Here is a 56,540-nt window from a genome sequence, read left to right on the forward strand (position 1 = left end):
GCCCCCTCCAGCAGAGTTACAAAACCTGATCAACGCAGTCAGTACCGGCCGACCACTCAGCCACCACCTCCCACTCCCGCCTTAACAAACCACCGTTAGCCACGGACGGTTAGTTGCTGCTGGATGGTCTGGGCGTCGAGCAGGTACCACATGTTCTCGAAGCGGCCGTCGCGGAAGTGGTAGAAGGCGTATTCGGTGAAGGTGACGCTCCGGCCGGTGGGCTCCAGTCCGAGCCACTGCTTGACCGGGGTGCCGGTGTCGGTGAGCCGGGCCGCCACCCGGTCGCCCTCGATGATGAGGTCGTCGAGGCGCCAGACGAAGTTGTCCACGGCGTCCATGTGCTGCCGCATCGTGGCGACGTAGTCGTCCCGTGAGACCGGCTCCCCGTTGAAGACGAGGGTGTCGTGGGCGAACTCGGCCATCCGGTGGAATTGCCGGGCGTTGATGGCCTCGATGTAGTCGAGGTACAGCTTGCGCAGGTCCGGAGTGCTCATGGTCTTTCCTTGCTGTTCGTTGGTCAGAGGGACTTCAGGAGGGCGACGCGGCGGGCGTAGACCGGGGCGTGCACGGAGATGCCGGGTGCGAAGTGGTCCCAGCCGTGGCTCAGGCCGGGCAGGACGTGCAGTTCGGCGCTGACGTCGGCCGACCAGAGCCGCTGGGCGTAGGCGACGGTCTCGTCCCGGAAGGCGTCGAGCTCGCCGACTTCGAGGTAGGCCGGAGGCAGGCCGGTGTGGTCCTCCAGGCGGGCCGGGACGATCGTGGCGGGCGCGTCGTCGGTGTGGGCGTCGCCGAGCACGAGCTGCCAGGCGGTGTTCTTGAGGGTGTACAGGTCGGCGGAGAAGGCGTGCAGGTGCGGGTCGAGTGGGGTGTCGCTGTTGTCGAGCATGGGGTAGACGAGGATCTGCCGGGCCAGGACGACGCCGTCCTGGCGGGCGCGGATCGCCGTGGCCGCCGCCAGGGTGGCGCCGGCGCTCTCGCCCATCACCGCGATCCGGGCCGCATCCACGCCCAGCTCGTGCGCGTGCTCGATCAGCCAGGTCAGCCCCGTGTACACGTCGTCGGCGAGGGTCGAGCCGGCCACCTCCGGGGCCAGCCGGTACTCCACCGACAAGAACGGCACACCGGCGGCGGCGACGTACTGGGCGATGAACGGGGCGAAGTGCGCCACCTCGCCGGCGACCAGACCGCCCCCGTGAGCGTGAACGACGGCCGCGGTCGGACCGGCGACGCCGGACGGGGTGAACCAGTGCAGATCGATCTGCGCGCCGTCCCGCGTGGCCGCGCTGAACACCTGATGCCCGACCTCGGGCCGGTCGAGACCGGAGGTCAGGGCCGGATAGACAGCAGCAACGCTGTCCCGCCAGGTCTTCCAGTCACCGGGCGCCAAAGGCTCGGGCGGCGTGTCACCGGCACTGGCGGCGAACACCGCGGCCAGCTCGGGGTCGAGGGAAAAAGACATGGTGCATGCTCCGGGATTGTCGTTCTTCGTGGTCAACGACGACGCTACGATCTAGACCTCGGTCTAGGTCAAGAAAGGGAGCGGGGATGAGTGACGAGAGCCTCACCATCGGCGAGGTCAGCGAGCGCACCGGACTGGGTATCCACACCCTGCGCTACTACGAGAGACAAGGACTGCTGCTGGGCTCGGTGGGACGCAGCAGCGGCGGGCAGCGCCGCTACTCCGCCTTCGACGTCGAATGGCTCCAGCTCTGCAACCGCTTCCGTGCCTGCGGCATGCCGCTGAGCGACATTCGGCGCTACGCCGAGCTGGTCGCCGCCGGCCCGGGCAACGAACAGCAACGCCTTGAACTCCTGCGCACCCATGAAATCCGCGTGCGGGCCGAACTGGCCCAGATGACGGAGAACCTCGCGGTGATCGAGGCCAAGGCCCGCCTGTACGCCGAGCACGTCGAATCAGGCACCGCAGGCACACTGTGGACCGGCCAGACACCGACCTGCCTCGCCTTGGAGGCCATGGCAAACCGTGACAGCTAGCGCTGCTCCTCGGATCTTCCGACGGGGGTGGGGTGTTGAGTCCAGGCTGGTTGCATGGGACGCGGAGACCTGACGAATGCGGAGTGGGATCGGTTGGAGTCGTTCCTGCCTCGAGGCGGTACGCGTGGGGGCCGATGGAGTGATCACCGGCGGGTCATCAACGGAGTGTTGTACCGGGTGCGGACGGGGGTGCAGTGGCGGGATCTGCCGGAGCGGTTCGGGCCGTGGGAGACCGTCTACAAGCGCCATCGCCGCTGGTCGGCGGACGGAACGTGGAAGATGCTGCTGTCGAAGGTGCAGGCCGCCGAGGACGCCGCGGACCGGATCGACTGGGACGTGTCGGTGGACTCCACCGCAGTGCGAGCACACCAGCATGCCGCCGGCGCGAGGAAAGCACCGCCCGCCGCGGTGCCTCAAAGGGGGGCCGACCGGGGGACGAACCAGGTCGATCCGGTCCTACGGAGACTGGCCGTCCGGCTGGCGGAGGTGGTCAGCTCGGCGAGCGCCTGGGGCGCTCCCGCGGCGGCCTCACCACCAAGATCCACCTTGTCGCCGACGGACGATGCCGGCCGCTGGCCCTCATCCTGACCCCCGGACACTACGGTGACGGTCCCCAGTTCGAGCGCGTACTGACACAGGTGTCCGTCCCCCGCACCGGAGCGGGACGGCCCCGCACGAGACCTGACCACGTCCTGGCCGATAAGGCCTACACGTCCCGCAGAAACCGCCGCTACCTGCGACGACGCGGCATTTCACACACCATCCCCGAACGACGCGACCAGCGCAGACACCGCTATAACCGCGGTTCCCGTGGCGGTCGGCCCACCGGGTTCGACAGCGAACGCTACAAGAAACGCAACACCGTCGAGCGTGCCATCAACCGTCTGAAAGGCTTCCGCGGCGTCGCCACACGCTACGAGAAACGCGCCTACATCTACCTCGGCACCGTCACCCTCGCTGCCCTCACGATCTGGCTCCGCACGTGATCCAAGAAACAGTGCCTAGTGCTCCTTGGGGCGTGCGATGAGGCCATGGCCGGTTTTGTCTCGGCGCTGGTGCGGGCTCGGAGGAATATCATCATCGGCGGTGGCACCAACGTCGGGAAGACCACCGTGGTGAGGGCCTTCGCCTCGCAGATCCCGCCGACCGAACGGCTGATCACCATCGAGGACACTTTCGAGCTCGGCCTCAACACCGATACGGCCGCTCATCCCAACGTAGTGGCCATGCAGGCCCGGGAACCCAACCTTGAGGTGAAGGGTGCCAATATTCCGATCAGGCAGCTGAGCTGGGCCTTTCCTGTGGACGGTGAGGCAGTCGGGGTGACGTGGTGTGGTACTCGTTGATCAGTCCGCCAAGTACTTGGCGGCGCCTGACCGTGGCAGCAGGCAGGAGGATGACGTTTGGGTCGTCGTCAGGTGCTCGTAGGCCGAGGCCGCGGTGAGCCCGTCCCGCGTTGTAGTGCTTGGCGTACGTGGTGAGGGGTTCGGCGAACGCGTTGGACCACGGGCTCTGCGGCGGAGTCGGTATGACGGCTGTGCCGTTGCCCGCGAAGACGGCGTCGAACGCGGCGGTGAACTTGCTGTCCCGGTCCCGGATGAGGAACCGGAAGCACCCAGCCCTCTCCTCGAGATCCATGAGCAGGTTGCGGGCGAGTTGGGCGACCCAAGCACCGGTCGGGTGGGTTGTGACGCCTGCTGAGATGCTCGCTGCGGTGCGGGCGGCAGGCCGGAGCGGCGCAGAACGCGCCGGATCGTGGCGGCGGCGACCCGATGGCCAAGCCGTCGCAGCTCACCTTGGATCCTGACGTATCCCCAGGTCGGGTTCTCTCGCGCCAGGCGCCAGCGCACCAGACGGCGGTGCCAGGCCAACAGCGTGCCCGGAGTGATCAGCCGATGGCGACGTACGACAGGTGGCAGGTGCCTGGCGAGACCGGGGTGGAGAGCACGGCACGATCAGCCCATGAAAGCCGCGGCCGCTCTACCTGCAGACGAAGCACAGCGACCTCATGCCGAAGCACAAGGATCTCGGCGTCACTGATCATGCCCACACCTGGGCGAGCGCAAAGCTCCAGGTCAACCACCGTATGCCAATAAAGACACCCTTCACGCTCAACCAGGCGGAGAGACCTGCAACACCTTCCCGGTGTGGCCTTGCGCGTGGGGTGGCCGGCACTGAAGCCACGTTGGGCAAGTTTTCAGCATTTCAGGCGCTAATAGGTGACATGAGAGGATAAATGGGTCGCAGATCATTCCGAGAAGGTATGTATGAGACAGAAGCCACCTGGGGCGAGTAGTTCCGGCGGTGGACCGGTGACGGCGCACCGTAACGAGGTGATGGCCGCGGCACTGCGGCGGCTTCACTCGCGCCTGCGAGCGAGTACGAGCACGGTCTACCTCTTGACGGGCGACGGTCGGGAATTGGCCGCCGCTGTGACAATGGACAGCCCCTTGGGGTTCACCGTGTCACCAAGAATGCCCGTAGATGACCGTTGGCGGTCCTCAGCGAGGGCACACCGCACAGGTGAGCGGGTACTCATGCGCGAGGCGGACATACAGAAGATGATCAGTGATGATCCGGCGCTGGTCCTGTACGTACCATTCCCCATGTTCGTGGCCTCCGCTCCGCTCCGTACACCGGAGCACAGATTCGGCTCCATAACCCTGCGCTGGGTTCCTCCGCGCCTGATCGACGCGGAAGCGTTGCAGTATCTGACAACGGTCTCGGACGCTCTGGCGCTCGACCTGCAGATGCTCAGCGAACAGGGCGTCACGATGGAGGCGCCCTTCGTGCCGCTGTTCGTCTCCGTGAACGAACCGCCTCCCCAGAAGGTGGCAGCGCCGGCGGCGGACGCACGGGACGACTGGCAGGCGGCGGTCGGCTCCTCGGCCACAGCCAGTACGTTCATCTACCAGTTGCTCGAACTCGCCTCCGAGCTGACCGCCGCGGTGCGCCCGCGTGATGTCGTTTCGACCGCATGGACCCAAGTGGCGCAGCCCTTGGGCGGTCGGGCGGTGATGCTGTGCCTGGTGGAAAGCGCGCGGCTGCACGTTGTTGGGTCGGCCGGCTTTCCCAAAGAAGCCGTGCGCCACGTGAACGGACTTCCGCTGTCCCGGCACACGCCGGAAGCCGACGCGGTGGTGAAGATCGCCCCGATGTTCTTCGAATCGGCTGAGGATCTTCGCGCCTCATACCCTGGCCTCGAACGGATCGAGGAGGGACAGTCTTGGGCCTTTCTGCCGCTGATCGCGGATGGACGGGCCGTTGGATGCTGCGTCCTGGTTTTCGACCAGCCCCGCAGGCTGCGATTCGAGGAACGCGCACTCCTCATGATCATGCTGGGGCAGATGGGCCAGTCCCTGGAAAAGACCCGGGCGTTCGAGCTCGAGCACGCCCTGGCGCAAGGTCTCCAGCAGGGGCTGCTGCCGCGGAGCCTGCCCCATCTGGCCGAGGTCGACATCACCGCACGCTATCTGCCGACGACCGCGGGGCCCGACGTGGGAGGCGACTGGTACGACGTCGTCCCGCTGCCCGGCCGGGGCGTCGGATTCGTCATCGGGGATGTCGAGGGCCACAGCCTTCGGGCAGCTGGAACCATGGGCCAGATCCGTACCGCGGTGCGGTCCTACGCGGCCGAGGGGCACGATCCGTCCATTGTGCTGAGCCGCAGCAACCGCCTGATCGCCGATCTGGACACCGACCTGTTCGCCACCTGCTGCTGCTTGTGGCTGGACTTGGACACGGGCGGCGCCGTGGTGGCCAGCGCGGGTCACCACCCTCCCGTCATGGGTGGTCGGAGCGGCATGACAGCGGTCCCCGACCTGCTCGCCGGCCCGCCGCTAGGGGTCGATCCTGGAGCGGTCTACCCTCAGACGGAGATCGAACTGTCACCAGGCGAAATGATCGCGCTGTACACCGATGGTCTGCTCGACGCCCGGCACGTGGGCGCCGACGCCGCCGCCGAGCAACTTTCCCACCGCCTGGCCGAAGGCAGCGCGCAGAACCTGGAGGTGGTGGCCGACCAGCTCATCGGCGTCTCTCGTCCTCAGGCGCTGCGCGAAGACGATGCCGCGCTGCTGCTCCTGCGCTACGAAGGAACGCAGGAGCACCCTCACCGACGCGTGGCCCGCACCTTCGCACAGCGCCACGACCTGCAACAGGTGGGATACATACGCGACACCCTGCGTAACCTGCTACGTGCCTGGGATCTCGACACACTCGCCGACGACCTGGAGCTTCTCACTTCTGAGGTTGTTACCAACGCCTTGATCCACGCCCACAGTGAGGTGGATGTCAGGTTCCGGGAGTACCCGGACCGCCTGCGCGTGGAGGTGCGGGACAGCGACCCTCATCCGCCCGTCCCCGTCGTCTTCGTCGGCCCTGACGAACCGGGTAACCAGGAGGCGGAGTCCGGGCGCGGGCTGCTCATCGTCGATGCCCTGGCCTCCGCCTGGGGAAGCTCGCCGGCCGGTCGCGGAAAGACCACTTGGTTCGAACTCAAGATTCCTCCGGCACTGTGAGACCGCTGGTGGCGGTCGCCGCTCGCTCACCCGGCCACGACGACGGCCAGGCGTCGGCTGCCGCCGGACGCGGGCCATACGGGCGCACCGCAGGCGGCATACGCCATGCCGTGCCGTCCGGATTCTCGCCGCACAGAGAACGCCCCGACCGGCTGACCTGATGGCTGAAGCCCAACACCTCGGCGTACGGCACCTGTCCTCTGGTGGGCACCGGCCGATCAGGCGTTCCGCGTCCAGGAGCCGAGAGCCATGAGCGTTTTGGTCCCGGTTACCTGACCGGCGCGACGAAGGCTGTCGATGACCTGCTGGAGATGCTCGATGTCGCGGACGCGGACGTGTACCAGGGCGTCCGGATCCCCGGCGATGGTGAAGACGGCTTGGACCTCGGGGACCTTGTAGGCGGTGCGGACAATCTCCCCAACCGGCGTGGTTCCGGTGTAGGACAGCTCCACGAACGCCTCGATGCCCCAGCCGAGCTTGGTGTGGTCGACCTGCACGGTGAAGCCGGTGATCACGCCACTCTCCCGAAGCCGGTCCACACGGCGTTTGACCGCGGCCACCGACAGTCCCACGTCGGTCGCCATGTCCGAGAAGGTGCGCCGCCCGTCTTCGTGGAGCATGCGCAGCAGCTGGCGGTCGATGTCGTCGATCTCTGTCATCCGTACCTCCATCACACCCAGCGGTTGACAATAAAATGGATCTGCCAGCGCCATATGGTCAAGTTCTTTGCTTCTGGCCCGCGATTTCTCGCAAGTTACTTGTGTCGCGCAGGGGGATGTTGTTGTCCTTGGCGCCCGGACCCATGACCTCGAGGAGGCGCGCATGAGCACCGATCCTGCCGCGGTATCGCTTGACGACAAGTACACGGCCCGCAGCGGCCGGGTACTGATCTCAGGAATCCAGGCCCTGGTGCGACTGACCCTCGAACAGCGCCGTTTCGACGAGGCACGTGGCCTGAACACCCGTGCGTTCGTGACCGGCTACCAGGGCTCGCCGCTGGGCGGGGTCGATATGGAGATGGCCAGGGCACGCCGCTTCCTGGACCCCGGCGGCGTGGTGTTCCGGCCAGGTCTGAACGAAGAGCTGGCCGCGACCGCGGTAGCCGGGACACAGGTACTGGGGCAGGTCCCCGGACGTCGTCACGACGGGGTCACCGGGTTCTGGTACGGCAAGAACCCCGGACTGGACCGGGCGTCCGACGCGATCCGGCACTCCACTGTGGCCGGCACCGCGGCGCTGGGCGGAGCGGTGGCCTGGATCGGCGACGACCCAGGAGCCAAGTCCTCGACGGTGCCCAGTTCGTGCGAGCCGATGTGCCAGAGCCTGGCCATGCCCCTGCTCACACCCGGCACCGTGGCGGAGATCATCGAGCTCGGGCTGCATGCCGTGGCCCTGTCCCGCGCCACCGGCCTGTGGACCGGCCTGAAGATCGTCGCGGACATCGCGGACGCCACCGCGGTCGTCGACCTCGACGCGTTGCGGCTGGACGTCCCCGCACCCCCCGACAGCCCTCGCGGGGCACCCCCCACCCTCGTCGGTCCCGCCTCGCTGGACGCCGAGCACGACATGCTCACCCGCCGCCTGGATCTGGCACGTGACTACGCCCGTCAGACGAAACTGAACCACGTCGTCTTCAGCGCCCGGCAAGCGACCTTGGGCGTGGTGGCCTCCGGAACCTCCTACGCCGTGGTGCAACGTGCCCTCGCCGACCTCGGTATCGACGAGTCCGCCATGGAGGACCTGGGCATCCGTCTGATCCGCCTGGCGATGCCGTTCCCCCTGTCAGCGGAGGAACTGGTGGCCATGACCGCCGGCCTCGACCAGGTTCTCGTCGTCGAGGACAAGGTGCCCTTCCTCGAAGGCCACCTCAAGGAAGCCCTCTACGGCACGACCGGCGCGCCCACCGTGGTGGGCCGCCGCGGTGAGAACGGCCGCCCGCTGCTGACCGCCCGCGGCACGGTGGGCGCCGAAGACGTGGCCAAGGCGCTGGCCACGCGGATCGGGCCCGACCGTCTGCCGCACACCGCTTCCGTTCAGCTGGCTGCCCTGAAGCCGCCGGCCCCGGCCCGCATCGCGGTGCCTACCGTTTCGGCGCGCACACCGTACTTCTGCTCGGGATGTCCGCACAGCGCCTCCACCCGTGCCGACGACGACACTCTCGTCGGGGTGGGCATCGGCTGCCACATCATGATCGCGTTGGACGGCGCGGGTCGCGGCAACCAGATCGGGCTGACCCAGATGGGAGGGGAGGGTGCTCAGTGGATCGGGCTCGCTCCCTTCACCGAGGACCGGCACTTCGTGCAGAACCTTGGTGACGGCACCTTCCACCACTCCGGGTCGCTCGCCATTCGCGCGGCGGTGGCCGCGGGCGTCACGATGACCTACAAGCTGCTCTACAACGACGCCGTCGCCATGACCGGGGGCCAGCGCCCCGAAGGGCGCCTTGACGTGCCGGCCCTGACCCGCTGGCTCGCCTTGGAGGGCGTACGGAAGGTCGTCGTGACCACCGCCGAGCCGGCCGGCTACCGCGGTATTCGCCTCGACCCGATCGCCACGGTGCGACACCGCGACGACCTGCCCGAAGCGGAGAAGGTACTGGCCGCCGTCGAGGGCGTGACCGTGCTCATCCATGACGATCGGTGCGCCGCGGAGGAGCGCCGGCTGCGCAAGCGCGGTCAGCTGCCCACCCCCGCCGAGAAGGTGGTCATCAACCAGCGGGTCTGTGAGGGCTGCGGTGACTGCGGCGACGTGTCCACCTGTCTGTCGGTGCAGCCCGTCGCCACCGAGTTCGGCCGCAAGACCCAGATCCACCGGGCCTCCTGCAACTCGGACTTCAGCTGTCTGAAGGGCGACTGTCCCTCCTTCCTCCTCGTGGAGCCGAAGGACAAGCGGTCTTCCCGGCCCCTTCCCGGACTGCCCGTGGAACTGACCGCGCCCGGCTCCGTCCTGTCCGGGAACAGCACCCTTCTGCGCATGCCCGGGATCGGCGGCACCGGCGTCGTGACAGTGTCACAGATCCTGCAGATGGCGGCCCATCTCGACGGCCGCTACGCCGCCGGACTGGAGCAGACTGGACTCGCGCAGAAGGGCGGCCCCGTCCTCAGCGACGTGCGGATCTCCTCGGCCCCTGTGACTGGAGCCCTGCGGGCCTCCCACGCGACCGCGGATGTGGTCATCGGCTTCGACCTGCTCGGGGCGGCCGCCGACTCCACCCTGCGGGTGGCCCGCCCCGGTCACACCATCGCCATCATCAACACCGCCATCGTGCCCACCGCCGCGATGGTCACCAACCGGGTCGTCATGCCCGGCTCCCCGGACGACGCACTGGAGCGGATCGAATCGGTCAGCCGCTCCAAGAAGAACCTGTACCTCGATGCCCAGGGCCTGGCCGAATCGCTGTTCGGCGACCACATGCCGACCAACATGCTGCTCATCGGCGCCGCCTATCAGCACGGCTGCGTTCCCCTGACGGATCAGTCCATCGAAGCCGCGATCCGCCTCAACGGCGCTGCCGTGGACAAGAACCTCGCCGCCTTCCGCTGGGGGCGGGCAGCGGTCATCGACCCCGAGGCCGTGCGGCGTGCCATCGCCGCGCCCGCCCGGGAGATTCTCGACATCACCCCCGCGGCACGGACCATCGCGGACGCCGCCGCGCCCTCCGGGAGCCTGAGAGACGTCATAGCACTGCGCAGCGCCGACTTGATCGCCTACCAGAACGAGGCGTACGCGCGGCAATACGCCGAGGAGGTACGGCAGGTGGCCACCGTGGCCGGACAGCGGGTCGGCGACGAGGCCGGCGAGCGCATCGCGATCGCCTACGCCCAGGGACTCCACAAACTCATGGCGTACAAGGACGAGTACGAGGTGGCCCGGCTGCACCTGGACGCCGTGGAGCAGGCCAAGATCGAGGACGAGTTCGGTGCCGGCGCCGCCGTCTCCGTCATGCTGCACCCACCGGTGCTCCGCGCCCTGGGCATGAAACGCAAGATCCGCCTCCGGCGCACCGCGCCCGCCGCCTTCCGGACGCTCTACGCCCTGCGAGGACTGCGCGGAACCCGGATGGACCTCTTCGGATATGCGAAGGTCCGCCGCCTGGAGCGCACGCTGATCGCGGAGTACTCGCATCTGGTCCGAGCCGCTCTCGCGCACCTGACATCGGACAACGCCGCCAAGGTCGAGGACCTGGTTCGGCTCACCGACACCATCCGCGGCTACGAGGACATCAAGCTGGCAGCCATCGCCGACTTCCGCGAGAAGGCACGCGAGGCCCTTGCCGGGCTGGCCGAACCGACCTCGGTGTCCGCCTGACCCTCTCGCTCCCTTCCACTGCCCACAGCCAGGAGCCTTCGTCATGCCTGTCGACCGTCTGCTGCCCACGCGGGAGGCCGAGGACCTGCTCGACCTCGTCCGCGACATCGCCGACAAGGAACTCGCACCCCGTGTCGATGAACACGAGCGCGCCGGGACCTACCCCGATGGCCTGTTCGGCCTTCTGGGGCAGGCCGGGCTGCTCGGCCTGCCCTACCCGGAGGAGTTCGGCGGCGGTAACCAGCCCTACGAGGTCTACCTCCAGGTCCTCGAGGAGCTGGCAGCACGCTGGGTCGCCGTCGCCGTAGCCGCCAGCGTTCATAGCCTCGCCGCCTTCCCTCTCCTGAGCGCCGGCACCACCGCTCAGTGCCAGCGCTGGGCGGAGGGCATCCTCAGCGGTTCCCTCATCGGCGGCTACAGCCTCTCCGAACCACAGGCCGGCTCCGATGCTGCGGCACTGACCTGCCGCGCCGACAAGGGCCCGGACGGCTACCGGATCAACGGCGCCAAAGCCTGGATCACCCATGGCGGCAAGGCGGATTTCTACGCCCTGTTCGCCCGTACCGGTCCGGGCAGCGACGGTATCTCCTGCTTCTTCGCGCCCGGACAGGCCGACGGCCTCACCTTCGGCCGCCCCGAGGAGAAGATGGGCCTGCACGCCATCCCCACCACGGCGGCCTTCTGGGACGGCGCCCTCCTCGCCCCGGACCGGCTCATCGGCCGCGAAGGCCAGGGACTCAAGATCGCCTTCAGTGCCCTGGACTCGGGAAGACTGGGCATCGCCGCCTGCGCCACCGGGCTGGCCCAGGCCGCCCTGGACGCCGCGGTCGCCTATGCCCACGAACGCACCGCCTTCGGCCGCAAAATCATCGATCACCAGGGCCTCGGCTTCCTTCTGGCCGACATGGCCGCAGCGGTCGACTCCGCACGCGCCACCTACCTGGACGCCGCCCGCCGCCGGGACCGAGGGCGCCCGCACAGTCGCCAAGCCAGCGTCGCCAAGCTGATCGCGACCGACGCCGCCATGAAGGTCACCACGGACGCCGTCCAGGTCTTCGGCGGCTACGGCTACACCCGCGACTACCCCGTCGAGCGCTACATGCGCGAAGCCAAGATCATGCAGATCTTCGAAGGAACCAACCAGATCCAGCGGCTGGTCATCTGCCGCCGGCTGGCCCGCTGACCGCCACCTGGGAGACCCTCATGCAGATCAACGGTAGTGCCGCCCTGGTGACCGGTGCCGCCTCCGGCCTGGGCGCCGCCACGGCAGCCCTCCTCGCCCAACAGGGCGCTCGCGTCTACGGGCTGGACCTCGAAGCCGCCCTCCAGAACATGGGTACGCCGCCGTCCAACGTGACGCTCCTGCCCACCGACGTCACCCGTGAAGAGCCGGTTCAAGCGGCCCTGGACCGCATCCGCGCCGACGGCGTCCCGCTCCGCCTGGCCGTCAACTGTGCGGGCATCGCCCCTTCCGCCCGCGTCCTCGGACGCCGCGGCCCGCACAGCCTCGAGCTGTTCCAGACCGTTGTCGACGTCAATCTCGTCGGTACGTTCAACGTCCTGCGGCTGGCGGCGGCAGCCATCGCCGAAGCCGAACCGGACGAGAACGGCCAGCGCGGCCTGATCGTCAGTACCGCCTCCATCGCCGCTTTCGAGGGGCAGGTGGGGCAGGCCGCGTACACCGCGTCCAAGGCCGGTGTCGTCGGCCTCACCCTCGTCGCCGCCCGCGATCTGGCCGATCACGGCATTCGGGTGATGACCATCGCCCCCGGCATCGTCGACACCCCTATGATGGCCGGCTTCTCCGACGAGGTCCGAACCAACCTCGCGGGCGGTGTGCCCTTCCCGAAACGCCTGGCGGACCCCGCCGAGTACGCCCGCCTGGTGGCCATTCTCGCCGAGCACGATTACCTCAACGGCGAAACCGTCCGGATGGACGGGGCCCTGCGCATGGCCCCTCGCTGACCGCCACACCCCATCCGCGCCGGGCCGGCGTCGCGGATCCCGCACGCCGGGGCTCGGCGGCGGGCAGGATCCAGCCCCGACAACGGCTCATGGCCAGCCGTTGCGACTCCAAGGACAGTCCCGTGACATCTCGCATCACCTTCGAGCAGCATCCACACCCCTCACCACGGCCCTCGGCCGACCGCGACGCGGTCCTGGCGGCCCCCGGATTCGGCCGTCACTTCACCGACCACATGGTCACCATCGACTGGAGCACCGAGCACGGCTGGCACAACGCCCGCGTCGAGCCCTACGCACCGTTCGCCATGGACCCGGCCAACATGACGCTCCACTACGGGCAGGCGATCTTCGAGGGGCTCAAGGCGTACGCCCAGCCGGACAGAACGGCCGCCCTCTTCCGTCCGGAGGCCAACGCCCGGCGCTTCCAGCGCAGCGCCCGCCGACTGGCCATGCCGGAACTCCCGGTCGAGACCTTCATCGAAGCCTGTGAGCTGTTGGTGCGGCATGACGAGGCATGGGTGCCCCATGGCGCCGAGCAGGCCCTGTACCTGCGGCCTTTCATGTTCGCCGCCGAGAACACGCTGGGTGTGAGACCGGCCGCCGCCTACCGTTTCATGGTCATCGCCACCCCAGCGGGCGCCTACTTCTCCGGCGGCGTCAACCCGGTGTCCGTGTGGGTGTCCGAGCAGTACGTACGCGCTGCCCCGGGCGGAACCGGTGCGGCCAAGTGCGCCGGGAACTACGCCGCTTCCCTGATTGCCCAGGCCGAGGCGGCCGACCACGGCTGCGACCAGGTCGTATGGCTCGACGCACGGGAGCGCCGGTGGATCGAGGAAGTCGGAGTGATGAATCTGTGCTTCGTCTACGGCAGCGGAGGCGACGCCACCATCGTCACACCACAGCTCACGGACACCCTCCTGGCCGGCGTCACCCGCGACTCACTCCTCACGATCGCCGACGAGCTCGGCTATCGGACATGTGAAACCCGCATCAGCCTTCAGGACTGGCAGAGCGGCTGCGCGAACGGTTCGATCAGCGAGGTCTTCGCATGCGGCACGGCGGCCGTCATCACTCCGGTCGGGCAGGCCAAAACCTCGGGGGCCGGCTGGACGGTCGGCGATGGCCGGCCCGGCCCCGTTTCCCTGCGGCTGCGCGATGCCCTGCTGCGCCGCCAGACGGGCCTGGAGGCCGACCTCCACGGCTGGCTGCACCCTTGCGTCTGAACGGCCGGGACACACGCCGGCCGCACCGGTGAGAGCGACGGGCAAGGAGCGACGCCTTCGGCATGGCAGAGCGTAACGGGGTGGCTGGGGACGGGGTGGCTGGGGCGTGTGCGTTGATCGGCGCACACGCCAGCCCCTCCCCTCAGGTCGCCGAGGCGGCGGAATCGGCCGCTTCGGCGATCTGCCGAGGAGTGGTGCCCAGCCACCAACTGGGACACGCGGTGCCATCCGTGGTACGGCCGTCGTCGTGGACGTAGTGCCGCACATCCCGGCCCGGCGTGCTCAGCTCGCCCGCGAGTGCCCTCTCCAGCCATTCGGCGCCGAACCGGAAGACCTCCGCGGCGGTGCCTCCCAGCGGGTGGAACTCGTTCTCGTAGACCCGCATCTCCTTGGGCGCCCGGACCCGCTCGTAGGTGGCAAGCGCCTGCTCGAGCTGAGTGAGCTCGTCGAACTCGCCGATCCCCATGAACACCGGACAGGTGATGTCGGCGACGAGATCGCCCAGCGGCATGCGCCGCGCCAGCTCGGCGTCGAAGAGGTCTTCGTCGGCGTAACCAGCCATGTACATGTAATTGCTCTTGAAGGTCGGCTGAGCCCTGCCGAAGATCGTCTCGAAGTCGCCCGTCACACCCTCGAACCCGGCCATGGCCGCCAGTCGGGAGTCGGTGGCCGCCGCGCGCAAGCCCCAGTAACCGCTCATGCTGATCCCGAACATGCCGATGCGCTGGGCATCGACCTCCGGCAGGTCGGACAGGAAGTCGAGATAGCGGCTGATCGCACGCTCGTAGTTGGTCAGGTCCACGGTCAGACCGCTGGCGCGTGACTCGCCCTGGCCCGGACCCTCGATCGAGAGGGCGACGATGCCGTGGGAGGTGTAGTAGCGCTCGGCGGCGTAGATGTAGTCCTCCTTGATCATGTCCATACCGGGACCGAGGAGGACGGCCGGGGCGTCGCGGACCTCCCCCGCCGGCAGGTGCAACAGGGCGTAGATCTTCTTGCCCTCGAAGTCCAGAACCACCCGGCGCACCCGATCGTCACGGAGCGCCCCGAGCCGGGCCACGCAGTGGTTGCAGCGCTCACGGAAGGCCATCTTGCGGGGGTCGTCCGCATCGAAGATCGAGTACTGGGCACGTCCCCACATCACCGCAGCCCGCACGTAGAGGTCCGCGGCCGTCCGCGCATAACCCCCGACCTCGTGGTGCGCGGCCCGTTCCTCGGCCTGCGCGGCGACGGTCGCCCACGCCTTGGGCAGCATCGCGCCGCTCTTGACCTGGGCGAAGACCTTGTCGAAGTCGGTGTGGTCGTGCCCCAGCTGCTCCATGGTGCCCTTAGCGGCAGGGTGCAGGGCGTCGAAGCCACCTTGAGCGAGCGCGATGTCCAGTGCCCAGCTTTGGCCCGCGGAACGCACAGTCATGGCAAGTCCTTTCGTTCACGACTCAGGAAGCCATCGCTAAGTACTTATTTAATAAGTACTAATGCTAACCTCCTGTCAGGTCAACCCACCACTCCCGCCCCAGAGAGGCCGTGTCGCCGGTGCCCGAAGCCCGCACCCCCGCCCACGAACGCCGCGCACCCCTGGACGCCCTCACCCGGGCCGCCTACAGCCTCAGCGCCGCCGACGCCCGGCTGCGAGGGAGAGCGACAAGGACCCCCGGGGCGCTATCACTCACCCACGCCAGGGCCCTGCGAGTTCTGGCCGAGGAAGGCCCGCTCCCGGTCAAGCGACTCGCCGAACGCGCCGAGACCACCGGAGCGGCGGCCACACAGCTGGTCAACGGCCTGGTGCGGGCCGGCCACGTCACGCGCGAACGCCCCGATAACGACCGCCGATCCGTCCTCGTGACCCTCACCCCGGCCGGACTGCGGCGCCACCGCGAACGCGAGCAGGTTCTCGGGCGCGCCCTCGACGAAGCGCTCCAGCACCTCGACGACCAGGCCCTGCGCGCGGCCACCGAGGTACTACGGCGCCTCGCCGTCATCTACGACGGCCTGTGAAACGCCCATGCGGCCCGGCCGCCGGGAAGACGCGAAAACAAGTTCATATCTTTCCCGCGAAGAAACCTTGACGTCGCCGCACACCGACTGCCAGTCTCCAAATGGTATCCAATCTGTGAACTTGCGGATCCAACTTGGGCTCGGTGTGGCTTCCCTCGGCCTCGCCGCTTCCAGCCGAGAGGCATCTGCGAGCAAGCGAAAACGGAGGTGCCTCATGACGGAGGCCAACACCCGGTACACCGACGCGCCGGGCGACACACTTCTGTTCGAGAACGACCGTGTGCGGGTGTGGTCGATGACACTCGCTCCCGGTCAGCCCGACGAGCCCCCCTTCCACCAGCATCACCACGACCACGTCATCATCTGGCCCGTCTCCGGTCGATCTCAGGGGCAGGAACTCGGCCATGACGAGTGGGGGATCGTACAGAACGCTGAGCCCGGCTTCGTTCTCTACCGGACCGTCGGCCAGAACGGACCAATCAACCCCCACCGGATCCGCAACGTCGGTGAAGAGGGCAACACCCACTACGTCATCGAGCTGCTCGAGAAGTCGCCGAGCGCGGAGCCGGAGCCGTGGGTCTCCAACGACCGGGGCGAATTCATCACTGACGGCGACACCGCCTGAGCGCTCGACGCTTCCCCAAGCCTCACGGGCCGGCGGTCGTTCCCCCTCCCCGAGCCGGCCCGTGAGTACCTTCCGATGCTGCGGCATCATCCACCAGAAACCGGGCTGAGGACGCCGCTCACCCCTGCCCGGTTCCCCCGTCGCGCGGCTGCACACGCTGTCTCCGACGCACCACAAGGCCCGGTGCATTCCCCCAGGAGGAACCATGACCGTGCAGCGTCAATCCACGACTGCGAGACCCCCGGAACAGACATCACTCCGCCGTGGCTCCATCGGCGCCTTCGGCATGGTCTTCATGGTTATCGCCGCAACGGCACCGTTGACCGCGATGGCCTCCAACCTCTCCCTGAGCCTGGGCCTCGGCGTAGGCCGTGGCACGGTCGCACTTCTGCTCGTCGTCGGGGCCCTCATGGCCCTCTTCGCCGTGGGGTACGTGGTCCTGACCCGGCATGTCACCAACGCCGGCGCCTACTTCGCCTTCATAGGCTACGGGCTCGGCAAGACGGCCGGTGCCGCGTCGGCCTTCGTCGCCGGCCTCGTCTACAACCTGGCGACCGGCGGCATGATCGCGGCGACCGGCTACTTCGCGGGGCTGGCCGTCGAGTCCTGCACCGGTTTCACGGCCGCCTGGTACGTCTACGGCGCGATCGCGCTGTTGATCACCTTCGTCCTCGGCATACGCGGCGTGGAAATCGCCCAGCGCGTCACGACCGTGGTATCACTGGCCCAGTTCGCCGTCATCCTGGTGCTCGGTGTAGTGATCTTGTTGGAGCGTCCGCACGGCTGGTCCATGGAGGTCCTTTCCCCTCAGGAGGCCATCCACGGCAACGTGGCCCTCACACTGGTGTTCTGCATCCTCTCCTTCACCGGCTTCGAGGCAGCGGCCATCTACGGTGAAGAGGCTCGGGCCGCCCGCCGCAGTATCAAGGTGGCGACCTACAGCGCTCTGGCCATCCTGGTCGCCATCTTCACCCTCTCCACCTGGTCCATCACCGCCGCCTTCGCCGATGTGGAGGCAACGGCGGCCGGCGATCCGGGGGCCCTCATCTTCACGGCCGCCGACCGCTACCTCGGCAACTGGTCGGGGTCATCGCTCAGCGCCCTGGTCGCCTGTAGTTTCCTGGCCTCGGCCGTGTCCTTCCACAACATGTCCACCCGCTATCTGTTCGCCCTCGGACGCTCCCGGCTGCTGCCCAGTTCCCTGGCGCGCGTCCACTCCCGCCACGGCACCCCCTACCTCGGGTCCTACGTACAGATAGTCCTCTCCGTCGTCCTGCTGGTCCCCTTCGTCCTCACCCACGCCGACCCCCTCATCAATCTCTTCCCAGCCGTCTCGGGCATCACCTCCCTCTCCTTGCTGGCCCTCATGGCAGGCTGCTGCATGAGCGTGATGGCGGCGCGGCTGCGGGGCAAGCTGGCCGAGAGCCGCTGGGAGACTCTGGTCGCACCCGGTCTGGCGGGTGCCGGACTGCTCACCACGATGTGGATCGTCGTGGACAACTACGAGGCGGTCACCGGCAGCGACGCCCTGATCATCGCTCTCATGCCGCTCATCCCCATCGCCGCAGCCGTCTACGGTGCCTTCGCTTCGTCCAGGAACCAGGCCATGATCCTCGACGCCGGCCTCGCCAAGTAAGCCCGACCACCACCTCCCGCGGGGCGCGCCGCGCCCCGCGGTCTTCTCCCCTCAGCCACACCACACGCCTGCCTGAAAAAGCGAATCCGTACTCGGATTCACCGCACAAGGAGACGGCATGAACGCCCACACACCCGCTGACCTCACCCTGCCGACCAGCCGCCAGGAGGTCGTGGACCGGGCGCGGGCCCTGCGCCCCGTGCTCGCCGAAGACGCGATCGCCATCGACGCCGAGGGACAGGACCCGACCCGCAACATGCGCCTCATCGGAGAGGCCGGCCTGCACCGCATCAACGTTCCCGTCGAGTTCGGCGGCCTGTGGGACGGCCCCTCCTTCGGCGCCTGGCGCCAGGTCATCGAGACCCTGGCGGAGCTCTCCGCCGCCGATGGCTCCACGGGGCAGTGCTGGGTGAGCACCGCCCTGGTCTCTCGGGAGGTCTTCACCTCCGAAGAACTCGCCCGCGACACCAAGGAACAGCTGGCGGACGAACTGCTGCATGAGAGCCGCCGGTTCGTTGCCTCCAACGCGGAGACCGGTGGTACGGGGCGCATGGTGGGGCGCCAGGTTCCCGGCGGCCTCGTCATCAGCGGCGTCAAGACGTTCAACACCAACAGCGGTGGTGGTGGCCGGGACCTCAGCTGTGTCAGCTTCGCCCTGCTCGGGGACGACGAGCAGCTGGAGACCGCCACTCGCCACCACGCCCTCATCCGGCTCGACGACCCGGCCCTCGAAGCCCACCACGACTGGGACAACATGGGCCAGCGCGGCACCTACAGCCAGACCATCACCTACCAGGACGTCTTCGTGCCCGACGGCTGGCACTTCCCCGCTCACCCGGCCGACCCCTACTTCTTCTGTGCCGCGATGCTGCTCCACGCCGGACTTCTCCAGGGCATCGGCGAAGGCGCCCTCGAGGCGGCCGTGGCCTTCGTCCGGCAGCTCAACCGGCCGAGCATGCCGAAGTTCGGCACCGCCTCGAACGATCCGCTCATGCATCGCCAGCTCGGTGAGCTCTCCACCGAACTCGCCGCCTCCCGAGCCCTGATGATCACGGTTGCCGACCAGTTGGAGACCCCCGGCCTGTCCGCCAGGCCGGAGGAGATGGCCATCCGGGGCTTCCGCGCCAAGGTCGCCAGCACCCGGGCCGGCCTGGACGTCACCTCCCGCATCCACGACCTGACCGGCGCCCGCAGCACCTCGAACAAGTACCGCCTGGACCGCTTCTGGCGCAACGCCCGCACCTTCGGCAGCCACGATTCCGTCGATGCCAAGAATGCCTTCATCGGCGCCTTCGAACTCGACGGGAGCCTGCCCTCCGTCCCCGACTACATCCGCATCTGACGCTCCGCGTCCAGACCCCTTCCCGGAGGAGGGACCATGACCGCAGCCCCCCATCCATCGGACATCGTGGCCCCGATGGACTACACGGCGCTGGCGCCCCAAGCCTTGACTGAGCCAACGGCGGCCACTCTTCTGCCCGCAACGCGCAGCTACCTCAACATCGCCTATGCCACGGCCCTGGGCTGGCGCCCCCTGCTGCTCGACCTGCACGTGCCGACCACCGGCCGCGGGCCCTACCCGGTCGTCATTTACGCCCACGGAGGCAGCTTCCTCGGCGGCGTCAAGGCCATGGGCCCCTGGCACGACCTGCCGTCCCACGGCATCGCTGTGGTCTCGGTCAGCTACCGCCTCTCGGGCGAGGCACACTTCCCCGAACCGGTCGAGGACATCCTCGCGGCCGTCCGCTGGGCGCGGGCCAACGCCCGCCACTACAACCTCGACGGTGGCCGCATCTCCGGCTGGGGCAGCTCCGCCGGGGCCTATCTGGTCACCATGGCCGCACTTTCGGGCAACACCCCGCTGGGCAGACCGGTCGGCGACCACCTACACGTCTCGAGCACCCTGTCCGCAGTCATCAGCCACTACGGCGTCGCGGACACGGCCCGTCTGGGGCAGGACGCGTTCGACAACGCCGATGAGCAGATCCAAGAGATCGAGAACGTGGCCCGCCAGTTCCTCGGCTTCGACCCCGGGGAAGACCCTCAACGCGCGGCCATGGCCGATCCCATCGCGCTCGCTGCCGACCGGGGGGAAGGACCGCCGTTTCTGATCCTGCACGGCGAATCCGATCACCGTGTCGGCCTGCGCCAAAGCCAGCGGCTGCACCAGGGCCTGACCGAGACGGGTATCGTCTCAAGATTGATCACTGTGCCCGGGGCCGATCATGCGGGCCCGGAGTTCACCACCCCGGAACGCATCAAGGAGGCTGCGGAGTTCCTCTTCCGCACCTGGTACCTGCCCACCCCGAGGACCTGATGACGTCCGCAGCCTCCTCAGGGCCTCTGCCCAGCGTGCCGCAGCAGGACCGCAGCCGCCGATCCGCCCGGCAGATCCTTACCGCCGCGATCACGCTCCTGACTGACAACGGCATCGGCGACTTCACCATGACTGATGTCTCGCAGGCAGCCGGCTTGTCGATCGGCGGCGTCTACGGCCGCTATCCCACCAAGGAAGCATTGCTGCGCGAGGTCAAGGACCACGTGCTCAGCACCCTCGAAGCCGCCGTGGCCGAAACCGTGGAGACCACCCATGGCGGCGACCTGCGCCAGGCCATGACCGCGCTGGTTACTGTCATCGCCCGGTCCCTGCACCAGCAAAGCCGCCTGTTCGCCTTCGTCTTCCTCCACAGCGGCGACGATCCGCAGATGCGCCGCCGCGGGTTCCGGTTCCACGACCGTATGAAGAGCGCCTTCATGGAGGCCCTCCTCCCGCTCGTCCGCGGCCCCCACTCCTCGGCGCGGCAAGCCGTGGACATCCTGTACGAGACGGTCATCCACAGCCTCATCTCCCGTTCGGTCACCGCAGGCAGTGTCGATCCCGGCGAGACCACGTACGCCTCCCCACCGGACTGGGAGACCTATGCCCACGCACTCACTGCCATGTGCTGCCTCTACCTGGCCGCTCCGCCGCATCCTTCCTGGAACCTTGGAGACGCTGATGTCCTTTGACACTCCGATTGACCCGGCCATCCTCCGTAAGGCATTCGCGTGCTACCCCAGCGGAGTGGCGGCTGTCTGCGCCATGATCGACGATGAGCCCGTCGGCATGGCGGTGAGTTCCTTCAACACGGTCTCACTCGCCCCGCCCCTGATCTCGGCGTGCATCCAGGACACCTCACGGACCTGGCGCAAGCTGCGCCAGGCGCCGCGCGTCGGCGTCAGCATCTTCACCGAGGAGCACAGCGAGCAATGCCGTCAGCTGTCCCAGAAGGAAGGAGACCGATTCACCGGGACAACCTGGCGCACCAGCGACCTGGGCGCGATGTTCCTCGCGGACGCCGTGGCGGCGTTCGACTGCTCGCTCTACCGTGAAGCCGAAGCCGGCGACCACTCGATAGCCCTCTTGGAAATCCATTGCCTGACGTACGACCCGGCCATGGCCCCCTTGATCTTCCACCGCAGCTCGTTCCGGCAACTCGCCTGACGGCGGAGGTGAGGGGCGTTGCCCGCCCCAGGGCATGGCTCGAGGCGCCCATGCGCAGACCATCTCATGTGCGTATGGTCCGCGGTCACGACGATGAGGTCTGATCCCGCGTCCTCATCACGATGAGCTCCTGGGCACGACGGCTGTGCTCGATAGTCAGGTCACGAGCGGTCTCCTCGTCACGGGCCTCGATCGCCGCGCTGATCCGCGCGTGTTCCTCGGCGTTGTCCTTCAGCAGGCGCACATCCCCGCCCAGAGCGGTCCAGGTGAGTCCGCGGGGAATGCGGTGGTGCAATGCCTCGATGGACATCTCCAGTTGGCGGTTGCCCGAGGCCACGATGATGGTGGTATGGAAGGTGCCGTTGGCCTGAAACCAGATGTGGCGGGCCTGTGCGAGTGCCTCCTCGGTCTGCGCGCCGGCCATTTCGGCTGCTTCCTGGAACAGAGCGTCTGTGCCGTGCAGGACGTCGAGCTCCTTCTGACCGATGTTCCTCGCGGCCAGAAGCGCTGCATGTCCTTCAAGGACCCCGCGCACCTCGAATGCCTGGGCGATGTCCTGCAGGGACGGCAAGATGACACGTGCGCCCCTGTTGGCGACGATCTCAACGACCCCCAGAGCCTCAAGCTGGCGCAGCGCCTCGCGTACGGGCGTACGACTGACCCCGTACTCGCGGGCAATCCGCTCCTGGCGGATCCATGAACCGATCTTGATGTCTCCGTCCCCGATGCGGTCCTGCAGGTCATCGACGATGCTGCTGACCAGCTGGTCCTGCTCCTGGGTTCGCGCCTGTGCCACGTTGCCGCCTCCGCTGCTCCGCCCCTGCGGATCAATGTCACCTTGAATTGCATCCAATCGTAGCGGGGTGGGTGGGCGCCAAAGAGAGGCGGCTGCCGGCCATCGCGCCGTAGGCGGTCCCACGGCGCGGTGGCATCAGGTGACGGCTATCTTCCCGACATACGTGTCGTGACGACCTGACCCACGACCGCGACCGCCAGGGTCGGCGCGGCTGCCGCGGCCACGGCCCAGCCCGGCTGCCAGTGGACCAGCCCCGCACCCAGCCCCGCACCGGCCGCCAGCAGCAGGATCGCCGCGGCACGTCGCAGGGCGGGCTGCGGACGGTGAGCTCCCAGCCAGGAGTCGGCGGCCAGACCGGTCATGGTCGATGTGACCACGACAGTGGGGACATCCTTGACGGCCAGTTGCCGGGCCGTCGCGGCCTGCGCACCCAGTGCCAGGGAAAGGGCGCCCGCGACGGCCAGGCCCCACAGGTGCCCGGGAGAGCCGCCCGCGATGAGCAGTGCACCGGCCACAGCGACGAGAATGGCTCCGACGCCTGTGACCATCGCCGTGCACGGAGAACTCCACCCCGGCGGCGCCTCCCGCAGTGCCCTTCCGGCCACCGCGGCGCCCAGGGCGAAACAGACCAGTGCCAAGCCGGGAGCGGCGAGGGAGGCACTTTGTGCCCCGCTGAGGACGACGCCGATGATCACCACGTTCCCCGTCATATTGCCGGCGAACACGCGCTCCGGGCTGAGGAAGCTGACGGCGTCGACGATTCCCGTGGCGAAAGTGAGCACCAGCAGCAGTGCCTCGGGGAGCCGGTGGGCGGCAGTGCGGCGAGCGGCGGATGGCTCACGGCTCGTCTGGGTGTCCGTCATCAGCGGCCCGCCGCGTAACCCTGTGCGCCACGTGGGTTGGCAGCCGCGTACAACTGACCACTCCCGGGGCCGCGCCCTACGCAGGAAAGGCGTCCCAGGCTCCACGCAGCGGAGACGGTGACCTCGTGACCTCGCCGCCGTAGTTCGTCGACGACCGCGGGGCCCACCCGGTCTTCGACGACGACACCGGCCGGGGTCCAGGTGCGCGGCCAGAAAGAGCTGGGAACGGCCGTGGTGTGGAACGCGGGAGCATCGATGGCCTGCTGCGGGGACTGGCCCGCCACCAGGGTGCGCAGGAGATACAGCAACTGCCACTGGTCCTGTTGGTCGCCGCCGGGTGTGCCCAGTGCGACGAGTGGTTCCCCATCGCGCAGTAGCAGCGTGGGGGAAAGCGTCGTCCGCGGCCTGCGTCCGGGCTCCAGACGCGACGGGGCCGCCGGGTCCAACCAGGTCATCTGCAAGCGGGTGCCCAGACAGAAGCCGAGGTCGGGTACGGCCGGGGAGGACTGCAGCCAGCCTCCGGAGGGCGTGGCGGAAATGATGTTCCCGTGCCGGTCCACCACATCGAGATGGCACGTGTCCCCTCGGGTCTGCCCGGACCTGGACACCGTGGGCTCACCCAGGCCCGCGCCTGCCTCGGCACTCTCGGCTGTCGCCAAAGGCGGCACATACGGTGTCCGTCCAGTCACGCCAGGACGCAGCTCCGTCGAGGCCGTGGGTCCGATCAGCCGCGCCCGCTCCTTGGCGTATTCCCGAGACAGCAGTTGGGCCACCACACCGCGCGCTTCCTCCGCATCCAGGTGCCCGTAACAGGACTCCCGGTCGGCCATGGCGAGCTTCAGCGCTTCCACGATGGTGTGCACGCCCTCAGCCGTGTCCGGGTCGATGAGCGGTGTTTCGAAGTGGTCGAGGATGGCCAGTGCCTGCAGCAGTACGGGTCCTTGGCCCCAAATCCCGCTCTTGGCCACGGTCGTCCCCCGGAAGGCATAAGTCACCGCCGGTTCCAGCGCGGGTTCAAAGCCCGCGATGTCGGCGGCGCGGAGGACACCCGCGTGGTCGCGCCCCGTGGAATGGCGGTGCGGCCGGGCGACGAACTCTTCGATGGCCGTGGCCACGAAACCGCTCTTCCACTCCTGACGCGCGGCCTCGATCCGACCCTGCCGGGAGCCGCTCGTGGAACCGGCCGCTATCAGGCGACGCAATGTCGTCGCGTACTGCCGGTTGACGATGACGTCGTGAGGGGCGGGGGGCCTGCCCTGCGGCATCCAAAGGCGAGCCGAGGTCGGCCAGTGGGCGTGGAAGAGCTCCTCCACGGCGGCGATGACCGAAGCCAGTTGGCCGGTGATCGCGTGGCCTTGTTCGGCGTAGAAGATCGCGTAGGCGAGTACGGCCTCCAGCTCCCACGTGCCGTGCCTGGCCAGCAACCACAGCCAGGAGTCGACGGCGCCGGGCACGGCGGCCGCGAGCGCGTCGGCCCCCGGCACATGGTCGAGTCCCAGCGCGGTGAAATGCTCGATGCTCGCCCCCTGCGGTGCGGCACCTTGGCCTGCCAGCACTCGTGGGGCGGGGTCATCGGCCGTGGCGAGGATCGCGACAAGGTCGCCTCCCGGCCCGTTCAGATGTGGCTCAACCACATGCAGCACGAAGGCAGCGGCCACTGCCGCGTCGAAGGCGTTGCCTCCCTGCTCCAAAACGGACTGGGAGGTGGCTGTGGCGAGCCAGTGCGTCGAGGCACTCATACCGAAGGAGCCCGTCAGGGTCGGCCGGGTGGTGAAGGCGCTGGTAGTAGGAGCCAGCGGGCGGGGCGGAGATTCCATACCCCGGATAGTATCCAATTTGAGCCAAATCGCATCCGAAACCCACTCTGTGTCGGCTGGAGACGACCCCGGAGACCGCACGCCTCAAGGGCATCTGGGATCTGGTCGTGTTCGGGGACAGCGGTACGTGACCAGGACCTGCCGCGTCGCGACAGGGTTGTTGCCGAGGTACTCGGCGCGGTGATCCCCACCCTGTCCAAGGCGGGAGACCTCGGCTTCACCGACGCCTGGCTGACGACGGCCTCGACTCTGGGTCTCGTCGGCGTCGGGCTCGGGGCTGTGGCAACCGGCCCACTGACCGACCGCTGGGGCAGGCGCCGCACCCTGCTCGGCAGCATCGCACTCTTCTCAGCCGCGACTCTCGCCGGCGGGTTCGCCCCCACGATGAACGCGACGGCGGTCACCATGGCCATGACCGGCAACCACGCCGGCGCCCGCGCTGCTGGCACTCGTCCTCGTGCCCGAGCTTGGCTGGCGGTCGATGTTTGTGGTCGGCGGCCTCCTGGGCACCGCGCTGCTCCCGCTAGTTCGGGCTGAACACCTGGCTGCCCCGGATCATGGGTCAGGCGGGCTACTGAAGCTTCCCCTTGATCGTGGACACCTGGAGACTGGGACGAGGTTCCAGAGGAAGTAGTGCCAGGTGGGTATTCAGTACTCGAAGCGGTATTCGGAGGAGTTCAAGCGGGACGCGATCGCGTTGGCCCGCTCCTCCAGCAAGACGATCACGGAGGTCGCGCGGGATCTGGGGGTGAGCCCGGAGAGCCCGCGTAGCTGGGTCAAGCGTGACCGGATCGACCGCGGTGAGGGCGGGCCAGGCGAGCTGACCAGCGCCGAGCGTGAAGAGCTCACACGGCTGCGCCGGCAGAACGCCGAGCAACAGAAGACGATCGAGATCCTGAGAAAAGCCGCGGCGTCGCGCTCGAGCCGGAGCGCCTGGGGCAACGCCGTGAGCACCTGGGCGGACGGTCGCGGTCCGCGACCCTGCTCCAGGCGGACCACGTACTCCACACTCAGCCCGGCGAGTTGGGCCGCCTCCTCGCGGCACAGCCCGGCCACCCGCCGCCTGGGGCCGGCCGCGAGACCGACCTCCTCGGGTGCGATGCACGCTCGGGCGGCCTTGAGGACGCGGGCGAGTTCGAGACGGTCCATACGCCAAGTTTCCCCCGCCGACGCTCGGCATCCTGGTACGGCCGCTCCCACGGCATGAGCGAAGCCCGATCCACCTCGGACACCACGACCACCGTCCTGATCACCGGCCGGCGCCAACAAGGGCCTGGGCTACGAGACGGCCCGCCCGTCTCGGCGAGCTCGGCTGGCGCGTCTTCCTCGGCGCGCGTGCGCCTCGAAGCGCCCCCGGCCTCTTCCCCCATCCAAGAGACCGGCGTGACGCCCAGCACCCTGGAACCGTGGCCGCAGCACGCGAAGACCCCCGACGAAAGCGACGGCGTGAAAAGGCGGCCAGTCCGCTGCTTGCCGCTGCCCGTGCTGGGTCTGGCCACCGACTACGACATCGACGTCGAGACCTGACCCCAGTCCAAAAGCATGATCCAGTTAGATCTGGCAGCCTCCTCGCAGCTCACAAGCCTTCTTCATTCCTACCGATTGAGCCTGGGCCGGGCGGGGCCGGTGTCCGCCAGGCGCGCGGCCAGTGCCGCCACGGTGCGGGATGTGAACACGTCCCGGATGCCGGGTTCCGTGCCGAGGGCCGTGCGTATGCGAGCCACCAGCCGCATTGCCAGGAGGGAGTTCCCGCCGAGGTCGAAGAAGTCGTCGTCGACGCCGACCCGGGGGACCCCGAGCACCGCGGCGAACAGCCCGCACAGAATGTCCTCGTCCGCGGTGCGCAGGGCGCGTCCGCCACCCGCCGCTCGGTATGTGGGCGCGGGCAGTGCCGCGCGGTCCAGCTTGCCGTTGGCTGTCACCGGCAGGGCGTCCAGGACGACCACGGCGACCGGGACCATGTACTCCGGCAGCCGCGCGGCGAGTTCCGCGCGCACCGCGGCCGGTACGACGGCGGCGTCCGGTGCGGGCACGGCGTACCCCACGAGCCGCGGGTCCCCCGGGCGGTCCTCCCGGATGACCGTCGCCGCCTGGGCGACGCCGGCGCACCGGGCCAGCGCGGCCTGCACCTCTCCGGGTTCGATCCGGAAGCCACGCAGCTTGACCTGGTCGTCCGAGCGCGCGAGAAACTCCAGGACCCCCTCGGCGGTCCACCGCACCAGGTCGCCTGTACGGTACATGCGCTCGCCGGCGGCGAAGGGGCAGGCGACGAACCGCTCCGCGGTGAGGCCGGGACGGCCGATGTATCCGCGGGCCAGTTGCACACCGCTGACATACAGCTCGCCTGCCGTCCCCGGGGCGACCGGCCGCAGCCGGCCGTCCAGGACGTACACCCGGGTGTTGGCGGCGGGGCGTCCGATGGGCACGGTCGTGCCCGCGTCGGGGAGGCAGTCCCACGACGTGATGTCGACCGCCGTCTCCGTCGGGCCGTAGAGGTTGTGCAGGGCGACACCGTAGTTGGTGTCGAAGAACAGGTTCTGGATCTCCGGGGAGAGCTCCTCACCGCTGCACACCACCCGGCGCAGCGAGTCGGCTCGGGCGGCCGCCGGCTCCTGGAGGAACATCCTCAGCATCGACGGCACGAAGTGCACCGTGGTGATGGACTCCCGCCGGATCAGGCTCGCCAGATAGCCGGGGTCCCGGTGGCCGTCCGGCGCGGCGACGACCAGGGTGGCGCCGTGGAGCAGCGGCCAGAAGAACTCCCACACCGATACGTCGAAACCGGCCGGCGTCTTCTGGAGCACCCGGTCGTCCGCGGTCAGACCGTACTGCTCCTGCATCCACGCCAGGCGGTTGACGATGCCGGCGTGCGACACCATGACGCCCTTGGGCCGTCCGGTGGAGCCGGAGGTGAACAGCACATACGCCGGATGGTCCGGAGCGAGCGCGGGCAGGGAGCCGGTGACGCCCCCGGGCGGCCGTGCCGCATCGGCGTCCGGGGCATCGAGCAGCAGGACCGGGAGCTGACCGGCGGGCAGGCACGACGCGGCCTCGCGGGTGGTGAGCGCCAGGGCCGGCCGCCCATCGGCGAGGAAGGTTTCGGTGCGTGCGGCGGGCTGTCCGGGGTCGATCGGCAGATACGCGGCCCCGGCCTTGACCACCGCGTAGAGCGCCACGACGAGTTCGGCCGAGCGGGGTACGGCGACCGCGACGACGCTTTCGGGGCCCACCCCGTGCGCGGTCAGCCGCCGTGCCAACAGGTCACTGCGGATGTCCAGGTCGCGGTAGGTGAGCCGCTGGCCCTCGAAGACCACGGCGGGCGCCCGCGGGGTGCGCTCGGCCTGGGCGCGGAACAGTTCCGGGAGGGTCGCTCGCGGCACCAGCCGGTCGGTGCCGTTCCACTTCACCAGGATCCGCTCGCGCTCCCGCGCGGTGAGGGTGTCGAGTTCGCCGACGAGCGTATGGGGGGCGGCGATCCACTGCCCCAGCAGCCAGACCAGCCGGGCTCCGAGGGCCTTGACCCGTGTGCGGTCCAGCAGTTCAGAACGGTGGTTCAGGCGGAGGCCGAGGCGCTCACCGGGCTCCACGACGAGGGTGAGCGGGAAGTGCGTGGTGTCGCGGAAGGCGATGTCGGCTTCCAGGCCGGCATCGGGGAGGTCGAGCACGTTGTCGCTCATCGGGAAGTTGTCGAAGACGACGTTGGTGTCGAACAGCGCCACCGGCGAACCGGTCAGGCGCTGCATCTCAGTGAGGCCGAGATGGTCGTGGACCAGCAGCCCGGCACGCTGGTCCCTGATCCGTGCGCACACCTCGTGCAGAGGAGCGGCCGGGTCCAGCCGTACGCGTACCGGCACGGTGTTGATGAGCATGCCGATCATGGCGTCGGCGCCGGGCAGCTCCGCCGACCGGCCGCTAACCGTGCTGCCGAAGACGACGTCGTCCTGTCCGGTGGCGGCCCCCAGCAGCACCGCCCACGCACCCTGGAGCATGGAGGTCAGCAGCAGTCCGGACCGGCGGGCCTGGTCCATCAGCGCCGATGTGGCCTCCTCGGTCAACCGCACGGCGACGTCGTCCGGGAGGGGGTGCGCGGGCGTCCCACCGGCCGGGGCGAGGTAGGTGGGCTCGTGGATCCCGTCCAGCGCCGTGCGCCAACCCCGCTCCGCCGCCGCCCGGTCCTGCTTCCCCAGCCAGGCCAGATAGTCGCGGTAGGGCCGCGCCGGGGGCAGGGCCGACGGCGCGCCCCGGTGCTCGTACAGGGTGAATAACTCCCGGAGCAGCAGGGCGAAGGACCAGCCGTCCAGCAGGAGGTGGTGGGCTGTGACGAGGAGGCGGTGCCGGTTGGTTCCGAGGGTGATCAGGGTGAACCTCAGCAGGGGCGGCCGCTGCACGTCGACGCCCCGGGCCCAGTCCTCGTCCGTCAGCTGGGCGGCGCGCTCCTCGGCCTGGGGCCCGAGGGCCCGCAGGTCGATGTGCTCCCACGCGAGCGGCATATCACGGCGGACCACCTGGATCGGCTCCCCGGACCTGCGGTGGGTGAGGACGGTCCGCAGGTTGGCGTTCCGCCGCAGCAAGGCGTCGGCCGATGTCTTGAGCAGCTCCCGGTCCAGGGGGCCGTGGAGGTCCACGGTGAGCTGGGCGACATAGAGGCGGTGTGCCTCGCGCTCCATGCGCGAGTGGAACAGTATGCCCTCTTGTAGCGGCGACAGGGGCAGGACGTCCTCGACAACGGGCTGGGTGGGCTTCATGTTTTCCCGGTCTTCTCGGCAGGCATCGGCAGCGGGCGTCATCGGGCGGCGCTGTTGGGCGGTGTTGTCGGGTGGCGTCGCCGGTGGCGGCGTCGTCACAAGGCGCCCAACGACGCCTCCAGCTCGTCGAGCTCGTCCTGGTCCATCGCGGCCACGGCGACATCGGCCGGGCTCAGTCCGTCGGCGTCCGGGCGCTCGGCGTGGGCCATGGGGGCTTCCAGCATGCGGAACCAGGAGGCAGCCAGGGCATGGACCTGGGCAGCACCCGCCAGTCCCGGACATCGGTCAGGGGGAAGCGCCCCAGGGTGCCCACTAGGCTCGCCATAATCGTCCGAAGGGCAGAACTCTTACCGTGCTCAGGTATTTGGAGGTCTGTCATTTTCTATTTTCCGATCCCATGTACTTGCTGTACGCGGTCGTCGCCCGTGTGCCAAGGAATGTGGCAGCGACTGGGCTCGCGGGTCCGGGACGTGAGAGGTCAGCCCAGGGGGTAGTGGCAGGCGACCTGGCGGCCCGTCGCGTCGACGCTCAGCGGGGGTCGTTCGGTGCGGCAGTTGTCCCGCGCGAACGGGCACCGCGGGTGGAAGGTGCAGCCGGATGGCAGGTCGATCGGGTTGGGCACGTCGCCGGACAACACGATCCGCTCCCTCGTCGGCGTTTGTGCCGGTGTGCCATCGTCGATCCGCGGCACCGCCGACAGCAGCGCCTGGGTGTAGGGGTGGGCTGGTGTGCTGTAGACCCGGTCGGCCGGTCCCAGTTCGACGACCCGGCCCAGGTACATCACCGCGATGCGGTTCGAGACGCGCCGGACAACGCCCAGGTCGTGGGCGACGAAGAGGTACGTCAGTCCCAGTTGCTCCTGCAGGTCGGCGAACAGGTTGAGCACCTGTGCCTGGATGGAGACATCGAGGGCCGAGACGGGCTCGTCGGCGACGATCAGCCGAGGTTCGAGGGCGAGGGAGCGGGCGATCCCGACACGCTGGCGCATGCCGCCGGAGAACTCGTGCGGGTACCGATCGGCCTGCTCGGCAGTCAGACCGACCCTGTCGAGAATGTCTGCCACCGTGGCCCGGATCTCCGCGTGTGTCCCTCGCCGGTGGACCAGCAGGGGTTCGGCCACGATCTCGCCGACCGTACGCCGCGGGTTCAAGGAGGTGTACGGGTCCTGGAAGACCATCTGCAGTCCTGGCCGGACCGGCCGCAGTCGGCGCCGGGACAGCCGGGTGATGTCCTGCCCCTCGAACTCGATCCGGCCGGAGGTGACTTCGCCGAGCCGGACCAGACAGCGTCCCAGGGTGGACTTGCCACAGCCCGACTCGCCGACCACGCCCAGGGTCTCGCCCCGGCGGACCTCCAGCGAGACGCCATCCACCGCGTGCACGACCGGGCCGCGGCGGCCCGCCGCTCCGCCGCGGACGGGGAAGTTCTTGACGACGTCGGTCGCTTTCAGCAGTACGTCGCCGGTCATGCTGGGACCTCCGGGGCGGTGAGCCAGCAGGCGGACAGGTGCCCGTCGCCGGTGAGCAGTGGCTGCATGGTGCAGGCGTCGTGGCGTTCGGCGCAGCGGGGGGCGAAGGCACAGCCGGTGGGGCGTTCGGAGGAGGCGATGGGTGCGCCCGGGATGGTGGGCAGCCGGTGCAGTTTCTCGCCGCCGATCCTGGGCACGGAGGCCAGCAGGCCACGAGTGTAGGGGTGGTGGGGGGTGTGGAAGACCTCGCGGCAGGTGCCCGCTTCGACGGCGCGGCCGCCGTACATGACAAGCACGCGGTCGGCGATCTCGGAGACCACACCCATGTCGTGGGTGATCACCATGATGGACGAGCCGTGGGTCTCGCGCAGCCGCAGCATCAGGTCGAGAATCTGTGCCTGGGTGGTGACGTCGAGGGCGGTAGTGGGCTCATCGGCGATGAGCAGGGCCGGATCGCAGGCCAGGGCCATTGCGATCACCGCGCGCTGTCGCATGCCGCCGGAGAACTCGTGCGGGTAGGCGTCCACGCGCCGGGCCGGGTCGGGAATCCCGACCTCGGCGAGGAGTTCGATCGCGCGGTGGCGAGCGGCCTTCTTGCTGATGGATTCGTGGGCGCGGATCTGTTCGGCGATGTGCCAGCCGACGGTGTAGACAGGCGTCAGGGAGGTCATCGGGTCCTGGAAGACCATGGCGATCTCCCGGCCGCGCACGGAGCGGAGTTCGCGGTCGGGCATGCCGATGAGTTCGCGGCCCTGGAACCGGGCGCTGCCGGTGACGGTGGCGCCCCTGTCGCGGATCAGGCCGAGCAGGCCCATCGATGACACGCTCTTGCCGGAACCCGACTCGCCGACCACGCCGAGGACCTGGCCGGGCATGACGGTGTAGGACAGGCCGTTGACCGCGTTCACCGGGCCAGATCGGCCACGGAAGGAGACCTGCAGGTCGGTAACTTCGAACAGTGGTTCAGACATGACGCACCCTCGGGTCGAGCCGGGCGTAGAAGAGGTCGACGGCGGCATTGGCCAGGACGACGAAGAAGGCGGCGTACATGACGGTGCCCATAATTACGGGCAGGTCGAGGTTCTGCAGCGCGTTGTAGGTGAGGTGGCCGATGCCGGGGATGCCGAAGACGACCTCGGTGAGCAGCCCGGCGCCACCGACCAGGGCGCCGAAGTCCAGTCCGAACAGGGACACGACGGGGATGAGTGAGCAGCGCAGCGCGTGCCGGACGAGGATCCGCCGTTCGGAGATGCCCTTGGCGCGGGCGGTACGGACGTAGTCTTCGCGCAGTGCGCCGATCAACTCGCCACGCAGGAGTCGGGCGTAGATGCCTGCGTACAGCACGGCCAGCGACAGCCAGGGGAAGATCAGGTGCAGGAACCATTGCCAGGGGTTCTCGGTGGGCGCGACGTAGCCGAGTGGCGGCACCCAGCGGAAGACGGTCTCGTGCATCCGGGACTGAGTGAAGAGGTTGATGACCTCACCGAGCCAGTAAACCGGCATGGAGACGCCAAGAATGCCGAGCAGCGTGATCACGGGGTCGGCGGCCTTGCCGCGCCAGGCGGCGGCCGCGGTGCCCATGGCGATGCCGACGGCCATCCAGATGACGGCGGCACCGATCACCAGCGAGAGCGTGGCCGGCAGGGCGTCGGTGATCTGCGGGACGACGCGGCTGCCGCGGTTGACGAACGAGGTGAGGTCCCGCTCCAGGAACAAGTGGTTCATCATCTTGAGGTACTGGGTGGTGATGGGTGCGTCGAACCCGAAGGAGCGCCGTACCTGTTCGAGGGTGGCCGGGTCGGCGTTCCTGCCGGCGATGCGTGCTGCCGGGTCGACTCCCGGAGTGGCGAAGAAGATGAGGAAGACCAGCACGCTGATGGCCCACAGGACGAACAGGGCGGCGCCGATCCGGCGGATCGTGTAACCGAGCATCAGGCTCCACCGCGCAGCCGGGCGTTGGGGTCGAGGGCATCGCGCACGCCGTCGCCGAGGACGTTGAGCGCGACGGCCGTGAGCGCGATGAGCAGGCCGGGGGCAACGGTGACCACGGGACGGGTGTACAGCAGGCCGAGCCCGTCGTTGATGATCGTCCCCCAGCTCGCGTCGGGCGACTGCACGCCGACCGATAGGAAGGACAGTGCCGACTCGGTGAGCATGTTGAGGGCGGTCATCATCGGCAGGAACACGATGAGCGTGGGCAGTACGTTGGGCAGTACCTCACGACGCATGATCCGCCAGTCGCCGGCGCCGGATCCGATCGACGCTTGGATGAAGTCCCGCTCGCGCAGGGCCATGACCTGACCGCGCAGTGGACGCGCCACGTAAGGTACGTAGATCACGGCGATGATCAGAATTGGCAGGAGCAGGCTGCCGGCGTTCAGGTGCAGGGGTCCGATGTGGAGGCCGCCGCTCACCAGCACGACGGACAGGCAGATGGCCAGCAGATAAACGGGAAAGGCCCATACGACGTCGAAGAGCCGGGCGAGTACGGCGTCGATCCAGCCGCCGAAGTAGCCGGCGACGATGCCGAGAACCGCGGCGAGCAGGCAGCACACGAATGCTGAGGCGAGTCCTATGTAGAGGCTGTTGCGTCCGCCGTACAGGAGTCGGGCCGCGACGTCGCGGCCCTGGTTGTCGGCGCCGAGGAGGTAGTGGCCGGGGTCCCAGGTCGGGCCGAGGGGAGTGACGCCGAGACCGAGGCCGTCGGTGCTCTGCTGGAGCAGGTCGGCGGTACGGCCGTCGACGACAGTGGTGCCGGCGATGTTCGAGGCCAAGGGGTCGACGTGCGCCACATGGTGGGCGTAGAGGGGCGCGGCGAGGCAGGCGAGCAGGATGATCAGGAAGGCCGCGGCGGAGATCATGGCTGGTCTGTTGCGGATCAGCTGGCGGCCCGCAGTGCGCCAGGGTCCGTTCTTCGAGGAGATCATTTCACCCAGAGCTGGTCGACGAGCATGGAGAACTGCTTGTGGAACTGGTAGTTGCCGACGCGTTGAGACACGAAGTCCACCTGGCGCGGGGCGAACAGCGGGACGATGGGTGCCTGGCTCATGGCCTGCCGGTCGGCCTGTCCCCACAGGCGGGCCGCGGCCTCGGGGTCCGCCTGGTCGAGCTTCATCGCGCGTTTAATCGTGGCATCGAGCGTCTTGTCGCAGTAGCCACTGATATTGATGCTGGAGTCGCTGCCCTTGTGGAAGGAGGAGCAGGACAGCAGGACGTTGAGGAAGTCGGACGCGGCGGGGTAGTCCTGGTACCACTGCGTCACGCTGATCTGCACGTTGTTGTTGGTGTTTTGGATGTAGCCGAACTGGATGTTCGCCGAGAGCACCTTGAGGCTTGCCTGGTAGCCGATCTGCTGCAGGACGCTGCGGACGTACTCGCCCATCGACTTGCTGGTCTCATCGTCGGCGACGACCACGGCGACCTTTTGGCCGGCGGTGCCTGACTCCTTTACGAGTCGCTTGGCCCTGGCCATGTCGTTGCCCTTCCAGGTGGTCCCGGAGGGCTTGGTGTAGTTGCAGAAGTCGGTGTGTCCCGGAAAGCCGTCGGGCAGCACGGTGCAGGCGGGGCGGCCGAGCGCGGTGCCGCCGAAGAGCCGGATCGCCGCGGAGCGGTCGATGGCCCAGTTGACGGCCTGGCGGGCCTTGAGGTTGTTGAAGGGTGCGATGTTGACGTTGAGCGGCAGGTACCAGAAGGCGCTCAACGAATTGACGTGTACCTGGTTGATGAAGCGGGTGCCCAGTTCGTTGAGGCGGTCGGCGGGCGGCTGGTCCCACACGGCGTCGGCGGAGCCGTTCTCGACCGCGGTCACCTCGCTCTCGACGGTCGTGCCGTACTGGTAGACGATCCGGTCGGGGTAGCCCTGCGGCTGGGCGGCGTGCGACCACTCCTTGAAGTGCGGATTGCGCTTCAGCAGCAGCCGCTTGTTGGGGTCGTAGGCAGCGATGGCGTAGGGGCCGGTGCCGGGGATGGGCTTGTTGCCCTGGTCCTTGGCCGGGGTGTCGGCGGGCAGGATCACCGCGTGCGGCACGGCCAGCTTCATGGGGAACTCGGAGTCTGACCGGGTGAGCCGGATGACGATCTCACGGCCGTGCGCCGTGACGCCCGGCAGGGTGCAGTCGGCGGGCCTGGCCAGGCAGGCGTCGGCGCCGACGATGTTCTGGTAGAAGGTGCCGGCGGTGGGGCCCGAGGCGCGGAAGATGCGCCGGAAGGAAGCCCCGACGTCCGCGGATGTCACTTCCGCCCCGGTCGAGAACCGCACGCCCCGGCGCAGCGTGAAGGTGTACGTCCGGCCGCCGTCGGTGACCTTTGGCATCGCCTCGGCCAGGTCGGGCACCAACTCGGTCGACTTCTCGCCGCCGACCTTACGGAACGCCAGCAGCCCGTCGTAGACGGTGTGCAGCATCTGCCACGGCTGGTTGTCGTAGCTGATCTGTGGATCGACGGTGCCGGCGGCGGATTTGGAGAGGACCGTCAGGGTCCCGCCGGCGTGCTGCGTCTGGAACGTGGTGGGTGGTGGGCTCTGTGCCGCGGACTGTCCCGGTACGGGATAGCTCCCCGAGGAGCACCCAGCTAGGACGAGGGTCAGCAGCGCGACGGCGGCGGCGAAGGGTCGGCGCAACGGAATCGAAACTCCCCTCGGACACATCACCGGGTTGGGCAGGCGATGAACGTGAGGGGATTCTGGTCGCAAAATGGTTCGATCACAAGACCTTTCTTTTGGTTCCCTTCCTCAGTACGGTGTTCGCGCCTGCCCACCTCCGAGGAGCCTGCCCTGACCAGCAAACCTGTACTGGCCCTGAGCCCCATCCGACTGCGGACCGTCGCCGAGGAAGTCTCCGACCGCCTGACCACCGCCATTGCCATCGGGGAGTTCCTGCCGGGGCAACGGCTGCCCGCCGAACGCGAGATGGCCGTGATGCTCGATGTCAGCCGGGGCGCGGTACGCGAGGCGCTCGGCTGCCTCGACGCGCTCGGCATCGTCGAGATCCGGCGCGGCCGGCTGGGCGGTGCCTTCGTCCGGGAGAGCTGGACGGAGAGCTCGGCCGAGGCGGTCCGCCGCACCCTGCTGCCCCGCTGGACCGAGCTCGAGCAGCTGTTTGACCTGTGCGGGCTGCTCGAGGCCACCGTGGCCCGCACCGCCGCCGAACGCCGCACCGACGCCGACTTGGCGGCGCTGCACGAGGCGTTCGAGACCTTCCGCGATGCCGATTCGGCGACCGCGGAGCAGAGCGCCGACCACGCTTTCCATGCCGCGCTCCGGCACGCGGCAGGTAACCCGCGGCTCGCCGCGCTCTGCCTGGACCTGACAACCCGCGCCGCGCTGGGCTTTCCCTACCACCCCTGGGGCGCATCCGACGACGACTCCAGCGAACGTGCCCTGCGCGAGCACGCGGCTCTCCTGGCGGCCGTGGAGGCCGGCGACGCCGAACGTGCCGGAACGATCGCCCGCGAACATTTCACCATCACCGAAGAAATCATGCGTCAGGCCCTCGAACGCGGCCTGAACTCCTAGAGAGCCGAGGAACGCATCAGTGGATGTCTCCCTCTCCAGTCTGCCTACGACCGACATCGACGCCGACGCCGTCGTCATCCCGATCCACGACGACGTACCGGCGCCTGGCTGGGCGGCCGATGTGCTCGCATCCGCCCGCTTCGGCGGTGAGCAGGGCACCGACTTGCTGGTCCCCGGTCTGCTCGACCGGCCGGTGCTGTTCGCGGGCCTCGGCGCGTCGACCGAGGCCGGCTCCAACATGCTGCGCCGCGCAGCCGCCCGAGCCGTGCGTCGCCTCGCCGACTTCCCCACCGTCGCCCTCGGTCTGGCGGAGGGCCACCCCGAGGGTGTCGAAGCGGCCGCCGCCGTTGCCGAGGGCGCCGTGCTCGGCTCCTACCGGTATGACGGGCTTCGCACGCCGAAGCCCGCTGTGCAGTCCGTGACCGTTGCCGGGCCCACCGAGGCGAGGGGCGCCGTGCGGGCCGCAGTGATCACCGCCGAGTCCGTCAACTGGGCCCGGGACCTGGGCAACACTCCAGCCGGGCGGTTGACCCCGGCCATGTTCGCCGAGCGAGCCACTTCCACCGCCACCGAACACGGCCTCACGGTCCGCGTCCTGGACGAGGAGGACCTGCGCGCCGGCGGTTACGGCGGCATCCTCGGTGTCGGGGGCGGCAGCGTCAACCCGCCCCAGCTGATCGAGATCCGGCACGCCGGGACGAACGGCCGGACCGTGGGGCTGGTCGGCAAGGGCATCACCTTCGACGCCGGCGGTCTCGGCATCAAGAGCGGGCGCGGCATGGTCGACATGCGCTACGACATGTGCGGCGGCGCCGCCGTGCTCGCCACCGCGATAGCCGCGGCCCGACTGGGCTTGCCCACGGGGGTCGTGGCCGTCGTCCCCGCCGCCGAGAACCTGCCCAGCGGTTCCGCCTACAAGCCTGGCGACGTACTGGAACACCGCAACGGCAAGACCAGCGAGATCACTGACACCGACGCCGAGGGACGGGTCGTCCTCGCCGACGCCCTCTCCCATACCGCGGAACTGGGCCCGAACCTCGTCATCGACGCCGCCACGCTGACCTACTCCGTGATGCACGCCCTGGGTGACCAGATCACCGGCGTCCTCGGCAACGACCGCGAGCTGATCGCCGGCCTCGTCGCGACCGGCGAGGAGTGCGGCGAACCGATGTGGGAGCTGCCGCTGTTCCGTGGCTACGTCCCGAAGATCGCCTCGACAGTCGCGACCGTCAAGAACGACGGCGGCGAGCACGCCGACGTCATTCACGCCGCGCTGTTCCTGGAGGAGTTTACGGGCGACGTGCCCTGGGCCCACTTGGACATCGCGGGCACGGCCTTCCACACCAAGCCCGGCGACCTCCACCCGGCCGGTGCCACCGGCACCGCCGTGCGTACCCTGATCCGTTACCTTTCCCGCCCGAGACGGCGATCGGTCGTGTCGGCCGAGCTTCAGTCGGTTAGTCCAACGTGACCGGGCAGCGCACCATCAGAGTTGCGGGGGTCGTCCGCATCGAAGATCGAGTACTGGGCACTTCCCCACATCACCGCCGCCCGCAGGCAGAGGTCCGCGGCCATCCACACACAGCCCCCGGCCTCGTGGTGCGCAGCCCGGCCGCTCCTATGGCCGGGCGGGCTGTGGGAGCCGTGCGTTGATCTTGTTGAGCAGCGCCTCGAGGGTGTCCTTCTCGGCGTCGGTCAGCGGAGCGAAGATCACCTCGTCGACCTCGGCCAGTGCCGTGTTGAGTCCGGCGATGAGCTCGATGCCCGAGGGCGTGGCATAGACGCGCTTGCTGCGCTCGTTACCGGCCTCGATACGGCGCTCGACGAGCCCGCGGCGCTCCAGCACCTTCAGCATGAGCGAGATGTTGGCCGCAGTCGTGCGGCTCATCTCCGCAATGTCGCGCTGGATCGCTCCTGGCCGCTGTTCGAGATACCCGATCACCATGGCCTGCTCGTGGGTGAGGCCGCGGGCCCGGAGCCATTCCTCCGCCGCTTTACGCTGCGTCCACAGAATCGAGTGGAACAGCTCGAAGCTTCGGTTGCGGGCACCCTTCGGCTCATCCATGACCGCCACTCTATGAATCGAGCAAGAAACAGTCAAGCCCTTAACTGTTTCTTCGGGATCACCGACCCCATCCGACGCCCGGCCGGTTCGGTAGCGGTCAGTCGGTCGGCATGGTTCCGTCCTTGCGCAGCGCGATGAGCGGGTTGTCCGTCCGCCAGTACTCGCCGACGAGCCGCTCCTTCAGGAGGGCTTCACGTTCGCGGGCGATCTGGCGCAGGAACTCGGGGTCCTGGAAGAACACGCGCTTGCGGATGACCTTCCCGTCCTCCAGGTCGACGAGCTCGATCGTAGTCATCGACCACGGGTTCCCGGCCACGTCCTTGCCGTGGTTGACCCCGATGCACACCACCCGGCCGGGACCATCGGCGATGTTCTCGTCCAGCGAGTGGTCGCGGTGCGTGAAGCCGCACAGCTCGTGCATCCGGTGACGACCGAGGGCGATCTCGTCCGGTCCCCGGAAGACACCCCCGACGGGGGCACCGATGTTGATCTCGATCTCCTGCTCGTTCTCGAAGAAATCGACGACAGTGGCGAGGTCCTCGGGGGTGAAGCCGCCCTGCTGGTCGGCGCGGGTCATCGCGGCGTAAAAACCTGCCACGACCGCCCGGTCGCGATCTGCCTGCTGGTAACCGGTTGACATGAGGTCGTGCTCTCCTTTGAGTTGTTTGGGCTTGGTGAAGCCGGGACGGGTCGCGGGCGGGGGCAGACGCCCAGCTGCGGGATCAGTGCGCGGCCGGCTCCTGCTTCGACGTTCCGGTCAGCAGCGCGGCGACGACGGTGCGGGCGAGCTGGTCCTGCCCGGTGCCGCTGGGGTGGAGGCAGTCGCCGCTGTCGTAGCGCTGGTCGAGCTGCAGCGGTGCCGCGGCGGAGCGGAGTGCCTCGTCGAAGTCGATGGCGACGTCGGGTCCCAGGCTGCGGATCCAGTCGTTGACGGCGCTGCGGATCTGCTCGCGCCCGTCGTCATGGTTGTCCGATCCGACCCTGGGGGTGATGGTGGCGATACGGGCCCCGATCCCTGCGGCGCCGGCCTGCTCCAGGAGGTTTTCGTAACCCGCGATCAGCTCCGCCGCGGTGGGCAGTTCTTCAATGGGCTCGAATTCGCCGGGCAGGCCGAGGTCGTTGGTACCCAGGGCGATGACGACCTGGGCGACGCCGGCGGTGCCGAGCACGTCGTCCTTGAACCGGCTCAGGCCGGAGCGGCCGTTGGAAAGGTTCGCGGCTCCGGCGTCGAGGCGGAGCCGGTTACCGGGGATCCCGCGGTTGACCACCGAGAGGCCGGAACCTTCGGGCAGCAGGCCGGCGGCGACCTCGGGCCAGCCCATCGCGGTGATGGAGTCGCCCACACACACGACTACCCCATGCCGGACGTCGCCCGCGACCTCGACGGTGCGCAGGAACGGTCCGCTTTCGTGGACCGAGATGTCGGCGTCGTCGGGCATGGGGAATGGCGGGGCGGCGACGGCGGGGAACACGGCGGCGCCCACGTGGTCGCCCGGCTCGGACATCTGGCAGGTGAAGTCGCTGACGCCGGCGGACAGCGGCGGGAACAGGGTCCGCTCGGGCAGGTAGAAGTCGACATCCACCGTCGCGTGGTGACCGACCGGCATCTCGACCGGGTCCGTCGACACCGAGGCGCCGGCCGGAATCGTCACGCCGTCGCGTCCACCGAACGTGGCGACGGCGGTACGGCCGCCGGCAGAGACCGCGCTCCGGCCGATGCGTACCGGGTGGTCGCCGAACTGGTTGCTGAATTCCAGGCGGACCCGCTTGCCGCCGATGCCGACGCGCAGGTGCGATCGGAGGGTGACATCGGCGAACCATTCGCCATCGGCGCAGACATCCGGGAGCGCCTGCGCCCAGGTGGCCTCCCACGAAAGGGGACCGGATGCGCGCTCGTTTTCGTCATTCATGACTGTTTTCTCCTGGCTGGTCGCCGTGTCAGACGGCCCCGTCGAGAGGGCAGGCTCGATCGCGTACCGGCGGGCGCCGGTACGGCAAAGAAGGTCTAGGGGTTGCGAGTGGCTGGAGCCGGTACGGCGGCAGCGCGGCGGTGGCCCTCGCCCAGCGGCGCTTCCGGAACAGCCTTCGCGAGCGTGAGTGCACATGCACGGATCCACTCCTTCGCAGCCTTCTGCCACGCCCGCATCGATGAGCGGAACGGCTCGAAGCCGCGGATACGAGGGGTGGAGGTCTCGTTCATGTCCATCAGCGTGACAGTAAAGCACTAAACAGTCAAGTCACTAACCTGCATGTTGGGCCCTCGAGACAACGTGGCTTCGAGTGCTCCGGCTCCAGGGAGCATGCCGTCCCCGCTGGCGAGGGCGGCATCAAGGACGACCTGTGCGCGCCGCGACCGACCCCTGCCTCGGCGACACCGTCGTGGTGGCCGACGAGACGAGAGCACCTGTCCGGACGTAGCCACGAACAGAACAAGGCACGGACGGCATCGAGTACAGGCTGGTCCTGAAGGGTGTCTTTATTGCCGTATGGTGGTTGACCTGGGGCTGTGCGATTGTCCGAGTATGGGCATGATCAGTGATCGTGGGTCTGCGACTGCTCTGCCTGATCTTCTGCCGACTACTGAGCTGCCTCCTCTTGTTGAGCCGATCGATTGTCGCGAACAACGCCGAGATCCTCGTGCTTCGCCATGAGGTCGCCGTGCTTCGCCGACAGGTCGAGCGGCCGCGGTTCTCGTGGGCTGATCGTGCCGTGTTCTCCGCTCTCGCCCGGCACCTGCCACCTGTCTTACGCTGCCATCGGGTGGTCACACCGGGCACATTGCTGACGTGGCACCGTCGTCTGGTGCGCTGGAAATGGCGCCAAACTCCAACCGCGCCCGGTCGGCCACCGCTTGCGGAGGAGATTGCGGCGTTCATCCAGCGCTTGGCGCGAGAGAACCCCACCTGGGGATACGTGAGAGTCCAAGGTGAGCTTCGACGGCTCGGCTATCGGGTTGCCGCCGCCACGATCCGGCGCGTTCTCTTCTTCGTCATGGAGATCGCCACCCGGCGCGTTTCCTCATCCGCGACCGGGACAGCAAGTTCACTGCCCCTTTCGACGCCGTCTTCGTCGGCAACGGCACAGCCGTCATCCCGACTTCACCCCAAAGCCCACGGTCCAACGCCTACGCGGAACGATGGATACGCACAGCCCGCGCCGAGTGCACCGACCGACTACCCATCACCGGTGAACGACACCTGCGTACGGTCCTCAACCAGTACGCCGAGCACTACAACGCCGGACGAGCCCACCGCGGCCTGGACCTACGTGCCCCAGTCGATGCCCCGAACGTCATCCCCCTGCCGGCAGCCACGGTCAGGCGCCGCCAGGTACTCGGTGGACTGCTCAACGAGTATTACCCAAGGCCACCCTGGCTGCCTCATCGTTCGCAGGAAACACCCAGCTCAGCAGCCTGATCGGAATATTGACACCCTTCAGGGGTGGCGCGCGAGGCTGGTCGCCGCGTGGCCGTTCTCGGTGCACGGGGAACCGGCCGCGGAGCTGGCGGCCCGGCACGGCGTCAAGGAGGGGCCGGTGCCGTGGGGCGTCGAGACCCGCCTCGACGGCGGCGCACTGGTCCTCCTCCCGCACGGGACCGCGCCGGGTGGCTCCGCCTGGCCGCTGGGCCCGCTGGTGTCCTTCCTCGATGTCCCCGGCAGCGGGGTCCCGACAGCGCGGGCGTCGGCCTCGGACAGTAGCCGAGACCGCGTGCTGTCTATGCGGCCTGGGTAAGTTCGGCGCGGCCGAACAGCAGGGCGTAGCCGGTGGGGAGCTGGTGGAGGATGCGGGTGAGCAGGTCGGGGCCGGCGCAGGCGGCGACGGCGCAGAAGACGGAGCCGGTGTCCCAGCGGGTGGTGGCCAGGGAGGCGCCGGTGCGGGCGGCGAGGTCCTTGACGAAGGACCAGCCGGTCAGCGGCTGGGGGTCGGGTATCTGCTCGGTCAGCACGCGTGCGGCTTCCAGGGGCAGGCAGGCGGCGAGGTCGACGCGTTCGTCGCCGGTGAGCTGGCGCCCCAGTCCGGCGAGGACCAGGCGGACGGCTTCGTCGGCTCTCTCGCGGGTGGGGTAGGCGCCCTCGTAGCGGACCTTTGCCAGCATCTGCTGGTATGCCGTCCCGTACGGCTGCTGGGGCGGTGCCTGCCGATCGGAGATCACTGGGGATTGCCTTTCTTGCTGTGGCCGGTGTTCGGGCACCGGGGTGCGGGATGGTCGGGTGGGCTGGGGGCGGCCGAAGAGCAGGATCTGGCCCGGCAGGTCTTCGTCGGCGGCCTCGGCGAGGGTGGACAGCACGGCGCTGACGCCCCAGGCCGGGGTCTGCTCGGTGGCGCCCTCGATCCACGCGGCGGTTACGCGGACGAACCGCTCCCGGGGACTGCGGCTCCGCGCTCTGCGGCGGGTTGAGCAGGATCAGGGCGAACGCCTCAGGCAGGCGCGCCGCCGACTGAGTGCGGACGTTGCCGACCAGGTGGGCGCAGTGTTGTCTCGGCCGCCGCCCTCTCTTCTTCGGACTGTCCACGGGGGGTGCGGAGGGCGGGGTGAGGGGGGATCAGGTGACCGCCCTCCGCACCCGTTCGGCCGGTGTCAGCCGGAGATCTCCTTGTGGCCCGATCCGACGCCGATGGAGATCTTTCGGGGCTTGGCGCGCTCGGCGATCGGGATGCGCAGGGTGAGTACGCCTGCGTCGAAGTCGGCCTGGATGTGCTCGGTGTCGAGGGTGTCGGCGAGCACGATCTGGCGGGAGAAGACCCCCAGCGGCCGTTCGGACAGTTCCATCTGGACGTCGTCGGTCTTCGCCACCGGCCGCCGCTCGGCCTTGACGGTGAGCATGTTCCGCTCGACGTCGATGTCGATCGCGTCCGCGGTGACGCCCGGAAGGTCGAAGGCCACCACGTACTCGTCGCCCTCGCGGTAGGCGTCCATCGGCATCGCCGACGGGCGGGACCAGGTGCCCGGGTCCATCAGCTGCTGCGCCAGCCGGTCCAGCTCACGGAAGGGGTCAGTGCGCATCAACATCGTGAAAACACCTCCAGCAGGTTCAGGCAGTTGCTGCCAATGCGCCTCACTGGCACCGTTGTAGCATGTCATCCAATGGATGACAAACGCGATGTCGTCTACCCAATGACAACAGCGGGAGGTGCCCGTGACCGCAGCCGACGAGCCGTCCACGACCAGCACGAATGCCCATAGCCCGGCGTCGTTCCTCGCCGCCGCGGCGGCCCTGCACGCCATAGACGACGCCCTGCGCGACGCCAAGCGGGAGTCCCCGGACACCCGGGATGCGCCCGGCCCCGGGGCGGAGCAGGCGCTGGCCTCCCTGATGCTGCTGCGGCAGGTGCGCGAACAACTCGCCGGATGGGAGACCGGCCTGATCGAAACCGCCCGCGAGGCGGGAGCCAGCTGGGCCGACCTCGCCAACCCCCTCGGCGTCGCCAGCCGCCAGGCCGCCGAACGCCGCTACCTGCGTGGCCGCCCCGGGCCCGCCGGAACCACCGGCGAACAACGCGTCCAGGCCACCCGCGAACGCCGCGCCGCGAGGCGCACCACCGCCACCTGGGCCCGCCGCAACGCGGCCGACCTGCGCCGCATCGCCGGCCAGATCACCGCCCTCACCGACCTGCCCACCACGGCCCGACTCCCGCTCAGCCAGCTCCACGCGGCCCTCGCCCACGACGACCCCGCCGAGCTCATCCACCCCCTCAACGCCGCCCGCCCGCACCTGACCACCACCCACCCCGACCTCGCCGCACAACTCGACACCCTCACACAGCCCTGAACCCACCCGTCGCCCCAAGGCGTGCGCCAGATCCACCTGACGCCACTTGAACGACTCCGCGCCTCACCACGCGAGGAGCTGGTGAGCAGGGACCGCCTGCCATCGGGAACGGTCTTCTGCCAGGGTCTGCTCGGCTGCACCTGACCGGCGGTCTGCCGTCACCGCGGTGCCGAGGGCGAGCCAGAACGCCGGGCCTATACACCCACACGTCAACATGCGAGCTCATCAGTCCCGTGGCCGGTCAAGCCTCGCGCACGAGGAAGTTCTTCGCGGATTCGCGGAAGTGGGCGACGAGGGGGTTGGCGTCACCGCCGCGGGTGGCGACCACCACCTGGCAGGGCTCAATTCCCTCGACGGGGACGGTGGCGAGGTCGTCCCGGAGTGAGCAGCGCGGGTCGTCGGCCGGGGCGAGGGCGACGGCCCGGCCGTCGGCGACGACTTCGAGCTTGTCCTCGAAGGTGTCCACGAGCATGGGGCCCGTTGGCGCCGGGCTGCCGTCCGGACGGGGATCGAGCCGCCAGAAGCTGGTCCAGTGCGCGGCCATGCCGGCACAGGCCACGAGGGGTTCGTCGGCGAAGTCGTCCGGGGTGGCCGCTTCCTTGCCGGTCAGGCGGTGGAGCGCGGGCACGATCAGGACCCGGGGTTCGTCGTAGAGGGCGGTCACTTCCAGGCCGTCGGCCGCGATTGGCAGGGGGGTGCGGATGACGAGCGCGTCGACGAGGCGGTCGGGCAGGGCGCGGGCCTCGTCCCAGTCCAGGTGGCGGGTGCGGACGTAGGCGTCGGGATGGAGCTGGCGCAGGTGGCGGACCGCGGGGGTGATGACGAGATCCTCGACGTACCCGATGGTGATCGCACTCGGCGGTGCGGCGGCGCGCGCGGTGAGCACCGCCCGGTCGGCTGTGTGCAGGAGCGTCTGGGCCTGTGGGAGGAAGGCCGCACCGGCCGCTGAGAGACGGCTGCCCTGGGTGGTGCGCTCCAGCAGGCGCACGCCGAGGGCATCCTCCAACCGCTGTATCTGGCGGCTGAGGGAGGGCTGGGCGACGTGCAGTGCCTCGGCCGCCCGGGCGAAGTTCAGGTGCTCGGCGACGACCGTGAAGTAGCGGACCAGTCTGAGGTCAAGATCGGCGACGGGGTGGGGAGCCGCGGAAAACTGGGTTTCGTCGGGCATTCCAGCAGCCTACACGTGATGCAGATTCTGCATGGCGGGGTGAGAAACGGGTCTTGGACGCCCGCTTCTGACGGCTGTTGACTCAGTGGTGTCCAGCCGAACGACCGGGCGGACGAAACCCAAACCATCACTTCTCCGAGCGTTCCCGTAGATGGAGTGTGTCCGAAATGAGCAAGTACGACGGCAAGCGTGTGGTGATAACCGGAGGTAGCAGCGGGGTCGGCCTGGCCACCGCCCAACTGCTCGTGGACGAGGGGGCACGGGTCCTGATCACCGGACGCGGTCAGGACGCCCTGGACACCGCTCGCGGTCAGCTGGGCGCCCAGGCGATCGCGGTCCGCAGCGACGCCGCGTCGCTGCCGGACATCGGCGCGCTGGCCGACCGGGTGAAGGCCGAGTTCGGCACGGTTGACGCCCTGTTCGCCAACGCGGGTGTCAACGGCTTCGCGCCGTTCGAGGCGACCAGTGAGGAACTCTTCGACAGCCTGCTTTCCATCAACACCAAGGGCCCCTACTTCACGGTGCAGAAGCTCGCTCCGCTACTGGCGGAAGGCAGCGGCGTGGTGCTCACCACCTCCGTGGCGAACGTCCTGGGGCTGCCGATGCTCAGCGCGTACGCCGCCGGCAAGGCCGCCGTGCGCTCGATGACCCGCAGCCTGGCGCGGGAACTCCTCCCGCGAAGGATCCGTGTCAACGCGGTCAGCCCCGGCCCGATCGACTCCGGGATCCTGGAGAAGTCGATGCCCGAGGAAGCGGCGGCGCGGACCAAGACGCAGATGGCCGCCGAGAACCCCATGCTGCGCATGGGGAACCCCACCGAGGTCGCCAGGGCGGTGGTCTTCCTGGCCTTCGACGCCACCTTCACCACCGGCGCCGAACTTGCCGTCGACGGCGGCGGCTCCCAGATCTGACGCCCGGAGGGCGAGGACCGGCGCATCAAGGCAACCTGCGCACGGCGCCGGTGCGGCTGGTATACGCGCGGTGTCTCGATCGTGGTTCAGAGAGCCGCGTGCGGGGCTTCGGCCTCGCGTGCGGTGTCCGTCTCGGGCCTGGCCGCGGTGGACGCGGGCATGGAAGGTGCCGTCGCGTGGGTGGCGCGGATCGCGTCGAGGGCGGCCAGCGGTACGAGGGCGAGGGGCCGACCTGGCCGCGTCCGCCGCCGTGAGCAGCAGCGGCTCGCCACGCAGGAAGGTGAAGCCTTCGCCGAACCGCCGCCAGTAGCCCGGTCCCCTTTCCCCGGCCGACGAGGGGGCTTCATCGACCGCGTGCCCCATGCCGCGCGGCAGCGCGAGTTTGATGATCACCGATCCGAGGGCGAAGCAGCCCGCGTTGACGGCGATTCCGGTCAGAGGACCGAGCAGCGCTACCAGGGATCCCCCGACCGCCAGGCCGACAGTAGAGGCGAGCCGCTCGATCACACCGGCCAGACCGGTGGCCCGCTCCAGCGGCACCCGGCCGCGCTCGGCCGCCTCTGGGACCATCACCTCCTTGGCCAGGTCGCCGGGTCCCCGTGCCGCGCCGATCAGTGCGACCAGAACCAGCAGAAGGGGAAAGGAGAGCAGGTCCAGGGCGTGGAGCAGGGGAACCGCGGCGGCGGCGGTCGCGCTGGCCAGATCGGTGGTCCAGGAAACGGCGCGGGCCCATCTGGTCCACCAGCGGCCCGGTGAACGCCTTGACCACCACGTAGGGCGCCATCTCGCAGAAGGCGACCAGTCCGGTCTGGCTGGCGCTGCCGGTGGTGACAAGGACGAACCAGGGCAGTGCCACAACGGAGATCCGCGTGCCGGTCAGCGACCCAACCATGGCCGCCAGCACCCCGCCCAGCGGCCGTAAGGACCTCTTGCCGGGTATGCCGCCAGCCTCCGAGGCGTCGTCGGTCATGACATCGGGCTTCCTTCCTCTTCCTGAGGGCCGGAAGGGAGCGACGGCGCGGCAGGCGCATCCAGTTCGGGCAGGATCTGCGTAATCACCGCAACCCGTTCGGCTCCCTCGGGGGCACTCGCCGCCGTCTCCGGCGCGTCTCGCCGGTAGCGCGCGATGACGTCCTTCAATTCCCCGTACAGGACAGTGGCTTCCTCGGGCGTGAGCCGCAGGGCCCAGTCGCTCATGTCGAAGGTGTTCCGCCATGCGCGGGGCATCGTCTGAAGTCCGTTCAGGGTCTGCTGCGTGCGTAGGGTGTAGATGGCGGCGACGGACTGCTGGTAAGCCAGCGCGGCCTCGGGCTCCCGCTCGGCCAGCTCCGGATCGTTGAACCAGATCGTCCCGTGCACCGACCGCCACCAGCGCTCTCGCGCGTTACCGCGTTCGGTGTCCTCCTCGACGAAACCGGCCGCGCCGAGCTGCCGAAGGTGGTAGCTGGCCGTACCGGAATTCACGCCCAGCCGCTCCGCGAGGCGGGTGGCCGTCGATGGGCCATACTTCCGCAGCAGCCCGACCAACTGCACGCGCACCGGATGCGCCAGGGCACGCAGCCCTTTGGCATCCAGGACAACCGAGTCCTCTTCAACGTTCGGGCCATCTGGCCTCTCCACCGCATCAGCCATGCGACACACGGTAGACCGCAAAGAGTTCTTCGCAAAGAGATATTCGCGAAGAACTCTTTGCGGTTCGGATTACTTGCGAGACGGCACTGCTCATATATCGACCGATTGATGAGCAAGATCAGTAAGCGGCGGCGCGCGACCGGATCGACGCCGGATCATGCCCATAAAATACGGTGTCAGAAAGTCGATGTGCTCAAGAACTTGAAGAGCACCCTTTTCTGTACGATCTGGCAGGTGCAGCCACCTCAGGCTGATGACGCCGCCGATCTCCTCGCCCCCGTTCCGGCCGTACGGACCGGCGGCCTCGTGGGATACGCACGCGTGTCCACCAAGGGGCAGCTGCTCGACCGGCAGATCCACGCACTCACCGAAGCGGGATGCATCCGGATCTTCGCCGACAAGAAGTCCGGCAAGAACGCCGAACGCGAGGAGCTGTGGAAGGCCCTCGACTTTCTGCGTGCGGGCGACACGCTCGTCGTCCCGTCGCTGGACCGGCTCGGCCGCTCCATCCAGGACCTCATCGCGATCGTGTCCGGCCTGCACAAGCGCGGCATCGGGTTCACCTCGCTGCACGAGGCGCTCGACACGACCACGCCCGGCGGGCGCCTGGTCTTCCACGTGTTCGCGGCCCTGGCGGAGTTCATCCGCGAACTCATCGTGCAGGGCACCAACGAGGGCCTGGACGCCGCCCGCGCCCGCGCGCCCGGCTCGGCCGCCCGCCGGCGATGACCGAGGAGCAGGTACGTCACGCCCGCGACCTACTCGCCCGTCCGGAGAACACCGTCACCTCGATCGCCAAGCTCCTCGGCGTCTCCCGCAACACCATCTACAACTACGTGCCCGAACTCAAGGGTGGTCGCCTCACGCTCGCTGAGGCGACCAACACGGCGGAACTGCCCCGGCCCTCCAGGCCAGAGGACTAACCACCGCCGTTTGCGGCTGGTGACAGCGTTCTTACCGGCATCCCATGTCGGTGCGCCTGGTCGACATGGACGGCGACCACCGGGCCGACCTGACCGTGGCCGCGCCGGGCGACGACACGATGCGCAGCTCCGCATGGCTGCTGCCGGGCACGGACCAGGGGCTGTCGACCGGCGGCGTCACCCGGCTGTACGGCGACAGTTTCGAGCGCACCGGGAAGCTGGACCTCTATATGGGAGGCGGAGGGATCGCCCGCTAGAACTCAGCGCCAGCCTACGCGCAGCATATCCAGCGCCCCTATAGAGGCACCGAGAACGATAGACGGTGCCCGCCTCACGGGATCGAGCCTTTGGGCAGGTCAGAGCTGGTGTCTCCGGTGGTGATGATCAGTGTCGAAGGTGCAGCCGGGGAATGCGTGGCGGTATTACCTGCGGGTGTGGATGGGGCGTGGTCTGTCCGCTCTCGGGCTGACCGCGGGTGCGGTGGTGACCGAGCGGCGGGCGGAGCTGCTGATCGGCGAGGGCCGGCACCCGGATGCCGACCGCGTCGAGCGTGAGCGTCTGGAGGACGGCGACCGCCGGCCACCCACATTGTCCGGGCCGATGGCAGCCGCCACCAGTGCGCAGTGTGGCTCCGAATGGCTCTGTGTTCCGCCGCTCAGGCCGGAAAGCGGCCCGTGGACCGCAGCTGCCAGCGCCGCTGGGCATAGGCCAGGTCGTCCCGCCACAGCCGCCCGGCCGCGGCGCGCACCAGGGGCCGCAGCAGGGGTGCGGCCCGGCGGGCGGCGGCGAAGCCGGGACGGTGCGAGGCTGCGACCATCGCCTCGATGACGGCGGTGTGGGGCCGGCCGGCCTCGTCGTCCCCGAGTGGCGTTGCGTGGGTCTCCACGACGGAGCCGGCGCCCTCGCCCTCGGTGATGTGCATGACGACCGTGCGGGGTTCCGGCGCGCTGAAGACGGCGCGTACCGGCACGACCAGCCGCCCCGCCACTTTGAAGGACACGTCGACGGTGAGGGCGTCGGTGCCGTCGTGCACAGCGTCGGCCGGGCCGCCGGGTGCGTCCACCACCGTCAAGTCTGCGAATGAGTACGGGTGGAACCACCCCCCGTGCCACGGATCGAGCCGGTTGGCCACCACGTCCTCGGGCTCACAGACGCCCACCCCGGTGTAGACGGCCGTCAGCGCGCGCGTGGGCTCGGGCCGTCGTGGTACGACCGGTGCGTCCATCGGCTCCTCGCCGCCCACCGCGTCGAGTCGCGTCCACACCAGCACCCCGTCGTCGTGTACTGGCAGCGGCGACCAGCCTGCATAGGGGCGGCCGTCCAGGGCCAGCCCGTGCCAGTGGCACACCAGGGCGCCGCGGCACACCGGACTGTCCCGCAGCGGCGCCCCCAGGTGCGGGCAGATTCCCGGTCCGCCGACGAGGCGCCCGTCGGGCCCTCGCCACACCACGACCTCCTGCCCTGCCACGGTCCGCGCCAGCTTGCCGTCCCCGCACAGGGCGCGGGAGGCGCCAACGACGTACCAGTTCCCGGACGGACGGGCCTGCGCCCGCTTCAGCGCCCCGGTGATCACCCCGGGCTGCGCCTCTCGCCAGGTGGGCCGCTGACGCTCCCAGGGCACCGCGTTCCGGCGCAGCGACAGCGGCAGACGACGGCGGTTCACGCGACCTCCTCGGCGAAGGGGGCGGCCGTCGCCGGCGAGAGGGCGGCTGCGGGCAGCGCGCGGGCGCAAGCGGGCGGCCGGTGGACGTGATCCCTCCGCACACGCAGTCGGGCCGCCGCTACCCGGACCAGCCCGTCGGCGGCGACCACCGCGCGGCGCCGCCGCGGCACCACCGAGCGCCGTTGCAGCACGGCGTAGCCGTCGCGGACGACGGCGTCCAGGATGCCGCCGTACAGGACGGCTGCGGTGCGGATGCAGGGCCGCGCCACCGGGTCGAGCAGTTCGATACCGGGCACCGCCGCCCGGTACACGCCGCGGGCCAGTGCCTCGAAGTCCCTGAGCGCGGCCGTGATCCGGCGGTCCGGGCAGCCCGTCGCGCGGCTCCAGGCCAGCAGCTCCCGGTCGACACAGTGACCGGCGAGCAGATCGGCGGGCAGGTAGACGCGCCCCCGGTCCAGGTCCTCGCCGACGTCCCTCAGGAAGTTGCTCAGCTGGAAGGCGACGCCGAGCGCCGCGGCGTGCGGGGCGGCCTCCTCCTGCGGCACAACCGTGCCCAGCACCGGCAGCATCTCGAGCCCGATCACCGCGGCCGAGCCCTGCATGTACGCGCGCAGGTCGGCGTACGTGGGGTAGGCCGTCACGACCAGGTCGGAGCGCATCGCGGCCATGAAGTCCCGGAAGTGGGCGTGGTCGATGGCGTAGCGGCGGGCAGTGTCGGCGAGCGCGCGCACCACCGGCTCACCGCTGCCGTCCCGCAGCAGTCCCTCCTCCAGCTCCTCCTGGAGCCGGCTCAGCGCCCGCACCCGCACATCCGCGCCGGCGCCGGGGCAGAGGGAGTCGACGATGTCGTCGGCCCAGCGGGCGAAGCCGTACAGGGCGTGCACGGCGGGTCGGCGCTCGACGGGCAGCAGCCGCGTGGCGAGAAAATAGGTCCGGCCATGCCGCGCGTTGAGGGCGCGGCAGTGGCGGTAGGCCGCGCGCAGCGCCGGATCGCTGATCCCCGCCGCATCCAGCTCTCGATCGGTCATCCTGTCCTGCCTTCGGTCGTGGGAGTCGTGGGGTCGCGCGGGGGACCTCCCGGTGCTGGGGGCCGCCACGCGGCAGCCGGGGAGTTCGGCGAGCAAGCCGGGGGCTCCTGCGCGGCGGTGAGTCGGTTGCGAGGTGCCGCTTGCGCCGGCGGCACGGCTGCCGACGCACGCCTGCCGGCCCGGAGCATTGACGGGACCGGGGAGCCCGCGGGGGCCGGGGCGCCGGCCCGATCTGGAAGAGAGGCGGTCGCGAGGGGGCGCGAGCGGGTGCTCCGTCGCCTGGGGAGGCCCATGACGCGAGCCGCGGCCAGCTTCCCGGACAGCAGCACGGTCGGCACGCCGACGCCGGGTGTGGTGCCGCAGCCGGCCAGGACCGCGTTCTCCGCGCCGCGCACCAGGTTGCGCGGCCGGAACGGTCCCGTCTGCGCGAAGGTGTGCGCTGCCGAGAAGGGGGTCCCCGCAGCGTGTCCCTGGGCGTGCCAGTCGGCCGGGGTGACCAGGCACTCCTCCTCGATGGCCGATTCGACGCCGTCCAGTCCGCGCCGCTCCAACTCCCGCAGTAGCGAGTCCCGGTAGCGCGGGCCGAGGTCGGACCAGGCCGCCGAGTCCGGGCCGATGTCGGTGTTGGGGCAGGGGGCGAGGATGTAGTGCAGGTGGCGGCCCGGTGGCGCGAGGCCGGGATCGGTGGCGGTGGGGCGGGTGACGAGCAGCGAAGGGTCGCTCATCAGCCGCCCGGCCCGGGTGAGTTCGTCGAACGTGGTGTGCCACGCCGTGCCGAACGAGATCGTGTGGTGGGAGAGCTGGGGCCAGGTGCGGTCCGTGCCAACGTGCAGCACGACCGCGGAGGGGGAGTGGCGTAGCCCGAGCGGTCTGCGCGGCCGACGGCCGAGCAGCCGGTAGGTGACGGGCAGGTCCGGGGTGAGGACGACCGCGTCGCATGGGATGCGGCCGGTGTCGGTGACGACAGCCGTGATGCGCTCGCCCGAGCGCTCCAGACGGGTCACCGGCTGCCCGAACCGCAGGTCGGCGCCGGCAGCGGCGGCTGCCTCCGCCATCGCTCGCGGCAGGGCGTGCATGCCGCCCCGGGGAAAGTACACGCCGGCGATGGTGTCCATGTAGGCGATGACCGCGTAGGCGGCCAGCGCCCGCGCCGGGGGCACGCCCGCGTACAGGGCCTGGAAGGAGAACACCCGGCGCAGCCGCTCGTCGCTCAGGAACCGGCCGATCCGGGCGTCCAGGCGGCTGAAGCCGCCCAGCGCCGCCAGCCGTGCGAGGTCGGTGGTGAGCAGGCCGAGCGGTGAGTCGAAGTTGGCGTCGATGAACCGGTGGATCTGGGCCCGGTACAGCCGCTGAAGCCAGTCGCGCAGCCGCCGGTAGCCCGCCGCCTCGACCGCCCCGGCGAACCGCTCGACCTCCGCGGCCATCGCTTCAGCGCCGGTGTGGACGTCGAGGCTGCTGCCATCCGCGAAGCAGGCCCGGTACGCCGGGTGCAGGGGAAGCAGATCGACCCGCTCGTACAGGCTGTCGCCGACGGCGGCGAACGCCTCGTCGGCCAGGTCGGGCATGGTCAGCACGGTCGGCCCGGTGTCGATCCGGTAGCCGGCCAGGTCGAGACGTCCGGCCCGGCCGCCGGGCAGTTCCTCGCGCTCGACGACGGTGACCCGGCGTCCGCCGCCCAGAAGGTGCAACGCCGCCGACAGCCCGGCCAGTCCGGCGCCGACGACCACCACGTGGTCCGTGGGACCGGGCAGGGTGCGGGTCACCGGTCACTCCCCGTGCCGCCGCAGTCCCGAGTCGCGTACGGATCCGGTGCGGGCCGCGGACGCACGGCGGTGTCCCCGCCCGGGCGTGCTCCGGCGGCGGCGAGCAGCAGACCGCGCAGCGGCCCGGCGCCCTCCGCATCGAGCAGGGCAGCGTCCAAGTGCCGCAGTCCCTGCGCGGCGAGCCGGTCGATCTTGCCTTCCACGGTGGCGCGCGCCCTCGTCTCGGTCAACACGGCCCGCACCTGCTCCAGACCGCGCTCGGTCAGGGCAGCGTCACCGAGCCACCGGTCCAGCACGGCCAGCGCGGCGCCGTTGCCGGCAGCCTCGGCTCGCGCGCGGGCGACTGCGACCAGATAGGTGGGCTTCCCCTCCCGGATGTCGCCGCCGCACGCCTTGCCGGTCTCCCGCGGGTCGCCGAAGACGTCGTCAAGGTCGTCGCGCAGCTGGAACGCCAGGCCGACACAGCGTCCGGCGTCGGTCAGCCGGCGCAGCGTCACATCGTCCGCCCCGGTCACGGCGGCCCCCAGGGCGAGGGGCCGCTCCACCGAGTACAGGGCACTCTTCAGGCGGGCGGCGCGCAACACACGGAGCAGGGACAGCGCTGTCGTGTTCTGGCCCTGGATGTCCAGGTACTGGCCCGCCACCATCTCCGTGCGCATGTCGCTCCACAGCCGCCGCACCACCACCCCCGTCCAGGACGCCAGCGGTGTCTCCGCCACCGCATCGTCGGCCCAGGCCAGCGCCAGGTCCCCGGCGAGGACCGCCGCCGACTGCCCGAACCGCTGGGCCCGCTCGGGTCCCACCCGGTCGGCATACCTGGCGGCCAGGTCCGTGTGCAGCGTGGGCCGACCCCGCCGCAGCGTGGCCCGGTCCATCACGTCATCATGGACGAGCGCGCACGTCTGGAGCAGTTCCACGGCGCCTGCGATCCGCAGGGCCGCTGCCGCGGCATCCGGGTCCCGGCCGGCGCAGGCCCGCGAGGCCCACCACACCAGTTGCGCGCGCGTGCGCTTGCCACCCCGCACAGTGAAGCGCGTTACCCGTGCGGCCAGTTCCTCGGCGAACAGGGGATCGGCCAGCCGGGCGCGGCGCAGGCGCTCCGCCAGCACGTGGTCGAGCATCCGACCGATGGCGCCGGGTACGTCGGCGTCGAGCCGGCGCACCTCGGCGGGCCCGGCGGGAACCGGCCCGCTCGCTGCGGGGCATGCCACGGCCCCGTCGGATCCTTCCCCGTCGTCGACCAACGGTCGGCTCAAGAGTGATCTCGCGGGCGCCGCCGGGATCGGCTGCGGCGGCGCGGTCGCAGGGTGGCCCTTCGCGTGGGTGAAACGACACATCCAGGTTTCCCTCCGTCGTGTCCATTTCCGTCGTTCCCGTCACCCGTCTGCTTCCGCACGGGCGGCGCGGACGGATGCGCGAACGCCCCATGCGATCGCGGCGACCAGCGGGGGTCCGCCCCCTTCCACCGTGCCGTGTTCCGCGCTCGGCCGCTCGCTGCCAGGGGGCGCCCTGCATCCGCCGGGGTACACAATCCGGAATACGGGGCCCGGGCATTCGGGACCGGCCCTGCCGTGTCCCCTGACCGCCGGTTCGGGGTCCGACACCGCCGCAGGACCCCGCCGCCGAGAGCCGTATCCGGATCGGATCGGAAGAACACCGAGGAAGGCCGATGAAGGGAGATGCCGTGCCGGAGACGGACGTGGCCGTCGTGGGCGCGGGCGCGGCCGGGCTGTCGCTGGCCCACCGGCTCGCTGGGCGCGTTCCCGGCCTGCGGACACCGTCCGTCGTGCTGGTGGACGCGCCGCCCGGCCCGCTGCGGCCGCCACCGCGGACCTGGTGCTACTGGGCGGCGGGCCCTGGACGGTTCGACGCGGCGGTGCGGGCCGAGTGGCGGCGGCTGAGGGTGCGCCCTCACGCCGGCGCCCCGGTCGAGGGGGACATGAGCCCGCTGCGGTACCGCATGATCCGCTCCGACGACTTCGAGCGTCTGGTCTTGCGGGACCTGGCCCGCAGCCCCAACGTGCGGCGCCTGGAGGCGACCGCCGAAGCGGTCGAGGATGTGCCCGGCGGCGCCCACGTCCACCTGAGGGACATGGACGGCCGGGCGCGGGTACTCAGTGCCCGCTGGGTGTGCGACTCCCGTCCCCCCGGCAGCCTGCCCGCCGCCCGCACCACCCTGCTACAGCACTTCCACGGCTGGTTCGTGCGCACCGCCGGGTCCGTCTTCGACCCGGCCGCCGTGGAACTGATGGACTTCCGTACCCCGCAGCCCGCCCACGGATTGTCCTTCGGCTACGTCTTGCCGACCGGGCCGTGCGAGGCGCTCGTGGAGTACACCGAATTCTCCCCGCGCACCCTCACACCGGACCGCTACGAGGCCGCCGTACGGCACTACGCCGACGAGGTGCTGCGGCTCGGCGAACGGCAGGTCCTGGCCACGGAGACCGGCGTCATCCCGATGACCGACGCGCCGATCCCCCGGCGGACCGGAGCCTCGGTCTTCCGCATCGGTGCCGCCGGCGGAGCGACCCGCCCCGCCACCGGCTACACCTTCGCCGGACTACAGCGCCAGACCAGTGCCGTCGCCGACGCCCTGCGGCGCGGGCGTCGGCCGGTGCCGCCCGCCGTGTACCCGGTGCGCTCGCGCGTCATGGACGCCGTCCT

General features: G+C 69.5%; 50 protein-coding genes and 3 pseudogenes (1 of these 53 running past the window's edge). 26 read left to right on the forward strand and 27 right to left on the reverse strand.

Annotation, left to right across the window (positions count from 1 at the left end; translation table 11 throughout):
• Nucleotides 1-95: 95 nt before the first annotated feature.
• Entirely contained in the window at nt 96-494 is a 399-nt protein-coding gene (locus J2Z30_RS47590) for an ester cyclase (RefSeq protein ID WP_044566523.1), read from the reverse strand.
• 23 nt (nt 495-517) lie between these two features.
• A complete protein-coding gene (locus J2Z30_RS47595; protein WP_044566521.1) occupies nt 518-1,459 on the reverse strand; it encodes an alpha/beta hydrolase fold domain-containing protein in 942 nt (313 codons plus the stop codon).
• Between the two features lie 86 nt (nt 1,460-1,545).
• On the opposite strand from J2Z30_RS47595, the gene J2Z30_RS47600 reads away from it, so the two are divergent.
• From J2Z30_RS47600 to J2Z30_RS47615, 4 genes are all read left to right on the forward strand, one after another.
• Entirely contained in the window at nt 1,546-1,995 is a 450-nt protein-coding gene (locus tag J2Z30_RS47600) for a MerR family transcriptional regulator (RefSeq protein ID WP_044566520.1), read from the forward strand.
• A gap of 54 nt (nt 1,996-2,049) precedes the next feature.
• Nucleotides 2,050-2,981, forward strand: a protein-coding gene (locus tag J2Z30_RS47605; protein ID WP_372453422.1) for an IS5 family transposase whose coding sequence is annotated in 2 segments (ribosomal slippage) — nt 2,050-2,494 and nt 2,494-2,981 — 933 coding nt in all. Because the reading frame shifts where the segments join, the coding sequence is not laid out codon by codon here.
• 18 nt (nt 2,982-2,999) lie between these two features.
• Nucleotides 3,000-3,341: an ATPase, T2SS/T4P/T4SS family gene (locus tag J2Z30_RS47610; protein WP_308280281.1), complete on the forward strand. Its 342-nt coding sequence runs from the start codon at nt 3,000-3,002 to the stop codon at nt 3,339-3,341.
• Between the two features lie 1,191 nt (nt 3,342-4,532).
• Entirely contained in the window at nt 4,533-6,515 is a 1,983-nt protein-coding gene (locus J2Z30_RS47615; RefSeq protein WP_052701092.1) for an ATP-binding SpoIIE family protein phosphatase, read from the forward strand.
• Nucleotides 6,516-6,733: 218 nt separating this feature from the next.
• On the opposite strand, the gene J2Z30_RS47620 is transcribed toward J2Z30_RS47615, so the two are convergent.
• Complete coding sequence (locus J2Z30_RS47620) at nt 6,734-7,174, reverse strand: Lrp/AsnC family transcriptional regulator (protein ID WP_044566515.1); 441 nt, start codon at nt 7,172-7,174, stop codon at nt 6,734-6,736.
• A gap of 163 nt (nt 7,175-7,337) precedes the next feature.
• Between J2Z30_RS47620 and J2Z30_RS47625 the strand changes: the two genes are divergently transcribed.
• From J2Z30_RS47625 to J2Z30_RS47640, 4 genes are all read left to right on the forward strand, one after another.
• Nucleotides 7,338-10,823 (forward strand): indolepyruvate ferredoxin oxidoreductase family protein, encoded by a 3,486-nt coding sequence (locus J2Z30_RS47625; RefSeq protein WP_044566514.1) that lies wholly within the window; start codon nt 7,338-7,340, stop codon nt 10,821-10,823.
• Nucleotides 10,824-10,866: 43 nt separating this feature from the next.
• Nucleotides 10,867-12,006, forward strand: coding sequence for an acyl-CoA dehydrogenase family protein (locus J2Z30_RS47630; RefSeq protein ID WP_044566512.1), 1,140 nt, complete (start codon nt 10,867-10,869; stop codon nt 12,004-12,006).
• Between the two features lie 20 nt (nt 12,007-12,026).
• On the forward strand, nt 12,027-12,788 hold the full coding sequence (locus J2Z30_RS47635) for an SDR family NAD(P)-dependent oxidoreductase (RefSeq protein WP_044566509.1): 762 nt from the start codon (nt 12,027-12,029) through the stop codon (nt 12,786-12,788).
• Nucleotides 12,789-12,877: 89 nt separating this feature from the next.
• Nucleotides 12,878-14,011, forward strand: a complete 1,134-nt coding sequence (locus J2Z30_RS47640; RefSeq protein ID WP_078956367.1) for a branched-chain amino acid aminotransferase — start codon at nt 12,878-12,880, stop codon at nt 14,009-14,011.
• 142 nt (nt 14,012-14,153) lie between these two features.
• On the opposite strand, the gene J2Z30_RS47645 is transcribed toward J2Z30_RS47640, so the two are convergent.
• Nucleotides 14,154-15,425 (reverse strand): alpha/beta hydrolase, encoded by a 1,272-nt coding sequence (locus J2Z30_RS47645; protein WP_044566506.1) that lies wholly within the window; start codon nt 15,423-15,425, stop codon nt 14,154-14,156.
• Between the two features lie 119 nt (nt 15,426-15,544).
• On the opposite strand from J2Z30_RS47645, the gene J2Z30_RS47650 reads away from it, so the two are divergent.
• From J2Z30_RS47650 to J2Z30_RS47680, 7 genes are all read left to right on the forward strand, one after another.
• Entirely contained in the window at nt 15,545-16,006 is a 462-nt protein-coding gene (locus J2Z30_RS47650; protein ID WP_044580635.1) for a MarR family winged helix-turn-helix transcriptional regulator, read from the forward strand.
• Between the two features lie 214 nt (nt 16,007-16,220).
• The gene (locus J2Z30_RS47655) at nt 16,221-16,631 is read left to right on the forward strand and encodes a cupin domain-containing protein (RefSeq protein WP_044566505.1); all 411 of its coding nucleotides are present in this window, start codon (nt 16,221-16,223) and stop codon (nt 16,629-16,631) included.
• Between the two features lie 205 nt (nt 16,632-16,836).
• Nucleotides 16,837-18,267, forward strand: a complete 1,431-nt coding sequence (locus J2Z30_RS47660) for an APC family permease (RefSeq protein ID WP_044566504.1) — start codon at nt 16,837-16,839, stop codon at nt 18,265-18,267.
• A gap of 118 nt (nt 18,268-18,385) precedes the next feature.
• Nucleotides 18,386-19,609 carry an acyl-CoA dehydrogenase family protein gene (locus tag J2Z30_RS47665; RefSeq protein ID WP_044566502.1) on the forward strand — a complete coding sequence of 408 codons (1,224 nt, stop codon included), beginning with the start codon at nt 18,386-18,388 and terminating at the stop codon, nt 19,607-19,609.
• Nucleotides 19,610-19,645: 36 nt separating this feature from the next.
• Nucleotides 19,646-20,584, forward strand: coding sequence for an alpha/beta hydrolase (locus J2Z30_RS47670; protein WP_052701091.1), 939 nt, complete (start codon nt 19,646-19,648; stop codon nt 20,582-20,584).
• 35 nt (nt 20,585-20,619) lie between these two features.
• Nucleotides 20,620-21,276 (forward strand): TetR/AcrR family transcriptional regulator, encoded by a 657-nt coding sequence (locus tag J2Z30_RS47675; protein ID WP_209469155.1) that lies wholly within the window; start codon nt 20,620-20,622, stop codon nt 21,274-21,276.
• A complete protein-coding gene (locus J2Z30_RS47680) occupies nt 21,266-21,751 on the forward strand; it encodes a flavin reductase family protein (RefSeq protein WP_044566500.1) in 486 nt (161 codons plus the stop codon). Before J2Z30_RS47675 ends, J2Z30_RS47680 begins: the two co-directional genes overlap by 11 nt.
• 85 nt (nt 21,752-21,836) lie before the next feature.
• Here J2Z30_RS47680 and J2Z30_RS47685 read toward each other — a convergent pair whose 3' ends face one another.
• From J2Z30_RS47685 to J2Z30_RS47695, 3 genes are all read right to left on the reverse strand, one after another.
• On the reverse strand, nt 21,837-22,547 hold the full coding sequence (locus J2Z30_RS47685) for a GntR family transcriptional regulator (protein WP_044566498.1): 711 nt from the start codon (nt 22,545-22,547) through the stop codon (nt 21,837-21,839).
• Nucleotides 22,548-22,693: 146 nt separating this feature from the next.
• Nucleotides 22,694-23,410, reverse strand: coding sequence for a YoaK family protein (locus J2Z30_RS47690; protein ID WP_044566496.1), 717 nt, complete (start codon nt 23,408-23,410; stop codon nt 22,694-22,696).
• Nucleotides 23,410-25,227, reverse strand: coding sequence for a gamma-glutamyltransferase family protein (locus J2Z30_RS47695; protein ID WP_044566494.1), 1,818 nt, complete (start codon nt 25,225-25,227; stop codon nt 23,410-23,412). The genes J2Z30_RS47690 and J2Z30_RS47695 overlap by 1 nt, the downstream gene beginning before the upstream one ends.
• A gap of 640 nt (nt 25,228-25,867) precedes the next feature.
• On the opposite strand from J2Z30_RS47695, the pseudogene J2Z30_RS52025 reads away from it, so the two are divergent.
• Nucleotides 25,868-26,038 (forward strand): annotated as a pseudogene (locus J2Z30_RS52025) (transposase); the annotation flags it as partial.
• Nucleotides 26,039-26,193: 155 nt separating this feature from the next.
• Here the strand turns inward: J2Z30_RS52025 and J2Z30_RS47705 are convergent.
• Nucleotides 26,194-26,376, reverse strand: a pseudogene (locus J2Z30_RS47705) (transcriptional regulator); the annotation flags it as partial.
• Nucleotides 26,377-26,610: 234 nt separating this feature from the next.
• On the opposite strand from J2Z30_RS47705, the gene J2Z30_RS47710 reads away from it, so the two are divergent.
• Entirely contained in the window at nt 26,611-26,754 is a 144-nt protein-coding gene (locus tag J2Z30_RS47710; protein ID WP_209469156.1) for a hypothetical protein, read from the forward strand.
• A 68-nt stretch (nt 26,755-26,822) separates the two neighbouring features.
• Here J2Z30_RS47710 and J2Z30_RS47715 read toward each other — a convergent pair whose 3' ends face one another.
• From J2Z30_RS47715 to J2Z30_RS47740, 7 genes are all read right to left on the reverse strand, one after another.
• Nucleotides 26,823-29,972, reverse strand: coding sequence for a non-ribosomal peptide synthetase (locus J2Z30_RS47715; protein WP_052701089.1), 3,150 nt, complete (start codon nt 29,970-29,972; stop codon nt 26,823-26,825).
• A gap of 95 nt (nt 29,973-30,067) precedes the next feature.
• Complete coding sequence (locus J2Z30_RS51240; RefSeq protein ID WP_281062855.1) at nt 30,068-30,196, reverse strand: hypothetical protein; 129 nt, start codon at nt 30,194-30,196, stop codon at nt 30,068-30,070.
• A gap of 254 nt (nt 30,197-30,450) precedes the next feature.
• Nucleotides 30,451-31,440 carry an ABC transporter ATP-binding protein gene (locus J2Z30_RS47720; protein WP_044566490.1) on the reverse strand — a complete coding sequence of 330 codons (990 nt, stop codon included), beginning with the start codon at nt 31,438-31,440 and terminating at the stop codon, nt 30,451-30,453.
• Nucleotides 31,437-32,411: an ABC transporter ATP-binding protein gene (locus J2Z30_RS47725; protein ID WP_044566488.1), complete on the reverse strand. Its 975-nt coding sequence runs from the start codon at nt 32,409-32,411 to the stop codon at nt 31,437-31,439. Before J2Z30_RS47725 ends, J2Z30_RS47720 begins: the two co-directional genes overlap by 4 nt.
• Nucleotides 32,404-33,372 (reverse strand): ABC transporter permease, encoded by a 969-nt coding sequence (locus J2Z30_RS47730; RefSeq protein WP_044566487.1) that lies wholly within the window; start codon nt 33,370-33,372, stop codon nt 32,404-32,406. Before J2Z30_RS47730 ends, J2Z30_RS47725 begins: the two co-directional genes overlap by 8 nt.
• Complete coding sequence (locus J2Z30_RS47735) at nt 33,372-34,367, reverse strand: ABC transporter permease (RefSeq protein WP_044566484.1); 996 nt, start codon at nt 34,365-34,367, stop codon at nt 33,372-33,374. Before J2Z30_RS47735 ends, J2Z30_RS47730 begins: the two co-directional genes overlap by 1 nt.
• The gene (locus tag J2Z30_RS47740; RefSeq protein WP_245389313.1) at nt 34,364-36,058 is read right to left on the reverse strand and encodes an ABC transporter substrate-binding protein; all 1,695 of its coding nucleotides are present in this window, start codon (nt 36,056-36,058) and stop codon (nt 34,364-34,366) included. The genes J2Z30_RS47735 and J2Z30_RS47740 overlap by 4 nt, the downstream gene beginning before the upstream one ends.
• 45 nt (nt 36,059-36,103) lie before the next feature.
• On the opposite strand from J2Z30_RS47740, the gene J2Z30_RS47745 reads away from it, so the two are divergent.
• Together J2Z30_RS47745 and J2Z30_RS47750 are read left to right on the forward strand one after the other, a co-directional pair.
• The gene (locus tag J2Z30_RS47745) at nt 36,104-36,952 is read left to right on the forward strand and encodes a FadR/GntR family transcriptional regulator (protein ID WP_078956366.1); all 849 of its coding nucleotides are present in this window, start codon (nt 36,104-36,106) and stop codon (nt 36,950-36,952) included.
• A gap of 19 nt (nt 36,953-36,971) precedes the next feature.
• Complete coding sequence (locus J2Z30_RS47750; RefSeq protein WP_044566481.1) at nt 36,972-38,423, forward strand: leucyl aminopeptidase; 1,452 nt, start codon at nt 36,972-36,974, stop codon at nt 38,421-38,423.
• 147 nt (nt 38,424-38,570) lie between these two features.
• Here the strand turns inward: J2Z30_RS47750 and J2Z30_RS47755 are convergent, their stop codons facing one another.
• The 3 genes from J2Z30_RS47755 to J2Z30_RS47765 form a co-directional block, all read right to left on the reverse strand.
• Complete coding sequence (locus tag J2Z30_RS47755) at nt 38,571-39,017, reverse strand: MarR family winged helix-turn-helix transcriptional regulator (RefSeq protein WP_044580629.1); 447 nt, start codon at nt 39,015-39,017, stop codon at nt 38,571-38,573.
• A 97-nt stretch (nt 39,018-39,114) separates the two neighbouring features.
• Nucleotides 39,115-39,657 (reverse strand): nuclear transport factor 2 family protein, encoded by a 543-nt coding sequence (locus J2Z30_RS47760; protein ID WP_044566480.1) that lies wholly within the window; start codon nt 39,655-39,657, stop codon nt 39,115-39,117.
• Between the two features lie 82 nt (nt 39,658-39,739).
• Complete coding sequence (locus J2Z30_RS47765; RefSeq protein ID WP_107073219.1) at nt 39,740-41,122, reverse strand: GDSL-type esterase/lipase family protein; 1,383 nt, start codon at nt 41,120-41,122, stop codon at nt 39,740-39,742.
• A 1,035-nt stretch (nt 41,123-42,157) separates the two neighbouring features.
• Here J2Z30_RS47765 and J2Z30_RS47770 point away from each other — a divergent pair.
• On the forward strand, nt 42,158-42,433 hold the full coding sequence (locus J2Z30_RS47770) for a transposase (protein WP_308280285.1): 276 nt from the start codon (nt 42,158-42,160) through the stop codon (nt 42,431-42,433).
• 299 nt (nt 42,434-42,732) lie between these two features.
• Here the strand turns inward: J2Z30_RS47770 and J2Z30_RS47775 are convergent, their stop codons facing one another.
• Together J2Z30_RS47775 and J2Z30_RS47785 are read right to left on the reverse strand one after the other, a co-directional pair.
• Entirely contained in the window at nt 42,733-43,170 is a 438-nt protein-coding gene (locus tag J2Z30_RS47775) for a DUF2267 domain-containing protein (protein ID WP_044580628.1), read from the reverse strand.
• A 426-nt stretch (nt 43,171-43,596) separates the two neighbouring features.
• Complete coding sequence (locus tag J2Z30_RS47785; RefSeq protein WP_044566477.1) at nt 43,597-44,028, reverse strand: Hsp20/alpha crystallin family protein; 432 nt, start codon at nt 44,026-44,028, stop codon at nt 43,597-43,599.
• Nucleotides 44,029-44,155: 127 nt separating this feature from the next.
• On the opposite strand from J2Z30_RS47785, the gene J2Z30_RS47790 reads away from it, so the two are divergent.
• Complete coding sequence (locus tag J2Z30_RS47790) at nt 44,156-44,788, forward strand: hypothetical protein (protein WP_044566476.1); 633 nt, start codon at nt 44,156-44,158, stop codon at nt 44,786-44,788.
• Between the two features lie 241 nt (nt 44,789-45,029).
• Here the strand turns inward: J2Z30_RS47790 and J2Z30_RS47795 are convergent, their stop codons facing one another.
• Nucleotides 45,030-45,956 (reverse strand): LysR family transcriptional regulator, encoded by a 927-nt coding sequence (locus J2Z30_RS47795; RefSeq protein WP_044566475.1) that lies wholly within the window; start codon nt 45,954-45,956, stop codon nt 45,030-45,032.
• Between the two features lie 167 nt (nt 45,957-46,123).
• Here J2Z30_RS47795 and J2Z30_RS47800 point away from each other — a divergent pair, with 167 nt between their 5' ends.
• Entirely contained in the window at nt 46,124-46,867 is a 744-nt protein-coding gene (locus J2Z30_RS47800) for an SDR family oxidoreductase (RefSeq protein ID WP_044566474.1), read from the forward strand.
• A gap of 249 nt (nt 46,868-47,116) precedes the next feature.
• Here the strand turns inward: J2Z30_RS47800 and J2Z30_RS50570 are convergent.
• Both J2Z30_RS50570 and J2Z30_RS47805 read right to left on the reverse strand, forming a co-directional pair.
• Nucleotides 47,117-47,837, reverse strand: a pseudogene (locus tag J2Z30_RS50570) (MFS transporter); the annotation flags it as partial.
• Nucleotides 47,834-48,499, reverse strand: coding sequence for an ArsR/SmtB family transcription factor (locus J2Z30_RS47805; RefSeq protein ID WP_044566473.1), 666 nt, complete (start codon nt 48,497-48,499; stop codon nt 47,834-47,836). The pseudogene J2Z30_RS50570 and the gene J2Z30_RS47805, both read right to left, overlap by 4 nt.
• 234 nt (nt 48,500-48,733) lie before the next feature.
• On the opposite strand from J2Z30_RS47805, the gene J2Z30_RS52200 reads away from it, so the two are divergent.
• Genes J2Z30_RS52200 through J2Z30_RS47820 form a run of 3 tightly spaced genes read left to right on the forward strand, consistent with a single transcriptional unit; the run spans nt 48,734 to nt 49,679 of the window.
• Nucleotides 48,734-49,228: a recombinase family protein gene (locus J2Z30_RS52200; RefSeq protein WP_063791043.1), complete on the forward strand. Its 495-nt coding sequence runs from the start codon at nt 48,734-48,736 to the stop codon at nt 49,226-49,228.
• Nucleotides 49,225-49,422, forward strand: coding sequence for a helix-turn-helix domain-containing protein (locus J2Z30_RS52205; RefSeq protein WP_044566472.1), 198 nt, complete (start codon nt 49,225-49,227; stop codon nt 49,420-49,422). Before J2Z30_RS52200 ends, J2Z30_RS52205 begins: the two co-directional genes overlap by 4 nt.
• A gap of 44 nt (nt 49,423-49,466) precedes the next feature.
• Complete coding sequence (locus J2Z30_RS47820; RefSeq protein ID WP_044566471.1) at nt 49,467-49,679, forward strand: hypothetical protein; 213 nt, start codon at nt 49,467-49,469, stop codon at nt 49,677-49,679.
• A 398-nt stretch (nt 49,680-50,077) separates the two neighbouring features.
• Here the strand turns inward: J2Z30_RS47820 and J2Z30_RS47825 are convergent, their stop codons facing one another.
• Genes J2Z30_RS47825 through J2Z30_RS47840 form a run of 4 tightly spaced genes read right to left on the reverse strand, consistent with a single transcriptional unit; the run spans nt 50,078 to nt 55,213 of the window.
• The gene (locus tag J2Z30_RS47825) at nt 50,078-51,085 is read right to left on the reverse strand and encodes a Rieske (2Fe-2S) protein (protein ID WP_044566470.1); all 1,008 of its coding nucleotides are present in this window, start codon (nt 51,083-51,085) and stop codon (nt 50,078-50,080) included.
• On the reverse strand, nt 51,082-52,113 hold the full coding sequence (locus J2Z30_RS47830) for a phytoene/squalene synthase family protein (RefSeq protein ID WP_044566469.1): 1,032 nt from the start codon (nt 52,111-52,113) through the stop codon (nt 51,082-51,084). The genes J2Z30_RS47825 and J2Z30_RS47830 overlap by 4 nt, the downstream gene beginning before the upstream one ends.
• On the reverse strand, nt 52,110-53,876 hold the full coding sequence (crtI, locus tag J2Z30_RS47835) for a phytoene desaturase family protein (RefSeq protein ID WP_044566468.1): 1,767 nt from the start codon (nt 53,874-53,876) through the stop codon (nt 52,110-52,112). Before crtI ends, J2Z30_RS47830 begins: the two co-directional genes overlap by 4 nt.
• The gene (locus J2Z30_RS47840) at nt 53,873-55,213 is read right to left on the reverse strand and encodes a polyprenyl synthetase family protein (RefSeq protein WP_044566467.1); all 1,341 of its coding nucleotides are present in this window, start codon (nt 55,211-55,213) and stop codon (nt 53,873-53,875) included. The genes crtI and J2Z30_RS47840 overlap by 4 nt, the downstream gene beginning before the upstream one ends.
• A 347-nt stretch (nt 55,214-55,560) precedes the next feature.
• On the opposite strand from J2Z30_RS47840, the gene J2Z30_RS47845 reads away from it, so the two are divergent.
• Nucleotides 55,561-56,540, forward strand: the 5' portion of a protein-coding gene (locus tag J2Z30_RS47845) for a lycopene cyclase family protein (RefSeq protein WP_078957226.1). Its footprint extends 304 nt past the window's final position; the window shows 980 of its 1,284 coding nt (coding positions 1-980); it begins with the start codon at nt 55,561-55,563; the stop codon falls past the right edge of the window.

Origin of the sequence: Streptomyces iranensis, from assembly GCF_017874715.1 — a bacterium.
Lineage (GTDB): Bacteria > Actinomycetota > Actinomycetes > Streptomycetales > Streptomycetaceae > Streptomyces > Streptomyces iranensis.

Bases quoted from the DNA above. Each gene is read 5' to 3' on its own strand.
- J2Z30_RS47615 (WP_052701092.1), top strand. From the start codon at position 4,533: ATGCGCGAGGCGGACATACAGAAGATGATCAGTGATGATCCGGCGCTG.
- J2Z30_RS47800 (WP_044566474.1), top strand. From the start codon at position 46,124: ATGAGCAAGTACGACGGCAAGCGTGTGGTGATAACCGGAGGTAGCAGC.
- J2Z30_RS47755 (WP_044580629.1), bottom strand. From the start codon at position 39,017: ATGGATGAGCCGAAGGGTGCCCGCAACCGAAGCTTCGAGCTGTTCCAC.
- J2Z30_RS47745 (WP_078956366.1), top strand. From the start codon at position 36,104: ATGAACGTGAGGGGATTCTGGTCGCAAAATGGTTCGATCACAAGACCT.
- J2Z30_RS47640 (WP_078956367.1), top strand. From the start codon at position 12,878: ATGGCCAGCCGTTGCGACTCCAAGGACAGTCCCGTGACATCTCGCATC.
- J2Z30_RS47820 (WP_044566471.1), top strand. From the start codon at position 49,467: ATGTCGGTGCGCCTGGTCGACATGGACGGCGACCACCGGGCCGACCTG.
- J2Z30_RS47695 (WP_044566494.1), bottom strand. From the start codon at position 25,227: ATGGAATCTCCGCCCCGCCCGCTGGCTCCTACTACCAGCGCCTTCACC.
- J2Z30_RS47715 (WP_052701089.1), bottom strand. From the start codon at position 29,972: ATGAAGCCCACCCAGCCCGTTGTCGAGGACGTCCTGCCCCTGTCGCCG.
- J2Z30_RS47600 (WP_044566520.1), top strand. From the start codon at position 1,546: ATGAGTGACGAGAGCCTCACCATCGGCGAGGTCAGCGAGCGCACCGGA.
- J2Z30_RS47725 (WP_044566488.1), bottom strand. From the start codon at position 32,411: ATGTCTGAACCACTGTTCGAAGTTACCGACCTGCAGGTCTCCTTCCGT.
- J2Z30_RS47735 (WP_044566484.1), bottom strand. From the start codon at position 34,367: ATGATCTCCTCGAAGAACGGACCCTGGCGCACTGCGGGCCGCCAGCTG.
- J2Z30_RS47665 (WP_044566502.1), top strand. From the start codon at position 18,386: ATGAACGCCCACACACCCGCTGACCTCACCCTGCCGACCAGCCGCCAG.
- J2Z30_RS47730 (WP_044566487.1), bottom strand. From the start codon at position 33,372: ATGCTCGGTTACACGATCCGCCGGATCGGCGCCGCCCTGTTCGTCCTG.
- J2Z30_RS52205 (WP_044566472.1), top strand. From the start codon at position 49,225: ATGACCGAGGAGCAGGTACGTCACGCCCGCGACCTACTCGCCCGTCCG.
- J2Z30_RS47680 (WP_044566500.1), top strand. From the start codon at position 21,266: ATGTCCTTTGACACTCCGATTGACCCGGCCATCCTCCGTAAGGCATTC.
- J2Z30_RS47620 (WP_044566515.1), bottom strand. From the start codon at position 7,174: ATGACAGAGATCGACGACATCGACCGCCAGCTGCTGCGCATGCTCCAC.
- J2Z30_RS47630 (WP_044566512.1), top strand. From the start codon at position 10,867: ATGCCTGTCGACCGTCTGCTGCCCACGCGGGAGGCCGAGGACCTGCTC.
- J2Z30_RS47765 (WP_107073219.1), bottom strand. From the start codon at position 41,122: ATGTGCACTCACGCTCGCGAAGGCTGTTCCGGAAGCGCCGCTGGGCGA.
- J2Z30_RS47670 (WP_052701091.1), top strand. From the start codon at position 19,646: ATGACCGCAGCCCCCCATCCATCGGACATCGTGGCCCCGATGGACTAC.
- J2Z30_RS47625 (WP_044566514.1), top strand. From the start codon at position 7,338: ATGAGCACCGATCCTGCCGCGGTATCGCTTGACGACAAGTACACGGCC.
- J2Z30_RS47655 (WP_044566505.1), top strand. From the start codon at position 16,221: ATGACGGAGGCCAACACCCGGTACACCGACGCGCCGGGCGACACACTT.
- J2Z30_RS47635 (WP_044566509.1), top strand. From the start codon at position 12,027: ATGCAGATCAACGGTAGTGCCGCCCTGGTGACCGGTGCCGCCTCCGGC.
- J2Z30_RS47595 (WP_044566521.1), bottom strand. From the start codon at position 1,459: ATGTCTTTTTCCCTCGACCCCGAGCTGGCCGCGGTGTTCGCCGCCAGT.
- J2Z30_RS51240 (WP_281062855.1), bottom strand. From the start codon at position 30,196: ATGCTGGAAGCCCCCATGGCCCACGCCGAGCGCCCGGACGCCGACGGA.
- J2Z30_RS47720 (WP_044566490.1), bottom strand. From the start codon at position 31,440: ATGACCGGCGACGTACTGCTGAAAGCGACCGACGTCGTCAAGAACTTC.
- J2Z30_RS47830 (WP_044566469.1), bottom strand. From the start codon at position 52,113: ATGACCGATCGAGAGCTGGATGCGGCGGGGATCAGCGATCCGGCGCTG.
- J2Z30_RS47785 (WP_044566477.1), bottom strand. From the start codon at position 44,028: ATGTTGATGCGCACTGACCCCTTCCGTGAGCTGGACCGGCTGGCGCAG.
- J2Z30_RS47660 (WP_044566504.1), top strand. From the start codon at position 16,837: ATGACCGTGCAGCGTCAATCCACGACTGCGAGACCCCCGGAACAGACA.
- J2Z30_RS47590 (WP_044566523.1), bottom strand. From the start codon at position 494: ATGAGCACTCCGGACCTGCGCAAGCTGTACCTCGACTACATCGAGGCC.
- J2Z30_RS47690 (WP_044566496.1), bottom strand. From the start codon at position 23,410: ATGACGGACACCCAGACGAGCCGTGAGCCATCCGCCGCTCGCCGCACT.
- J2Z30_RS47805 (WP_044566473.1), bottom strand. From the start codon at position 48,499: ATGGCTGATGCGGTGGAGAGGCCAGATGGCCCGAACGTTGAAGAGGAC.
- J2Z30_RS47840 (WP_044566467.1), bottom strand. From the start codon at position 55,213: ATGTGTCGTTTCACCCACGCGAAGGGCCACCCTGCGACCGCGCCGCCG.
- J2Z30_RS47795 (WP_044566475.1), bottom strand. From the start codon at position 45,956: ATGCCCGACGAAACCCAGTTTTCCGCGGCTCCCCACCCCGTCGCCGAT.
- J2Z30_RS47760 (WP_044566480.1), bottom strand. From the start codon at position 39,657: ATGTCAACCGGTTACCAGCAGGCAGATCGCGACCGGGCGGTCGTGGCA.
- J2Z30_RS47645 (WP_044566506.1), bottom strand. From the start codon at position 15,425: ATGACTGTGCGTTCCGCGGGCCAAAGCTGGGCACTGGACATCGCGCTC.